Genomic DNA, 57,671 nt, shown 5'->3' on the forward strand with positions numbered 1-57,671 from the left:
CCCAACAGTACATTTGAGTTGAAGTTTCAATACCTGTCATAGTACAAACGTATGGAGGAGGAGAAGATATAGAGTCTTTATCAACTAATTCTATCTTTATATTATCAATTCCCCAAGATACATTTTCAATATCATTTACTCTTGAGCCTGCTAACAAAGTTACATAAGTTTGTATAATTGCTTCAAAACCCAATTTAATTTTACCTTCTGAATCTAATTCAAACTCTTTTTCCTTAAAAGAAAAACTATAATCTTTTGATGATGATAATGACTTTGTATTCTTAATATTTGTTAAATCTTTTGAATCAGAAATAGATTGTAAACTAGAATAACCAGTATTCGCACGATTTTGATTATGTACATACCACCAATAATAGTTTTCATCATCAGTTAAAGTACCATCTTTTACTGGTAAATCATTTACAAAGGGAATAAATATATCATCTATATCAATTAATCCAACAAGCTCTAATAAACCATTTACTAAATCATATACTGCATTTAACAAGCTTCCTAACCCCAGTAAATTACCTATTAAACCATCTAATAGTCCAGTTAAAGCTTCACCTAAAGTATCTGATATATCACCATCACCTGTCCAAATATCTATTCGATAAAAATCAAATGTTAGCTTTACCTTTTTACCTGCATAACTTGAACCAAAATTAAATATTTTACTTACAACAGGATTTGCAGTATTATCATTTGATACAAAAGGATTATTTTCTCTAAATATATCGGTGTCTCCAAATCTTCCCAAAAAGTTACCTGCTTCTTTACAAGCAATTGGACGAGTACAAGTACCTAGACCAAGTAAACCACAAGAATATTTTTCAGTACAATCTTTATTCTCATATATTGGGATATCAGAATCCAAAGTATTAGATGATAAATAGTTTGTATTCACCACCCAATCATTATATTTTCCATCTACTTTTTGATAGTCATTAACATCTTCAAAGTCTTCAAGATATATACCATTTACATCAAAGTAAGAATTTATTTCATCATCCTTATTTATTTTACCTGAAGAAAAGATTGATACATTTGAAAATTTTGCATAAATTTTATCATCTTTTATTATATTTAGTTCATTTAAAGCTGTATTAAATATTGTATTTGAAGAACTATCACATGCATTAAAATTTTTATCTTTACACTCTAATAAAGTATTTGTTCCTTTTACCTGTAACTGCATTTTTTCATTAATATATAATATATACCCGTTACCATTATAATCATAATACGAAACACTTAATACACTACTACTATTTGGGATATTTAAATCTAGAATACCATTATCATTTGTTCTATAATAATTTCCATCAAGACCTTTTAGTGTAAATTCTTTGCTATTTACAAAAATTCTATCTTCATCAAATTTTATAGAAGATACTTCTGTGGGTGTAGCAATATTACCAGATTCTCTTTCTCCCCAAATATTAAAGTAATTATCACTGTCTAAAGCCCCAAAAGTTTTACTATCTCTTAATGCATATATTTTTTTAAAGGTTTTATCACTTGCTTGAGCGTTACTAGCATTTGAATCTAAAGTATAAATTGTTCCTAAATCATTTAATAAAACCCAAGCATCATTTACCATTGCAATATCTTTTAAAGAAGAGATATTTTTATATTTTCTTAAGATTGATGTCTTATCAGATATATCAATATCAAAATTTGTATTACTTACATTTCCATTACAATACATATCCCCATCTGTAGAAATACCACATACATTTGTATCATTTAGAGCTATTTTTATAAACTTAACTCTTTGTGAGCTGTTATATTGTAAATTTCCATCATCAACTTTTAACATAATAGGTGTATTTAAGTATATACTTTCATCTTCTACCCCTGCTCTTTTATTAGTATTTTTTTCCCAACAATAAATATCACCATTTGCAAGTTTACATCCAAAATCTTTTCGCATAACTAAATCTGAAGCATTAGGTATATAATTTTGAACTTGTTCTTGAGTATATTCTTCTTCACCATATTCCACTTTTTTTGATATTTCAACCCATCTATTCTCTTCATCATCACCACTTTGATATATGTATTCAACAGAATCTACATATGCTATATCACCTATGTTTGCTATAATTTCTTGTAAATCATTTTCATCATATTCTTCATCTAAATAAACAGGTCCATTTTGATAGATATCAAAAGACAAGTCCTCTGATAAGTCCTTTGATAATTTACAATATTTTAATGTTAATTTTTCATTTTTTAGTTCGTAGTATTCTTTTGTACTAGTAGTGATATCTGTTGTACAATCTTGATTTGGAAATAATATATCTCTTTTTTTATCTGTATCTGTTTCATTTAAAACTTCAACTATTTCTTTTTGAATGTCATTGTATAAAACTTGAGAACCAATTATAAGTTCATCACCTGTATTGTTTTTTGGTGGAATTGTGTTTACTCTAAATATTTTATTTATATAAAAGTTATATAAATACTTACTTTTATTATCATATTCATCTATATTTGTAAGTATTGATTTTATATACGCGTTATTGTCTGTATCAAAAGTTACGACTATATCCTCATTTGTTAGAGGATTTATCTTATCAAAGTCAGTTCCTAAATAATCATCATTTTCAAGTAAATTCCAATTAAGACTTGTACCAGTTTTTGGAACTTTGGCTTTTTGTAAAATATATTTATTTATTGCTAGTGCTATGTATTCTTCTTTTTGAATTATACTTTTAATATTATTCATCAATGATACATTTGCATTTGAGGCAAAGCTAAAATTAATAAGAATTATTATGGAAATTAAAACTTTCATTTATTTTACCTCCATATATTTTTCTTCTGTTTCTTCTTCATAATATAGTTTTATATATTTCTGTTCTTCTTCTACTTGAAGGATATATGCACCTACTGCTAAGTTATCAAATTTTTCTTGATCATCAAAATCATTAAAATCTATAGATGTTGAAACATTTCCATCTTCAAAAAGTTTTTTGTCATATTCTATCCAATCACTTGCTGTAATGTAATATCTTATAGCTTTATCATTTTTATTACAATAGTTTCCTACACTTGGTGAATCACAGTCTTTTTGTATTGTTTCATCATTTTTTAATATATTAAAAATAGTTTTAGCTTCATCTGATTGTAATACTATTTTTACATAAGAAATTGATGGGTCTACTTTAGTATCATCATTTTCATTTTCTTCTAAATCTTCATCGCCATTAGAAGCAGAAGTATTATCTCTATATAAATCTCTGTTATATAAAAGTATAATGTATTTATTTGCATCCAAGTATCCAGGTTTTGAGATTGCATATCTTAGTTGAAGTTCTTTTATATCTTTAAAAGCTAAGTCATCTCCCATTCTATTTTTTAATGAAAAATTATTACCTAAGTATTCATCTGTACGCAAGTTCTCAAGTGTAGGGATTTGAAACTCTGTTAAAATATATTTTTCAAAGTTTTTCGCTATTTTATCTTCTGTTTCTATTAAGTTTTGGATATATAAGACATTTTGTTTTTGTCCTATCATAATATCATTTGCACTTAAAAATGAAAAAAGAAATAATGGAATAAAGAGTTTTTTAATCATTATAACTTCTCTATACTATCTGTTGTTTTCACATATTTTAAACCATCTGTATCAAAAAGTAAGGCACCATTTGGAATAGTATCAAATTCAGGTTCCGTCCAATACTCTGCTTCTTCATCTTCTTCTTCTAAATCTTTTTCATAATAATCTTTACTAGCAATTACAATAGGTCCTGTTTTGAACTTGTCACTTCTATATGCTATTAGATATTCACTAGGATATGAATACCCTGTAGAATTACCATCTTTATCTTTTACTTCTACTTCTTCGATTTTTGTAACACCTAAATAAATATGCTTATAACGAACAATATTTTCATTACTCTGACCATCAGCTAAATTATAATCTTTTGTACAATTTATAGCAGGGTCATAAGTATTTTCTGACTCTTCACATTTCTCAAGTTCTTTATCTTGTAATAAATCATATAAATGTTTTGCAAAATCATCTTCAAATCTAAAATATACACTATCATTTCTTACATAAGTTCTTTTTCTATATGTATTACTATCGTATAAAGCATTTATTCTATTTTCATCTTTATTTGCTTCTTCGTCTTCATTATCTTCTTCGTCTTCATTACTTTTTAAAGCATAAGATAATTTTGTATTTTCTGATAAAAGGGTAATCTCATTAAAGTCATTTTCTATATCTGATAATGTTGGTAAATTTAGATCACTTATTGAACTTGGTATTTTATATTCTTCTAAAATATAATTTTCATAAGCTCTTGCTACACTTTCTTCATATTGCACTATTTTTCGTATATCTTTTAATTTACTTTGAGTTTCTTCAAAACTTAATGCTTTTGAAAAGGTAATAAATAATATTAGTATAAAAATATCTTTAATCATAAATAACCTTTCACCTTTTCATATAATTTTGTTTCTATTGTTAATTCATTTTGTTTTAGTTTTTCTTTTAACATTTTTTTAAAATGATTTTCTTTTTCATCTTTTAATTTATCTTCTGTTAAAGTGTCATCATCACTTAAAGCTTCTTCTATATCAAAAAGATATATATTATCATAAGGAGTTAGTTCTTCAATAATTTTATCAAAATCATCTTTATCAAAACTACTACTATTTTCATCATACAAAATATCTTGTGCTAGATAATCAACTGCTCTTGTCAATGCTTTTTCTATTTCTATATCATTTATGATATTATTTTTTTCATTTTTGCCTATTTCAAAGGTATAGAAGGTTTTTTCATTTTCTGTACCTTCATTTTTTGTAGTTGTTTGTACTTCATTTAGATTTATAATATCTTTTAACTTTGCTCTTAGGGCTAATAACTTTAGCTTTTCATCTTCGTTTATTTCTATATTTCCATCTTCGTTTATTAAAATATCATCTTCGTTATCAAGACTACTGTCTGAATTCCTATCTAATAATAAAACTTTATCCCAATTTCCACCATCTGGTAGAAAGGCTATGATTTCTTCTCTTGTTATTTCTTCTGGATTTTTGTTGTATTGTTTTGCTAATGTTGTTTTGATTTTCGAGACAATTTCATAATGTTCTTGTACTTGTTTTGCTTCTTGAACATCGCTATATGATTTATACATAGCACCTGCTGAAAACATAAGTGTAACAATAAGTGCAGATGATACCCATATATTTGCAAACATTTGAAATGTACCTTTTCTTTTTTTGTAAAACAAAAAATAAATACTAAATTATTTTGAGCTTAATACTTGTTTTTTGTTTTTGAATAAAAACCTAGGCTAAAGCCTAAGTTTTTAATTGTTTTACTCTAAATAATTCTATTATTCAGCAACAACTACTTCATCAGCAGCAAAGTCTCTAAAATAAATGATAAATTTACCATCATTTTCTAATGTTGTTGTATCTACATCGCCAGGGATTCTTCTTTCTAAAGGAGTCCCGACAGTTGGAAGAGCACCTGATACATATGCTGTAGCCGCAGCATCAAAGGCAATATCTGCAGTTCTATCAATATTTGCAATTTCTTTTAAATCATTTGCTATTTGTGATTCTAAAAATCCTGCATTTGCTCCTAACGAACCAGTTAATGAAAACTCTACATAAATACCAGGAATCATACCTGCTTTATCTGCAACTAAAGATATTCTCATAGCAGAATCAGCTTCTGTATCATCTTCCCCACCAAAAGAAATTGCATAATAATTATTATTTTCAGGTGTTTCAGTTGTGTCTCCTTCACTAATAATTTGAGAATTAACTTGCTCTGGGAAATATGCTAATTCTGCTAATCCACCTAATACATTTGTTGTTGTAGAATCAGTACCTGTTCCAATACCTATAGCCTCAGACTTCGCTGCTAATTTTAAACCATTCTTAATATTGTTAATCTCTGTTATTACACTTGTTTTTTGTGCAATTCCTTCGATTTTATCACCTGTTCCTCCAAATGTTTGGAACATATAAATCATTGCTCCAACAACTACTATAATCATTGCTATTAACTGTGGCATTTCCCTATCCTTTTTTTTAATTTAAAACATCTTATGATGTTATTACACAACAACTACAAAATAGTTGCACAAATTTTTTATTTATAAACTATACAAACAAACTTAGCATCTTTATTTGTTCCAGTTTCAGTAAAAGTTTCTTTACCTTCTATTGAATCATCATAGCTATTACCCTTTGATATAAACTTACCAAACAAAGCTTTTTCACAATATTCTTTTCCCAAAAAACTCTCAGTAAAACCTGCTCTTGAGTTCAAAATAGGATTCTTTTTCATATCAACTAATATCTTATAAGATGTGTTATCCTTTGTATTTGGTATTAGTTGCCAAATAACTTCGCTTTTAGGAAATACTAAATTAGACTTAAATTCTTCTGCTGTACCTTCATCCTCTTCAGAAGTTAGATTAGAGACAACACCATCACCATCTTCCAATTTTGGGTCATCCTCTCTCTTGATATTTTCAGGTAAAATACCGTCTTCTTCTAATTTTTGAAAGTTTATCTCAGACATATCCCCACCTGATTGGATATATGTATCAACAAAACCATCAATAACTAAAATCATAGACCTCATTCGCTCAAGTTCTATTTTTATAGAACTATCATCAGGTTCATATCTAGTTAAAAGTATTACTAAAGCAGCAACTGCTGCAATTATTGAAGATACGATATATGGCATTTTCGTCCTTAAATAAATAGATAACAATTCTATTTATTAAATCATATCATATCTAACATTAAGATATAGCTTAAAATTATTAAATGTTTAAAAAAATAATTTAAAAAATAATTTATTTTAATGGTAGAGGTACCATTTTATGGTATTTTAAATAAAAATTTCTGTAAATTCATAATTTTTATAATTTTTTATTAATAAATTAGTTAGTATTAGTAAAACATAGTTGTTTAAGCTAATTTAAATAAATGTATAATAGATTATTAATTCACTTATTTAAGATATATTTACTTTATGTTTACTTTGAGATAGTACAATTTTAAATAGAAAGGAAAAATCATGATAGATACAGCAAATATGGGAATAATGGCGAATTTAATTCAACCAACTTCTACTTCTATATCAAGTCAAATGATATCCAAAAAAGATTCTGATAAAGATTCTTCTCTTAACATTGAGGAAATGGGTGTTAGTGATGATATATTTTCAGCGTATGATTCTGATTCAAATGGATTAATAGGTCAATCTGAATTAACAAGTGCGATTGATTCAGCAATGTCTGAGTTTAGTCAAGGAATGCCTTCTAAAGAAGACTTTCAATCTATGCTTTCAGCTTTTGGTTTTGAAAATCCATCTGAAGATGAAGTTTTTTCTTCTTCACAAGAAGAGACAATTTCTTCAATTTTAGCAGATTATGATGCAGATAATTTAAGTAAAAGTGATGCTCAGGCTATTGTTTCAGCTTTACAAGACGAGGGGATTCAAGCCTCTTCTGAACTTGAAAGTGCAATGGCCGAAGCAGGATTTGATGCTCAAGAAATAGGAACACTTGCAGGTGTAGGACAAGGTGGAACACCTCCTCCTGCAGGTGGGGGACAAATGTCATCATCAGAAGTAGAAGAAGAGTTTGATACTCTTGATACAAATGAAGATGGAGTTGTTTCTCTTGACGAACTACAAGAAGTATATGGTGGGAGTACAAGCGATGAAACAACACTTAGTTCTAACCAACAAAATGCACTTGATAACTTAAGTGTATTAATGGATATGCTTAAAACAGGGGCTGAAAATGAAGAGTCTGCTATTGATACAAAAAGTTTTGATGGATTATTAAAAGCGATTAATAATCAAAATAATAATAGTCAAATAAATACATATTTACAAAACACAAATGCAAGCACACTTTCTGGTTACGCATAATTTGCGTAACTAGTTAATCAATAACACTCTTCTTTTAAACTCTCATTTACTTTCATTTACTTTATATTTATAAGTTGTTAAAATTGATTTTATATAATTTCATACAATAAATATGACGGAGAATAAACAATGGGTAAAATAATAGAATACTTTGTGAATAATTCACGTCTTAACTACACGCTTTTAATTTTTATATTAATTATGGGTATCTTTTCTTATATCAAAATACCAAAAGAGATGTTTTCAATTATTACTTTAGATAGTATTCAAGTAAGTGGAAGTTATAGTGGAGCTAGTGCGGATAACTTAAATAACTTTGCAGTAATAGAAATAGAAAATCAAATAGATTCTATTTCAGGTATTGAAGAAGTTTCAACAACTATAACAAATGGAAGTTTTACAATAGAAGTTGAACTTCAAGATGGTGCGAATAAACAAGAAGTCCAAGATGATATAAGTGATGCAGTAAGTGCTGCTAAAAAATATCTTCCAAGTGATATGACAGAACCTACAGTAACAAGTGTACAAAAACAAGCATCTTTATTAAATATAGCTCTTTCTTCAAATGAAAAAACCAAAGCACAGATATTAGAGATTTCAGATACGATTAAAACAAAACTTCTACAAGTGCCTAGTATTAGTGAGATTACTATATATGGAGATAGTGATTTAGAAATAGATTTTTATCTTGATCATAAAAAAATCAATATGTATGGATTAGAAAGTGATTCAGTAATTAGTGCTATAAAAAACCTCTCATATATATATCCAGTTGGGCAAATTGAACAAACTGGTAACCACGTATATTTAACAGCAAATAACAATAAATTCCAAAAAGATTTATGGGAAAATACTATTATCAAAGTAAATGATAAAAAAGTTTATCTAAAAGATATTGCCAAGATTACTATAGATTATCCTTTAGATGAAACAATTTCAAGACTAAATGGAAAAACAACAGTATCTCTTAATGTATATAAAAGTGAGGAAGGTGATTCAATTGCAGTTGCAAATACTATTAAAAGTATTTTGGATAAATATGAAGAATCATCTAAAGATTTGACTATTAGTATCACAAGGGATTCTTCAGGTCCTGTTGATGATAGAATAAAAACAATTATTGCAAATATCACTTTAGGACTTATTTTAGTTGGTCTTTCAATGCATATTTTAATATCAACAAGACTTTCACTTATTATAGTTATGGGGATACCATTTTCTTTTATTTTAGGTTTATTAGTAATTGAAACAATGGGTTATAGTTTAAATATGATTTCACTAATGGCGATACTTATGTCTTTGGGAATTGTAGTTGATGATGCAATTATTGTAAGTGAAAATATACAAAGGCATCTTGATGAAGGTGCCGAGGTTGATGATGCTGTTTTAAATGGTGCAAAAGAGATGATTGCTCCTGTTTTAATTGCAGCTTTTACTACAATATTTGCTTTTCTTCCAATGCTTTTAATAAGTGGAGAATTTGGAATTTTTATGCAACTTATTCCTATAGTTATTTCTGTACTTATTTTCGCATCTTTAGTTGAGTCATTTATATTTTTGCCACTTCATGCAAAACATATGTTAAAAAGAAAAGATAAAATGCTTGATTGGACAAAAGCATATAATTTTTATGAAGCTATTTTACATAAAGTAATTCATTATAAAAAGACTTTTCTTCTTATGTTTTTTGTTACGATACCACTAATAACATTTTTTCTAGTAAGTCAAAGTAGATTTCAAATGATGCCAGATATGGTTTCTAGCAATGTAACCTTATCTTTTAAACTTGATGAATCAAAATCATTAGAAGAAACAAATAAAATTACGAAAAAATATGAAAAACTTCTTTTAGAAAATGCAAAAAAACTATTTATCAAGAATATTGATACAACAGTTGGACGATTTACAAATGTTGCAAGTGATAGTGAAACTATTGATAATGGATTTACATTAACTTTAGAACTTGAAGACTTAAAAGAAGACAACTTTATAAATCATTATATTAATCCTGTGCTAAATTTTAGTTTTGATTTTGAACAAAAAGACAAAATAAGAACTACAGATACAGCAACTGCAATGCAACAAATAAGAGAGCTTGTAACACCATTATCAAAAGAAGATAAAGTAGTCGAATTTAACGTAGTAACAAGTAGAATTGGAATAGTTAAAACAGATATAGAACTAAAACTAAGTAGTGATGATAAAACACTTTTATTAAATGGAATCAATACACTTAAAACTGCAATAGGAAATATTGAAGGTACAAAAGATATAGCAGATAATACTCAACTAGGGGATAGCGAATATAAATTCTCTTTAAATAATTATGCAATGAACTTAGGACTTACTGATAATGAAATAGCAACTCAAGTTACAAGCTATTTTATGGAAAAAGATCAAGGTGATACTTTTAATAAAGATGGAGTAATTGATATTATCACTCAATCAGTTTATAAAGATAGTATTGATGAACTTAAACATTTTTTAATATCAGTTGATGATACAAAAGTAGAATTATCACAACTTGTAGATTTCAAAATAGAGCGAAATTTTGAAAAAATCAAAAAAGAAAATGGACTAATTCAAAAAACAGTATTTGCAAACGTTGATACAAAAATTACAAGTGCAAATGAAGTATTAAAACAACTAGATTCTACTATTAAAGAGATTGAGAAAACAGGAGTAAGTATAGGTTTTGGAGGGGAGATAGAAAAAAGTTCTCAAATGGCAAGTGATATGTTAAAAGCTTTTATGGTTGGACTATTTTTAATCTTTTTAACATTACTTATAAACTTCCCATCTTTTAAAAGTGCGCTTATTATTTTATCAGTTATTCCATTTACTGCATTTGGTGCTGTTGTGGGACATACAATTATGGGAATAAATCTAAATTCACAATCACTAATAGGTATGCTAGGACTTGCTGGTGTTGTTATTAATGATGGAATTATCATGCTTGATTTTTTACATGATACAAAAAATAGACATGACTTCTTTATTCGAGCAAAACAAAGAGTAAGACCAATATTAATTACTTCAATTACAACTATATTAGGGCTTGCAACGTTAATATTTTTTCCTACAGGAGAATCTGTGATGCTTCAACCAATTGCTATTTCACTTGGATTTGGAATTGCATGGGGAACAATATTAAATCTTATTTATGTACCTGCTTTATATGCAACATTATTTAAAATAAAGGATTAGATTATGAAAAAATATTTATTTATATTAATAACACCACTTATGGTATTTGCTCAAACTTATATGGCAAAAGTTGAACCTTATGATACTTTTACAATATATTCACAAGCAGCAGGACAAATCGTGCAACTTGATAAAAGTGATGAAACAAAAGTTGTAAATAAAACACTAATAAAACAAGATACAAGTTTAGAAAAAAAAGAACTTGCAATTTATAATAAACAATTAAGTTTATATAATAAAAAATTAAAAATATTAGAGAATAGTTATAAAAAGTATGTAACAATTAGAGGGAAAAGCCAATCAGAAAAAGATGATAAATTATATGTAATAATTGAACTTCAAATCTCAATAGAAACTTTAAAATTAAATATCAAAACAATAGAAGATACTTTGAAAAAGAAAGTAATAAATGCCAAAAACTTATATATAAAAGAATTCGCTGTAAACAAAGGAGACTATGTATCAATTGGCTCTGAATTAGCAAGTGCTTACGATATAAGTAAATCCAAACTAATAGTATATGTAAGTGAAGATGATTATAAAGATATAAAAAATAAAAAAGTTTTAATCAATGGAAAAGAAAATATTGCATCTATTGAAAAAATAGATAAAACTTTGGATGAAACATTTGTATCAGCTCATAAAGTAACCCTAACTTTAAAAGATGATGACTTTGGAAAAATTCTAAAAGTGGAGTTTGTAAAATGAAAAAATTATCACCAGTAACACTATTAACATTATCTGCATTTATACCTATCTTAGCTTTTACAAATGAAAGTGAAGTATTATCAAATACAAAACAAGAAATTATAAAATTAAAACAAGAACAAATAAAACAAAAAGAACAATCAAATAAATATGATTGGATTTCTGATGTTGATTTAAATGCAAGTATTACAAAAGATGAAGATAATACAAAAACAAAAGATTACTCTTTATCAATTTCACAAGATATATTTAACTTTGGTGGTATTAGTTCACAAATGGATTATGCAACACAACTTAAAAAAATGGAAAACTTAGATTTACAAATCAGTACAAAAGATGATTTGAATACACTTTTCTCTTATTTAATAGACGTCAAAATAAATGATATATCTTTGGAACAAAATATATATTATCTTAAAAATAGCCAAATTGATATAAGAAATAAAAAATCAGAATACAAAGCAGGGCAACTAGATATTAGCGATTTAAACGATGCAATTATGACAAAAAATGAACTAAGCGATACACAAAAAGAGTTAGAATTATCAAAACTAGTAAATATAAATAGCATAAAAAAATATACATCAAAGAACTATAAAACAATAGAAATACCAAATGTAAAACTAATGACAAAAGAAATATATCTACAAAATGCAACATCAGTAAACTATGCAAAACTTGATATTGATGTAAATAAGTCATTATATAAAATCAAAAAAAGTGATTATTTACCTACATTAGCAGCAACAGGAACATATGGATACCAAGATAGTGATACAATTGAAAATGATGATTACTATAATTATGGATTAAAAGTATCAATGCCACTTAGCTATACAGCATCAAGTGATATAGAACAAACAAAACTAGATCAACTAATAAGTCAAAAAGAGTTAGCAGATGAACTAATAAGCAGTGAATCTACATACGAAGAAGCCATCTTAACAATAAAAAGTTATAAAGATAGAATTAACCTTGCCTTACAAGATATAAAGCTATATGATGAGCTATTAGAGGTAAATGAAGAAGAATACAAGGCAGGATATAAAACAATCGATGATGTTGATACATTAAAAAACTCAAAAATGATTAGAGCACTAGATATAAAGTCATATAAATTGAATATTCAAAAAGAAATATTAAATCTATATTTTAAAATGTAGTAATTTTATATATAAAAAAATAAAACACTTTCTCTAGTGTAAAATAGATGTACTAGATTAACAAGATATCCAAGTAAATACTTTACAGGGATTCTATAACAAATGAGAAGCCTGATAAAACGTATTATATCAAATGACTATCACTTAAATTTTGAAGATTCATTTAGCTCAAATTATGTTTTTGAATTTATTAAGCTACTTTCTATGCATTCTTCATATGATGAAAGCTATAAAAAAGATATTAAATAATACGATTAATCAAGATATTCGTATCATCTATAAAAATTCTTTTTTATCTCTAATTATTTTGAGAAACTTGACAATTTAGATTACTTCCCAATAATTCTTCCAATATTTTATATCAAAGGTATCTATATCTTTATAATAGTCAACTAGGTCATCAAAAAAATTCTTTTTTATTTTTTGAATATCATTTTTATTATTGATTTGATTCCATAAAATATTTGAGAAAGCAATATTATTTAAATCTTTACAATGATACATAAATCTTTTTCTTTCAAATTTTTCAAATGGATTTGCTAAAATATTTTTCTTTACTTTTGAATTATCATCGATAAAATCTTGATTTTCAAAAGGACTTTTATTTCTATCTATTTTAAGATTATTATCTAATCTATATTGATAAAACTTTTTAAACTCTAAAAGTAAATTATCTAAATTGACTTCACCGTTATGATCAATAGATTTTAATAATGACAATATAAAAATCATTTTATAAGAAAGTGAATATGTACCCTCATCTATAAACTCAAAAAAATCTTCATAAATTGTTTTATCACTATGAACTTTTAAATTTTTAGCTTTTCTTATTTTATCTATTTGTGAAGCTTCATAATAATTCAAAAACTGTTTTCCTATAGAAATCTGAACATCTGGTTTGACTTCTTTTTTCTTAACCCATTTTCGTAATGTTCCAGTTGAAATATAAAGCTCTCGTGCAAGCTGTTCATCACTTAAATAATCTGCATATTTTTCTTCAAATGTAAAAATATCAATATATTCAAGTTTTCGCTCTTCTTCATAAAGTCCATCAAGTAGAATTTCTTCATGAGATAATTTATTTGGATTCAATATATCACCCCAAGGTTTATATTCTGATATACCTAACAGCGCATGAATTGACCAAGGTGAATTTTTAAATGTTCCAGCCCCTCCATAATTATCAACTATATCAATTACATAAAGTGCTTCTTTATCTTTATATTTTCGTGTTCCTCTTCCTATTTGTTGTGTATATAAAACTTTTGACATAGTCGGTCTTGCCATCACTATTATCGAAGTTCTAGGAGAATCCCACCCTTCATTCAGTAATGAACAAGTTGTTAAAAATTGGATTTTTCCATTTTGATACTCTTCAATATATTTTTGAGAGTTGTTGTCATTTCCACTTACAGCTTTACAAGAAATTTCATTATCTTGTAAAAGTTTTGCTACTTTTTTTGCATGAGCAACCGATACACAAAAAATCAGTCCTGATTTAAATGGCATAGTTTTATCTATAAAATATTTTTGCATAATATCAACAATAAGTTGATCTCTTGATGGAGCTATTACCGTTTTTTGTAAATCTATTGAATAGTAATCTTTTCCATTAAATCTAACTTCTGATAAATCAATATTACTTTGAACTCTAAAAGCTTTGATTGGTGACAATATATCTTGTTTTATAGCTTCCACTAAAGTTAAATTTGATTCATATTTACCAAATATTTCTGCTAAACTTTTTTCATCAAGTCTTTTATCTGTTGCTGTTAGTCCTAAAAGCATTTGTGGGTTAAAGTATTGAATAACTTTTTGTAAAGTTGGTGCAACTGCATGATGAGCTTCATCGATTGCAACATAATCAAAATCTAAACTATTGAAGTTTTGATAATATCTACTCATCCAAGAATATGTTTGAATAACAATTTGGGAATTTCTTTCTTCACCAATTAGAATTTCAGCATTTAGTTCATTTTCAAATCTACAATTTACTTTTTTAATAGTGTCAATTTTCAACTGTTTTGTAGGAACTAAAATCAAAACTTTTAAATCAGTATCTTTTTTATATTGGTTTATGATATCAGCAATTAATATTTCTGTTTTCCCTGTACCAGTGGGAAGAACAACCAAAAAGTTTTTTTCTCCATTCTCTCTTCTTTCTTCAAGTTCATTGAGTGAATTAAGTTGGTGATTTAAAAGTATAATCTGTCTTGAAACTGAAAGTTTTTGTAAGTCTTCTAAATCTTCAATATTTCCAACATATTTTTTTATTTCATCATAAAAATTTTCTGTTGTTTTCATTCCTTCTAAAGACCATCGGAAAACTTTAAATCCATAAGCTACTAATGAGTTTTGTTTATATAGTTGTGATTTATACTTCATTTTCCCTATAATTATTGGATGATGATAAGTCTCTCCATTTTTCTCTATTGCTATATTATAGTTCTTATGTTTTATAAAATAGTCAATCCATCTTGTTTGACCTTTGAAATCAATGACTGGAAATTCTCTTCTAATCTTTGATAATGATTCTCTTCCATAACAATTAATAAATGCCGATTCAAAATAAGCTTCAGGTAATGTTGGGTCAATTTCTTTTAACTCTCTATTTGTTCCTCTTTGCTTGATATTATCTTCATTAAAATCATGATTTTGGATATGTGAATAAATAGATTTAAATTCTTCAAAATCTTTTTTATCATCAATTACAAATCTGTAGCAAGAATTATATTTTGATATTAAAGAGTTTTGTTCTTTTGTGTATTCGTTGTATTTAAAAGGGTTTGTTTTATCACAAATTTGATAATCAATTATAATTGCATTGTTATTTGAATCAACTAATAAAAAACCCCTCAAGAGTTCCTTTTCAAAATCAAAGATATTTTTTAAGAAATTACGAATATCTTTTTTTAAAATTTCTAGATACATACTATTTCTTTGCTATTAAGGTAAGCCATTCTATTCCATCTCTATTTAATCCATCTTTATTTATTTTTGTCTCAATAATTCTAAATCCTACACTTTCACAAATCTCTATCCATTCGTCAATTTTTAAAACTAAAAAAAATCTTCCTTTTTTATCGAAACCATTTTCACCAATATCATCTCTAAATAACGATACTGACATTAAAAATCTTCCATTCAAATTTAATATGTTATAAATGTTTTTAATTGTTTGTTTTAAATCATTTTTTGATAAATGCATTAGTGTTGCAATTGAATAAATTCCATCAAATTTTTTATCAAATTTTAAATTATTTGGCAAAATACTATGAAATAGTCTTTGTGATAATTCAGGGTGAATCATTTTTGCTTCTTCAATCATCTTTTTTGATCCATCAATTCCTATAACATTATAGTTATTCTGAATCATAAATCCAGCATCTCGACCTGAACCACAACCAATTTCAAGTAATTTGGAGTTTGTAGAAAATGTTTTTAATAAAAGATTTTGGACTTTATCTACATTTGCTAATTCATATTGAGTTATAAGGGAGGATGAGTTATTTTCATAATAAGTTATAGTATGTGAATATTCCAAGTAATATTCCTTATAATATAATTTTGTATAATTAAAAAAGCCCGACCTAAACACTGTAAACAGTGATTAGATCGGGCTTCTAAATGGTACGCCTGACAGGAGTCGAACCTGTAACCGCCGGGGCCGAAACCCAGTGCTCTATCCAGTTGAGCCACAGACGCATTTAAGACCCTTCTATAGGGGTTTGTAGTTATTTGTTAAATACCTTAATCAACACTTTGTGTATCAGATTGTGTATCGTTAACGGATGGTATTCTACTGTGATTAACTTTAAGAACCTCTTATAAAACTAATGAATTACCTATATGTGAATATATTAGGGTCTGTGAGAGCATACTAAAGGGCTTAAGTCATCTTAGGACTATAGATTGCATTAGTTAATAGCTTCAAGATGCTCTGACAGAAGACCTAAAGAGACACTTATTCTCATTGCTATACCAATCACATTACTACTTGTATAAAGGGTGTCTGTATTTGAGACAACCATCCAAAGCTATCACTATAAGTATTTATGTTCAGGATTAGAATAAGGTTGCTATAGGTCATCTGTGAGGCATCTAGAAGGCCTTAATTATAGTGAGGCTTATAGATTGCATTACTTAATAGCTTGAGGATGCTCTGACAGAGCTACAGAGACACTTATTCTCATTGCTATACCTTATCCACTATCAGGGTTTCTATTACTAACAGTTTTGTTAATAATGTAATCTTGACCTTATCTCTACCTAACTACTTCTCTGAGTTTTCGTCAAGGTTGACGATAAGGTAATCCTATAAAACTTATTGAGGTTGCTATAGCTCATCTGTATTTGTATATATGTTTAGTATGAGAATAAGGTTGCTATAGGTCTGTGAGAGTATCCTGAAGGGCTTAACTATAGTGAGGCTTATAGATTGCATTAGTTAATAGTATAGGTGCCTTCAGGCAGAGCTACAGAGACACTTATTCTCATTGCTATACACACGTCTATCCATTATGGCTACCGTCATACCTAACTTACGCTCGACATTTTAGCGACCGTCCCATTAACATAACAGATGTCCAAAATGGACACTTGTAGAAAACTACTAAGTATAAGGATAAGGTTGCTATAGGTCATCTGTGAGAGCATCTAGAAGGGCTTAAGTCTAGTGAGGCTTATAGATTGCATTAGTTAATAGCTAAAGTGGCTTCAAGCAGAGCTATAGAGACACTTATTCTCATTGCTATAGCTTGTTTCTTAGTTAAGTTATAGGTCATTATCCAATTATTAACTACACCTCTCTTGTCATAACTAGCACTGTCACGTTCTGTTGCAGTGACAATAAAGTGCTTACCTTCTTCATAGCCTTATCATACGTAATACGAGTTTCTCGTAAAACCCCAAAGCTAGGCTCTTTAGCTATCACTATAAGTATATTTAGTGTTAAGGATGAGAACAAGGTTGCTGTAGGTCATCTGTGAGGAACCTAGAAGGGCTTAAGTCACCTAAGGGCTTATGATTGTATTACTAAATAGCTTCAGGATGCTCTGAGAGAGACACTTATTCTAATCCTATACCTCATCACATTACACATTGGGTGTCCGTTTTGGCCAACCAAAGTTAACTAACAGTTCTGACTTTAGCTCTCTTAACTTTCTTCAAGTTCACCTGAGGTTATCGCCATTTTGGCTAAAACCCCAAAGCTAGGTCTATAAGTATTAGAATAAGGTTGCTATAGGTCTGTCAGAGCATACTGAAGGCCTTAAGTTAAGTGGGGCCTATAGATTGTATTAGCTAATAGTATAGGTATCTTCAGGCAGAGCTACAGAAACACTTATTCTAATCCTAGACCTTATCACCTACAGCTCACTAACAGATTCGTTAATGAGTATTAAGTGAGAATAAGGTTGCTATAGGTCTGTGAGAGTATCCTGAAGGGCTTAACTATAGTGAGGCTTATAGATTGCATTAGTTGATAACTAAAGTGGCTTCAAGCAGAGCTACAGAAACACTTATTCTTATCTTATAGCTCGTTACTCACTTTTGAGTATGATGAAGTCCTTTAGCATAAAGAACAAGGTTGCTATAGGTCTGTCAGAGCATACTGAAGGCCTTAACTATAGTGAGGCTAATAGATTGCATTGGTTAATAGCTAAAGTGGCTTCAAGCAGAGCTACAGAAACACTTATTCTTACCCTATACCGTTAACACACTAGATGTCTATTTTGGACAACTGCCTAAAGCTAGGTCTATAAGTATTAGAACAAGATTGCTGTAGGTCTGTGAGAGTATCCTGAAGGTCTTAACTCTAGTGAGGCTTATAGATTGCATAGGTTAATGGTATAGATGCCTTCAGGCAGAGCTACAGAGATACTTATTCTCATTGCTATATCTTTTCCCCTTCAACTCTATTTAAGTTTAAAGTATCCATTTTGGCTACATCACTATGAGTATATCTAATGTATTAAGAAGAAGGTTGCTGTAGGTCTGTCAGAGCATACTGAAGGGCTTAACTCTAGTGAGGCTTATAGATTGCATTGGTTAATGGTTTAGGTGCCTTCAGGCAGAGCTACAGAGATACTAAATTAAATAGATAGTATAAGACAATCACGTAGTAAGTAAGACATAAAGCCATCTATAGCTATCTTATGACATCACTCTAGGTGTTTATGTTTAGGGTGTGAATAAGGTTGTTATAGCTCTACTTTAGCTCATCTACAGTTAACCTTATTCTCATCTTATAAATTATCACTATTAGTATTACAGTAAGTCTCACTCTACCTCAACCTAAGTAACTAAAGTTTTCTTCAAGTATATATACCATCATGTCCTTTTAGGTCATACCATAATAAACTAATAGATGTGTTTGTAGGTCTGTGAGAGCATACTGAGGGCCTTAACTATAGTGAGGCTTATAGATTGCATTAGTTGATAGCTAAAGTGGCTTCAAGATGCTCTGACAGAAACACTAAAAACAAATAGGAGCAGTATATGACAACCACGTAGTAAGTGAACCTCAAGTCATCTATAGTTATCTTATGATATAATTAGGTATTATGAATAAGGTTGTTATAGCTCTACTTTAGCTCATCTGTAGTCTTAATGATAATCATTATCAATGTGTCCACCTTAGGTCTTTACTTTAGTCTTACTTTAGCTCTACTTTAGTCTTACTATAGCTCTACTTTAGTGTTACTTTAGCTGTTACTTATTCTTATCTTATTTAGTCTTCTTCCTTAACTTTGTTATAGGTCATCTTTAGTCTTACTATAGCTCTACTTTAGTGTTACTTTAGTCTTACTTTAGCTGTTACTTATTCTTATCTTATTTAGTCTTCTTCCTTAACTTTGTTATAGGTCATCTTTAGTGTTACTTTAGTGTGTCTTCACTTTCCCTCTTTCCTATGGGGAGTCGTAAACTCTAGACCCCAAGTATAGGTATCTGTAGAAATCTTTAGATAACCTTGAAATGATGTTATTTGTAAGCTAAAGTAATTGTCTGTGAGAGTGCCTGAGCCTAGCTAAAGTGTTGAAGAATACAATCAGTCATGTGAGGGTGACTAAAGCTCTTCATAGGCTCGTATATGCTTTTATTTAAGTGTGTTTATAAGTTGTGGTTAATATTACCTATCTAGTATTCGCTTAACTTGCATTGACTGAAACTCTTTGCCATTCTTAGTAGTAATTCCTCGTTCATTAAGTTTCTTAGCTATTGCTCCAAGTGATAAGCCTTTGCTTTTGTATCTCTTGATTGAAGCTACTACCTTTTGCTCTACGTCATTCTTAAATAATACCTTCTTCTTATCTTGTTCAATAACATCAAAGCCAAAAGGTATAGCTCCACCTAACTTCTCACCTTTGGATTTCTTCAAGTCCATTGTTGCTTGAATCCTAGACTTAATCATTTGTCTTTCATAATCAGCAAAAGCAGTTACTATCTGTTCCATTAGATTAGCCATAGGGTCGTTATTGTCATTCTTAGTATCAATAATTACAAGTTCACAACCTTTACGAGCTAGTTCAGTTCTAATCCAACCCATCTGAAGAACATCTCTAGATAACCTATCAATCTTCTGAACAATAACCTTATCATCCTTCTTGATTGTGTTTAGTAATTCCATAAGCCCTAACCTCTGTTCAAGTTTAGCTCCACTCTTAGTATCTTTGAATGTTTTAACGATTGGTTCTAGACCATTAGCTTTGGCATAAGTTGTAATAGCTTGTGATTGTATCTCGAATGAGTTTGACTGTTTATCTTCATCTGTAGATAGTCTCATGTACGAATAGATAGGCATTTAGTGACTCCTTTAAGGTTTGCATTTGTAACACTTCAACTGAACTGTTATGAAATCTTAACAAAAATAGAGGTAATCTGTCAAGTGGTTAAGGTAGAAAACGAATAGGAATAAACAAAAAGGATTAGCTTAAGTGTAGTCATAGGTGTATATATAATATGCCTGAGCATCTACAAATAGTTTACCTATACAATTACTTAGGTAAAATAAAACAAAGGCCTTCAGGCAGAGCTATACACTTAAAGATTACTTAAAGAATAGTTATATGTTGAGTATAGGAGAATTGAAAAAGGGCTATGGGGGAAAATACTCGAGCTGTTTACATATATATGACCTCACAGATATTTTTATAATTTTTTAGTATGACTTTAGTGTTGTTTAGGTAGAATACTTTTCATAAATATATAAGGGATTAAATTATGGAAGTAGTATTAGTAGTATTGGTAGTTTGTTATTTGATTTGGTATTACTTCATAAGAAAAAAACCAAACAACACTGCAAGTAAGAAAACGTATAGTGACAGAGATAGTAAGAAAATATATCGTAAGAATCAGGCTGATAGCTTTATTGTATTAGACATTGAAACTACAGGACTAAAGCAAGAAACTTGTAAAATAATTGAGATTGGTGCAATAAAGATAAATAATATAAATGATAAAGAACACCAAACATTCCATACTATGATAAAAATAGACAATAAATTACCAAAGAAAATAAAAGACTTAACTGGTATTACTGATAGTGATTTAGAAGATGGAATAACTCTACATGAGGCCTTAGTAAGCTTTAGTGAATTTGCAAAAGATAATGTAATAGTAGCACATAATGCTCCTTTTGACTTAGGGTTTATTAGACATAACATGAAGCAAGAAGGTATAGAGTTTTCTATAAGCAAGGCTATAGATACACTAGAGCTTTCAAGAGATGTATTTCCTCATTTAAAAAGTTATAAACTTGGAGCTCTTGCAGACTACATAGGTATTGATAAAGGGAATGCTCATAGAGCTATAGATGATGCAAAAGTTACACTCTTACTGTATACAACTTGTTTAGAATTACTTAAGAAGAAGTGACCCGTTTACTAGATTTTCAGTAACCCCTTTCCTAGCTATACTCTAGCTTGTTAATAGCTTCCTTCAGTATTGGTAAAGGATACCTACTAGCATATCTACCCATAGTCATACCACTGTGAGAGTGTCCTAGTAGCTCAGAGATGACTAAAGGGTTAACTTCAGTGTACTTCAACTGTGTAGCTAGAGTATGCCTATAAGAATACAGAACCTTTCTAGGGTTATCTGTAACAAGAGGTTTTACCTTCTCCCTAAACTTCCTACTTATAAATTCATCCCTAAAGAGTCCCTTGAGTCTGTTATACTTCTTATGCACATCAAGCATGATAAGGTCATTGTGTAAGGGAATCTTTCTATGACTAGATTTAGTCTTAAGTGTTGTAATATCTTCGCTGAGGTTTATGTAGTATATTGTGTCCTCTAGGGTTAGTTCAGCTTTTGATAGTTCACTTATTCTCATACCCGTATAAGCAAGAATCTTATAGATAAGCCTTAAGTTAACATCATCAATAACCTTATCCATTACAGTAAATGACTTCTTAACCTCATCCACTGTGAAAGCTTCTCTCTCTAGTTGTGCTGAAAGCTCACTCTTTGGTGACTCTAGGAAAGGAGCTATATCAATATCAATGAACCTACAAGCATGACAAAACTTAAAGAACCTTCTAACCCACTTGAGGTACTTCTTTAGTGTAGTTGTGCTTACCTTATCATCTTCACTTAGTAGTTTAGTATTAAGTAATTGACTAGGTGTCATTGAGCGATAGGGTTGCTTAGTTCTCTTTGGTACTTCTTTAAGCTTACTCTTGATGTAGTTCAGGTCATCAATATCAACAATCTTCAATACTAACTGCTTACAGATGTACCTAAGTAAGTCATCAAAGAATCTAATCATTTCATCTCTATTCTTATCTGACAGAGTCTCAGAGCCCTCTAGGTGTTTAATGAACTTATCTATTGCATAAGAATAGTTAACCTCTCTGTTAGCCTCTACAGTAGTTGAAGAGCCTACTTTCATGTTCAGGATATTGAGGTAAAAGTTCTGTACTAATGCTTTAGTGAGTGCTTTATCAGAGTGACTAAGTTTAAGAGAAACAATCAACTTATCAAACTCTACATGATAAGCTCTAGCAACCTTCACTGCATTCTTAAAGTTATCAGTTTTAATGCTCTTAGTAATCTCTAGCTTATCATCAAAGTAAAACCTTAGTTCCTTTGGTATTCTTACTCTAAACTTGAAGCCTGATTTAGTCTTGTAAATGTATGTAGTTTTAGTGACCATTAATGTAACCCTTTAAGGCTAACGAATGATGATTTAACAACTGAAAGTGTGTGTATTAGATTGTGTATTTGTATCTTAAGAAATAGCTATAGAGCCTATATAGTGGGGTCTTGAGTTCTCGCCGGGGCCGAAACCCAGTGCTCTATCCAGTTGAGCCACAGACGCATTTAAATAAGTCCGGAATTATACCATAAAAAACTTAGATAATATTTATTTTATTAAAAAAATATATTATCTAAGACTATAAGTATAAAAAATACAATTCCTAAGTATCCATTTACAGTAAAAAATGCTTTATCTATTTTTGTAAAATCTTTATTTACAAGATAATGTTCATATGACAGCATCAGCGCACTTACTATCACTGCAAAATATGCAAAAGCTGAGCTATTTGAATTTATTACAAATAACAACCAGAAAAATACAGTTAGTGTATGAAATACTTTTGATATTAGCATTGTTTTTTTAGCACCAAATCTTGAAGGAATAGAATGAAGATTTAATTTTTTATCAACTTCTATATCTTGTAAGGAATACAATAAATCAAATCCAGCAACCCAAAACATAACTCCTATACTTAAAAATACACTCCATAAAGGTATATATTCTAAAACTGTTACAACTCCAGCAATTGGTGCAAGTCCTAAAGATATTCCTAATATAATATGAGCTAAATACGAAAATCTTTTAAAATATGAATAAGAACCAATTACCAATAAAATAGGTATTGATAAATATAAAGCTAAGTCATTTACGAAATAAGCAATTATTATAAATCCTACAGCATTAGCTAGTGTAAATATTAACATTTGATTAGCTGAGATTCTACCATCAACATTTGGTCTATTTATTGTTCTTGGATTTAGTGCATCAATATCTCTATCCATATATCTATTAAATCCCATAGCAAAATTTCGAGCTGTTAGTGCTGCTAAAATACCAAGAAGCATTAATTTAAACCCAAACCAACCATTAGCTGCAACTACCATTGCAATAAAAATAAAAGGTAAAGAGAATATAGAGTGTTTGAACATTACTAGTTCATTGAAGTCATTAAGTTTTTTTAAGATTTTTTCCATGGAGAGGATTTTATCTAAGAATAATAAATAAAGACTTTAAATTTAGCCTTTATTTATTTACAAGTTTCTATTGTTCTTTATATTTAATTTTTTCTATTCTGTTTTTTTGATCTGTAATATAATTTATTAATTCTGTAGATGTATTAAATACTTCACCAACTACTCTTCTATTTTGTGCGGCACCTGCTTTTGTATTATTATCATACAAAGGAGTTGATTCACCAAATCCCATTGCTTTAACTTTTGAGGGACTAACACCTAATTTAATTAATTCAGATTTAACTTTATTGGCTCTTCTTGATGATAAATCATAATTATATTTAGCATCTGCCAAAGAACTTGTATGTCCTTCAATAACCGTAAATAAATCACTTTCTTTTAAAAATTGAGCATATTCTTTTATTTCTTTCATCTCTAATGTATTAGAATAAATAGTAGAACCATTCTTAAACTGAACATTTAAATCCTTAACCATTATGCAGTCAGCCGCACTTAAAGATACAGCTCCTATAAATCCTGCTAATGTTGATATGATAATTTTTTTCAATTTTTTCTCCTAGAATTTGATAAGTATGATATTATACCGTATCATATCATATCTAATTTTAAAGTAATATTTATGATTATTTTGTTAAGATTAACCTAAATTTTAAAGGGATAAAAATGTCAAATTATTTAAGAAATTCTGCAATATTAGCAACACTTACTGTTATTGGAATGACTGGTTGTACATCAAAAGATACAATGAATACATCATCTAATAAAGTAATGCAATTACAAGAAGAAATTGAAGCACAAAATGCAAAGATCTCTCAATTAGAACTAGATAAAACAAGAGCATTAAACTCAATTCAGGCAATGAATATTGAAGCAAATGACAAAAATGCCGTAAGTAACTCTTTAGTTCCTGCAAATGCTGTAGCTGGCGAATGTTATGCAAAAGTTTTAGTTCCCGCAAAATATGAGACTAAAAACATTCAAAAAATGCTAAAAGAATCAAGAACTAATATTTCTATTACTCCCGCAACTTATAAAGTTGTTGAAAAAAAAGTTACAATTAGAGAAGCTTCTAATAAATTGATAACAGTCCCTGCAACTTACAAAACTGTTACTGAAAAAATTTTAATTAAACCTGAAACAACTAAATTAATTGTTGTGCCAGAAACATATAAAAAAGCTTCAAAAAAAGTACTAGCTTCTGAAGAAACTTCAAGATTGCTTACAGTTCCCGCAACTTATAAAACTGTTAAAGAAACAGTAATGGTTGAACCAGAAAAAACTAAATTAGTAACAGTGCCTGCAACATACAAGACTGTTACTGAAAAGATTTTAATTAAACCTGCATATACTACATGGAAAAAAGGTAGAGGAGAAATTGAAAAAGTTGATAATTCAACTGGTGATATTTTATGTTTAGTTGAAGTACCAGCTGTTTACAAAACACTTACTTCAAAAGTAATTGATGAACCTGCACATACAAAAGAAGTTAAAACTCCAGCTGTATATAGAACAGTAGAAAAAAGAGTTGTAGCAACTCCAGCTACTAGTAAAGAAATAAAAATTCCTGCTGTTTATAGAACTGTGCCAACACAAGAAATTCAAACTCCTACAATTACTAAAAAAGTTACTATCCCTGCTGTTTATGAAACAGTGACAAAAAAAGTTGTAGCAACTCCAGCTACTACAAAAGAAATAAAAATTCCTGCCATTTGTAAAATGGTTAAAACAAGAGAACTTGTAAGTCCGGCAAAAGAAATTAAGACAATTATCCCTGCTGTTTATACACAAGTACCAACAAAAATCAAAGTTGCTGATTCATATCTTAAATGGCAACCAATTCTTTGTGAAACAAATACTACAACAGACGTAGTTGCTCACTTACAAAGAGCATTAAAAGCAAAAAAATTCAAAATTACATATATTGATGGGGTTTATGGACCAGAAACTAAGGCTGCTGTAAAAGCATATCAAAGAGTAAACAAATTAAATGAAGGTGCTCTTACTTTAGAAACTCTAAAATCTTTAGGTTTATAGTATAATAAGGACAAAAAGCGTTGACGCTTTTTGTTTTTAATTTTAAAGGCCGAGAAAAATTTAATGAAAATACTAAAATATACACTTATACTATTATTTATAACAAGTTTCTTTACAGCTTGTTCTTCAAAAGTACAAACAGAAGTTACCGAATCGAACGATCAAAATGTTTCAGGACTATTAAAAACATTAATAAAAAAAGAACAAGAAATTAATAAATTAAATCAAAAATTAGAAGATTGCAAAAAAACAAAAGATGTAGAATAAAATGAAAGAAATTGCAATTATAGGATCTACGGCTTCAGGTAAAACGGGTTTATCCTTGGAAATAGCAGATAAAACAAACTCAATTATATTATCACTTGATTCTCTATCTGTATATAAAGATATTGATATTGCATCTGCAAAACCTACAAAAGAAGAAAGAGGGGATATTATTCATTTTGGAATAAATGAAGTTTATCCAAATGAAGAATATGATGTAATCAAGTTTATCGATTGTTATAAAAAAGCAAAAAAATATGCGCAAGAGAATAATAAAAATCTTATTATAGTAGGTGGAACAGGATTCTATCTAAAAGCTTTAATAGAAGGCTTATCTACAGGTGTTAAATCAAAAATAAAATTAGATTCAAATGTTGGTGAAGTTTATGATTTATTATACTCACTTGATGAAGATTATATGTCAAGAATTAAAAGAAATGATAAGTATAGAGTTGAAAAAGCTTACGCAATTTATAAAGAGACAAATCTAACTCCAAGTGAATATTTTCTACAAAATCCTAAGATTCCAATTACTAAAGATCTTAAATTATTTGAAATTATTTGGGAGAAAGAAGAATTAAAAAAAAGGATTCATCAAAGAACAAAAGTAATGATAAAAGATGGAATTATTGATGAAGTTATTTTTTTAGAAAAAAAATATTCAAGAAAGCCAAATAGCATGTCATCTATTGGTATTTTAGAAACCCTAGAATTTTTAGATGGTAGATTAGATAAAAAACAATTGGAAGAAAAAATCGCATTAAATACAACTAAACTTGCTAAAAGACAAAACACCTTTAACAAAGGTCAATTTAATAATCAACAAACATCTGGAGTTATAACAAGCTTAAATTCAGAGATTCTTAAGTTTTTTTAGTTATAATCCGCGTTCTAAGAGTTTAATAAAGGGCAACATAGACTTGACCTTTTATTTTACATTAATTTTATATAAGGAATATGGCGTGAAAAAAGATATACACCCAGATTACAAAACTTGTACAGTATCTTGTGCTTGTGGTAATACATTTGAAACTAAATCAAATGTTGAAACTATGAGAATAGATATTTGTTCAGAATGTCACCCATTCTTTACTGGTGAGCAAAAAATTGTTGATGCTGCTGGTAGAGTTGAGAAATTCAAAGCTAAATACGCTGCTGCTGCAAAGTAGTAGAACTTTATGCTCTGCTTAGTTCCCACTCCAATAGGTAATCTTGAAGATATCTCAAAAAGATCTCTTCAAGTCCTAGAAGAGTGCGAACTAATTTTTTGTGAAGATACAAGAGTCACAAAAAAACTACTTTCACTTTTAGGTGAAAAAAATAATCTAGACTTTTCAAATAAAGAGTATAAATCTTACCACTCTCATAATGAAAAGAAAGTCCTAGAAACATTATCAAAAGAAACTTTTACTAAAAATGTTGTTTATGTAAGTGATGCAGGAATGCCTTGTGTCTCAGACCCAGGTGCAACTCTAGTTGATTTTTGTATAAAAAATGACATACAATATGATGTATTACCAGGTGCAAATGCTGTTTTAACTGCTTATGCAATGAGTGGATTTACACATACTACTTTTTCTTTCCATGGCTTTTTAGCTCATAAAGGAAGTGAAAGAACTTCAAAATTAAATGCCATTTTAAATGATGATAAATTAGCAATAATTTATGAGTCACCACATAGATTAGGTAAATTATTAGAAGAATTAAATAAACAAGCCCCAAATAGAACAATATTTTTAGCAAAAGAAATAACAAAATTACATCAAACTACATATAAAGATACTGCATCAAAATTATATGAAGAGTTTAAAAGTATAAACATAAGAGGTGAATGGGTTGTTGTTATTGAACCTTTAGAAATAACAGGTTCACACCTTGAATTAAAAGATATACAAGACCTTCCTTTAGCTCCAAAAGTTAAAGCAAAACTTATATCTAAACTAACAGGACAATCTACAAAAGAGGTTTATCAAGAACTTTTAGATAGAATCACTTTATGATAATATATGGAAAACAAATCGTACTATACGTACTTGAAAATCACCCCGAATTAATTGAAGAAGTTTTTCTTTCAAAAGAAATAGATAAAAAACTATTTTCTAAGTTTGCAAACTTAAAAAAAGTAATCTATAAAGTTGATAATCAAAAAGCACAAGCCTTAGCAAAAGGAGGAAACCATCAAGGTTTCTTCTTAAAACTTGTTCAATTTGACTATGCACCAATAAAAGAGTTCAAAGATATGAACTTTATTTTAGTTTTAGATGGTGTTACAGATGTTGGTAATATTGGAGCAATCGCAAGAACTGCGTATTCAATGGGAATTGAAGGAATAATTGCATCAAATATAAAAACAATCAATAACGCAGGAATTGTAAGAACAAGTTCTGGAGCATTACTTGATTTACCTTTTATGGTTCATCCAAGATCAGCTGATCTTTCAAGTGAACTTAGAGATTGTGGATTTACCTTGATTGGTGCTACAATGGATGGTATTGATCTAAAAAAATATGGAAAGATTGAAAAAACAGATAAAGTTGCACTATTTTTAGGAAGTGAAGGTGAAGGTATTTCTCCAAAAGTTGCTAAAAAACTTGATTTAAAAGTATCAATTGCAATGGAACATGAATTTGATTCTTTAAACGTATCTGTAGCAGCTGGGATATTAATTTATAATCTAAAAAGATAAGAGATTCACTATGCTAAAAAAATTAATTTTAATAATATCTTCTACTGTAGTATTGAATGCAAGTATAAATACAGAAGTTGAAAATATAATAGGTTCAAGTACTTATAATACAAATAAAAACCTAATCAACTATATTTTCAATGGAAATAGTTCTACATACTATACTAATGGACAAGTAAATTATATAGCATTAACAAATACATTGCAAAGTAATGGTTTATTAAAATTAAAATATGGTTCATCTCAATATATAAATATTTCATTTAAAATAAGTGACAATCCAAAAAAATCTCTTATGATTCTACAAGATACACTAAAATCTTTAGGTTATTATTACTATCTTGTTCAAGATGCTAAATATGATAAAAACAAATATATTTGGACTATAAAATTAAAAACAGAAGCCGCCATTAACCCTCTTAGGTTATCAAAAGCACTTGCAAGAAATAATTGTAAAGTAAGCTTTATAAAAAAAGAGGGCAAATATGATTGGAAATATTCTATAAATAGTGATAATTCAGTGATTTACAAAGCAAATGACTTAATAAGTAACTCTCAATTATCATTAAAAAAACCACTTAAACCATATATAGTAAAAGTTGAAAATGCTACTAGCTTAAATATAGTATCAAATAGTGGAAATAGATGGTATCCAAATGTAATTTTTTATGATAATGATTTAAATATTATAGAAAGTTTTAAAGATGATAGTTTACATCATAATTTAAGTATTGATGTACCAAATAATACAACATATATAAAAATAGATGATTTGTATTCTCTTGCTAACTTAAAGCGAGGGATTAGTATTACAAAGGAGTAGTAAGTGTTTAATGAAATAGAGTTCGAAAGAATGAAAAGACTTCCAAATTATGTGTTTGCTGAAGTTAATAATATAAAAATGGAAGCTAGACATGCTGGCGAAGATATAATAGATTTTTCAATGGGAAATCCTGATGGTCCTACACCACAACATATTATTGATAAATTAAAAGAAACAGCAGATAAAGGGAAAAACCACGGTTATTCTGTAAGTGCTGGTATATATAAACTTAGACTTGCAATTTGTAACTGGTATAAAAGAAAATATGGTGTTGATTACCTAGACCCTGATAAACACGCTTGTGCAACAATGGGTTCTAAAGAAGGTTATGTTCACTTAGTTCAAGCAATTGTAAATGTTGGTGATGTAGCAGTAGTTCCAGATCCAACTTATCCAATTCACTCGTATGCATTTATGTTAAGTGGAGCAGCTATTCATAAGTTTGAACTTTCTTTTGGTCATGATTATAAAGTTGATGAAGATATATTCTTTGAAAGATTACAAAAAACACTTGATGAATCAATTCCTAAAGTAAAATTTGTAGTTGTAAACTTCCCACATAATCCAACATGTGCAACAGTTACACCAGAATTTTATCAAAGACTTGTAGATATGGCAAAAAGAGAAAGATTCTATGTAATTTCTGATATTGCGTATGCTGATATATCTTTTGATGGATATAAAAGTCCTTCAATATTTGGAGCAGAGGGTGCACTTGATGTTGCAGTTGAATCATTTACTTTATCTAAATCATATAATATGGCAGGATGGAGAGTTGGATTTATTGTTGGTAATGAAAAACTTGTAGGAGCATTAAAAAGAATCAAATCTTGGCTTGATTATGGAATGTTTACACCAATTCAAGTAGCTGCAACTGTAGCACTTGATGGACCACAAGAATGTGTAGCAGAACATGTTGAAAAATATAGATTTAGACGAGATGTTATGATTGATGCATTTAAAGATGCAGGTTGGGAAATGGATACACCAAATGCTTCTATGTTTATTTGGGCAAAAATCCCAAAAGTAGCTGAACATTTAGGAAGTATGGAATTTTCAAAACAATTATTAACTCAAGCACAAGTAGCTGTTAGTCCTGGTATTGGATTTGGTCACTATGGTGAAGGTTATGTAAGAATTGCACTAATTGAAAATGAAAAAAGAATTAGACAAGCAGCAAAAAATATTAAGAAATATTTAAAATCATTAGAAAAATAAAAATAGGGTAGGGAATAATATGTTAAAAGTAGGAATTATTGGAGTAGGAACAGTTGGAACTAGTGTTGCAAATATTTTAAGAGATAATAAAAATATTATTACTGCACGTGCTGGTATTGAGATTGAGCCTGTTCTAGGAGTAGTTTCAAACTTAAACAAAAAAAGAGATGTCTCTATCAAATTAACTGATAATATTGATGATATTTTAAATGATGATTCAATTGATATTGTAGTTGAACTTATGGGTGGAATTGAAAAACCTTATGAAGTAGTGAAAAAAGCTTTAGCAAAAGGTAAAGCTGTTGTAACTGCAAATAAAGCTTTACTAGCTTATCATAGATATGAATTACAAGAAATAGCTGGAGATACTGCATTTGAATATGAGGCAGCAGTAGCTGGTGGTATTCCAATTATTAATGCATTAAGAGAAGGTTTAACTGCAAATAATATTTTATCAATCAAAGGTATTATGAACGGTACTTGTAACTATATGCTTACAAAAATGATTCAAGAAGGTGTTGATTATGACACTATTTTAAAAGAATCACAAGAATTAGGATATGCAGAAGCTGATCCAACATTTGATGTTGGTGGTTTTGATGCTGCTCATAAATTACTAATTTTAGGATCAATTGCTTACGGAATTGATGCAAAGCCTGAAGATATTCTAATTGAAGGTATTGAAAATATTTCACCTGAAGATATTGATTTTGCATCTGAATTTGATTATTCAATCAAATTATTAACAATTGCTAAAAAAATTGGTAATCAAATCGAACTTAGAGTTCATCCTGTATTAATACCAAATTCGCAAATGATTGCAAAAGTTGAAGGTGTTATGAATGGTGTATCTGTAATTGGTGATAAAGTTGGTGAAACAATGTATTATGGACCAGGAGCAGGTGGAGATGCAACTGCTTCAGCTGTTGTTGCAAATATTGTTGATATTGCAAGACGTGGAAAAGGTTCACCAATGCTTGGTTTTGAGGCTTCTTATGGTGAAGATTTAAAACTAATGAGTAAAGACGATATTCAAACAAAATATTATTTAAGACTTAGAGTTGAAGATAAAGCTGGTGTATTAGCAAAAGTTGCAAATATTCTAAGTAAATATGATATTTCTATTGAAAAAATGATTCAAAAACCATTAAATAAAACTTGTGCACATATATTACTATCTACACATATTTCTATTGAAAGTAATATAAATAAAGCACTTGCTGAAATTAAAGAAGCAGGTGTTGTAACAGCTGAACCTGCAATGATTAGAATAGAAGATTAATTCTTCTTTCTAATTCTTCTTTTTACTCTTTAACATCACTTAAAACTCTTTTTTTACACTATAATCACTCTTAAACAAATCAAAAAATATGGATAACACTTTGACAAAATCAAATCACTTAACTACACAAAAAATCCCATCACTTATTAGACAGTTAGCAATTCCTGCAAGTGTTGGAATGTTTTTTAACACTATGTACAATGTTGTAGATACATTTTATGCTGGACTTATTTCAACCCAAGCAATTGCAGCTTTATCTCTATCTTTTATGATATTCTTCTTAATTATTGGTCTAGGATATGGTTTTTCTTCAGCAATTACTGCCTTATTAGGAAATGCTTTTGGAAAAAAGAAATATAAATTGGCTTCAATTTATGCACATAAAGGTCTATTTTTTGTACCTCTTCTTGGTATTCTTCTTGGAATTATTGGATATTTTGTAGCACCTTCATTGTTTATTTTATTAGGTGCAAGTGAACAATATTTAGCTACATCAATAGAATATATAAATCCTATTTTATTTGGTACAGTATTTTTTATGTTTAATTTCTCACTAAACTCAATACTTGTGGCACAAGGTGATACAAAAACATATAGAAATACTTTAATATTTGGTTTCTTTGCAAACCTAGCTTTAAATCCTTTATTTATTTATGGATTTTTATTTATACCTGCAATGGGAATAAAAGGTATCGCAATTGCTACAGTTTTAATTCAAGTAATAAATATGTTTTTTATGCTTTATAAAGTACTTCAAACAAAAGTTATTCACTTTGAGAAATTAGAATATTTTCTTCCAGATTTTAGAATATATAAATTATTTATGAGCCAAGGATTACCTATAAGTTTGAGTATGTTAACTATGGCATTTGGTTCATTAATTCTTACTTATTTTGTATCTCATTACGGTATGCAAGCAGTTGCAGGATATGGTATAGGATATAGAGTTGAGCAACTTATGCTTTTACCAGCACTTGGTCTTAATACTGCTGTTTTAACACTTGTTTCAAATAATTATGGTGCTAAAAAATATGATAGAGTTATTGAGACATTAAAAGTTTCACTTAAATATGGATTTATAATTTCGACTGTTGGAATAATATTATTAACTCTTCTTGGAAGATTTATTATCACTCAATTTGATTCAAATGAAATAGTTGTAAACTTTGGAGTTGATTATTTACTAGTTGAAATATGGATTTTCTATGCTTATATTGTTTTATTTATTTGTGTATCAACACTTCAAGGAATAAAAAAACCTAAGATGATTTTATTTATTAGTTTATATAGACAAATTATTGCAAAACTTATTATTGCATGGATTATTGTTAAATATTTTGAATTGGATTACATTTATTTATGGTTTGGAATTTTATTTATGATTTATAGTGCTGCAATATTCACATATTTTTATACAAATAAAGTACTTAAAAAAGTTTGTAATAAAACAATTTAATCTTTAGATACATAATCTTCATCTTGTCTTGGATCTAACTTGGATAATTCTGGACTTGATGCAAGGGGAATATTAACAAAAACACTTAGGTCTTTGTCTTTTATTCTTTCTTGCGTTAAGGCATAAATACTTAGAATAATGCATAAAATAAAGAAACTTATAAATAAGAAATTTGATGATAAACTAAGTCCAAAACCTATAATAAGTGGAGATAAAAATGAACCAATCCCATAAGTAAATAGCAAACTTCTACTTATTTCTACAATATCTTTATTTTCATCAACAACATCGTTTGCTCTTGCAACTGCTAAAGGATACAAAGTAAATATTGCTAAGCCTAAACAAAATCCTAATATATATAGATAAATTTCTTCATTTCCATATATTATAAATAAAAGTGAAATAATCGCACTAAAAAATGAAACAATAGAAATAAGTTTTCTTCTACCAAATTTATCTGAAAGTATTCCAACTGGCCATTGAGAAATCAATCCACCAAGAATAGAAATTAACATAAATTTTGAAACAAGTTCAATAGAAGCACTTTGTGTAAGAATATAAACAGGAATCATTGAGAAAAAACCACCTACAACAAAACCGCTAATAAAACTTGTAACTGTTGCAAGAGGTGCAACTGAGAATATTTTTGGAAAGCTGAATTTTTCAAAAGGTACTAATACTGGTTCTTTTATTTTAGTAAAAGAAATAAAAATAACAGAAAATAGAACGAGAATAGAACCTATTGTAAATATAAATTGTTTAAAATGCTCATCAATATTTAAGAATAATTGCCCAATTCCTATAGATAAATAGAAAATTATTGTATAAATAGCTAATATCTGACCTCTATTTTCTTCAGAACTTTTTTCATTTAGCCAGCTTTCTAATATAATTAAAAGTGCATAAAAAGAAAATCCCGAAACTAATCTTAATACTGCCCATAATATTTCATTAAAAAAGAGTGAATGCATAAGAAAAGAGATAACCATAAGAGCAGCAAAAGCAGCAAAACTTCTGATATGTCCAACAGATGATATAAATTTTTGTGAAAATATAGAAGATAAAACAGCACCTAAAAAAAATGAAGCATTAATAATACCAATAACAGTATTGCTAACTTCTAAATCTTTTAAATATACTCCTACAAATGTTAGAATCATCCCATAACCAACAGCTAAAAATGCTATTGCAAAAAATAAAGATGATATTGGAAATACAATTTTTTTTAAACCCATAAATTAACTCTTTTTCTTTTAGTATATTCTAATAAATCGCCTTTAATAAAAGTAATTCTTGTAAAGGTTCTTGTAAAATCTCTTTTGCTTCATTAAAATCAATTTCATTTTCTTTACAAAGTATTTCTAAAATTTTAGAAAGAGATTCTTTTTTATTTGATTTTTTGATTAAAACATATAAAAATTGATTTATTTCTCTATATAATACTTCATCACTTTTATAGTCATAATATATGATTAAAAAGTTTTCTCTCGTATTTTCATAGTCTTTATTTATAATATCAAAATCAAATCTTTTAAGCCTTGCACTTGGAGCTAATTTATATCCATTTTCCCAAGAAAAATCTTTCTTTTTTATCTTTTTATATTCTTTCATATATATTTCAACTTCAATCCAGTCAAAATATAATAGTTCATAAAGATATTTTCTATTATGAAAAAGTTTTTGTTTTTTTACAAATTTTCTATAATCATTTGCTATTTGCCACACATATGGAGTACTTGGAGGATTTTTTAAAAATGAATAAATACTTTTTTCTAACTCATCTTCACTTATGTGTTTACAAAACTCTATAAATGTACTTTTAACTATTTCTTCAAATCTATAAAAAACAAGTTTTTGATAAACTTTATATACAGAATTTGTAGGATTTTCTTTTTGATTACTTATAATATCAATAAATCTATCTTGTACATTTTTCTCAATAGTTTTTTCAACTTTTTTTGTTTTTTTATTTTGCATTACGAACTGCCTTACAAATTCTTTCCATCTTTCTATACTCTATTTCAAGCTCACTAAGAGGTGGGACATTGTTATCTCGTTCAATCATTACAGGTGCATCTATTTGTTTTAAAGTATACTCTAAAAGTTTCCAAACACCAGAACAAATTGGCATTCCATGAGAATCTATTTTTAAAGCAGATTCTTCATCAAAATAATGACCTGCCATATGCATATAAGCTACTTTACTTTTATCAATTTCATCAATAAATTTTCGTGCTTTAAAAGAGTGATTAGAAGCATTTACAAATACATTATTTACATCAAGTAACATTTTTGCACCTGATTTTTCCATTACTTCATTTATAAAATCAACTTCTCTCATTTCAGAATAAGGTACTAAATAATATGTAGAGTTTTCTAGTATTAAATTTCTTTGAATTATATCCTCAACTTCTTTTACTCTATCACTTATAATATCTACCATCTTTTTTGTCATTGGAACAGGTAGTAGTTCATAAGATTGTCTATTATCTAAAGAGGAAAAAGAAAGATGTTCAGAATAAAATTCTATATTATATCTATCTAGGAAAGTTTTGATTTGCTTGACAAACTTTCTATTAAGTTTGCAAGCAGAACCAATTGATAAAGATAAACCATGTGCAATTGTAGGTCTTGAAAAAACAGCTTGTTCAAATGCTTTTTCATAAATTCGAGGCATATGCATCCAGTTTTCAGGAGTTACCTCCCACCAATCTGGTTGAAATTTACTTGATTGTATATCTAGTAAAAAATCACTTCGTAAGCCTAATCCACATCCATTTAAATTCATCATTGTTTATTCTTTATTAAAAATTATTTTGCTTCTTTTTTCATATCAGCACCACATTTACCAGCACCACAAGAAGCTTTTTTCATATCTTTTTTCATCTCATGACCTTTCATGTCGCCTTTTTTCATATCAGCACCACACTTACCAGCACCACATGAAGCTTTTTTCATATCTTTTTTCATATCAGCACCACATTTACCAGCACCACAAGAAGCTTTCTTTTCAGTTTTCTTAACATCACCACCACATTTTCCTGCACCACACGAAGCAGTTCCTGCAAAAGCAGCTGTACTTGTTAAAGCAGCTCCTAACATAATTCCAGCTAATTTCATTTTAGTATTCATTTTAAATCCTTGATTTTAATTGACATTTATTTTGTCATTCTTATTATTTACTTCCTTTATTTAAAGAAGCGACTTTTGATTTTAATTTTTTATATCTTTCATATGTACGAGAGCATTTTATATTTTTATTGTGTAGTGAATGTTTAGATTACTACATATTTAAAAGATTACTCAAACTTATCCTTTTTCTTCATTTCTAGTATATAAAAGATTGAAGGTATTATAATTAAAGTTAATAATGCAGATGAGAACATTCCACCAATCATCGGTGCTGCGATTCTTTGCATAACTTCACTACCCACTGAATTTATATACATAATAGGAATAAGACCCCCTAAAATTGCAAATAGAGTCATTAACTTCGGACGTAGTCTTAAAACTGCACCTTTGTATATTGCATTAAAAATATCACTTCTATTTATTTGTTTTGATTTTTGTTTTAATTCATTCATAGCTTCATGTAAATAAACCAACATTACAATAGATGTTTCAGCTGCAATTCCAAGAAGAGCAAGAAAACCAACGATAACAGCAATAGAAATATTAAAGTCCAAATAATCAAGATAAAAGATTCCACCTGTTAAAGCAAAAGGAAGTGTAAAAAATATAATCATTGTATATGTAATATTTTTTAGTGCAAAATATATTAATAAAAAAATAATTACAAAAGTAAATGGAATAATATATATTAATCGCTGTACTGCTGATTCCAAGTATTCACTTTGTCCTGCCCATTCATAATAAAAACCATCAGGTAATTTAATATCATTTAAAAGCTCTTTTGCTTCATCTTTATACTGTTTTGCAGATATTCCACTTTTAGGTGTAATATAAATAAAGTTTACATTTAATGCTTTTTCAGATTTTATAACAGAAGGTCCTTCTTCATATTTTAAGTTTGCAAACATTTCAAGATTCTGGAATCCAAGTTTTGTTTTTATCTGTAAATTACGAAGAGATGTAATATCTTCTCTTTGTGTAGTTTCATATCTCAAACTTATTGGGTATCTTTCAAGTCCATCTAAAAATGTAGATATTTTTGCTCCCGCAACTCCCAATGAAATAGTAGAAAGAATATCATTTTTTGTAATTCCATACCTTGATAGCATTTCTTCTTTTACTTCTATATTTAAGTAATAACCAGAATTAATTTTATCTGTTGATACTGAAAGAGTTTTATTAAACTTTTTTAATTTTTGTTCAATTACCCCTGCACTTATTTCTAATTGTTTATGATTATTACCATATAATTTTATACCAAGAGGAGTTCTTATACCTGTTAAAAGCATATCAATTCTTCCTCTTATTGGATAAGTCCAAGAGTTAATAAGACCTGCAACTTGAAGTTTTTTATCCATTCCTTCCATAAGTTTTTTATACGTCATTCCTTTTCGCCATTGTTCTTGAGGTTTAAAAGTAATAATAGTCTCAATCATTGCAAGAGGGGCAGGATCAGTTGCTGTATTAGCCCGACCTGTTTTTCCAAATACAGTTTGTACTTCAGGAAAGGACTTGATGATTTTATTTGTTTTTTGTGTTAATTCTTTTGATAAATCAATTCCTAAACCATAAGGAGTTACGGGCATATACATAATTGTTTGCTCATTCATCATTGGCATAAATTCCCAATTTAATTTTTTATAAACTGGATAGGAAACAATTAACATTCCGAAAAAAATAAATACTACTAAATATCTAAATTTTAAAGATAATTTTAACAGTGGAGAATAAAGTAAAATAAAAAACTTATTCAATATGTTTTTATCTTCTCTTACAATTTTTCCACGTATAAAAAATATCATAAGAATAGGAACTATAGTAATAGATAATATTGCTCCACTTATCATTGCAAACGATTTGGTAAAAGCTAAAGGAGTGAACAATCTTCCTTCTTGTCCTGTTAAGGCAAATATTGGAAGAAAAGAGACTACAACTAATATCAAAGCAAAGAAAATGGGTCGTCCAACTTGTTTTGCTGATTTTATTATGATCTTAATTCGTTCTTCATTTGATATATTTTCTTTTCCTTGAAGATGTTTATGTGCATTTTCAACCATTACAATCGTAGCATCAACCATTGCACCAATTGCAATTGCAATACCACCTAAACTCATAATATTTGAGCCCATTCCAAAAGCTTTCATTAATAAAAATGTAATTAAAACCGTAAGAGGAAGAGTGATTATAATAATTAACGCTGATCTAAAATGAAATAGAAATAATCCTGTAATAATCATAACAATAATGGACTCTTCTATAAGTGTATTTTTAAGTGTATTTATTGCTTTATCAATAAGTGTCGACCTATCATAAGTTTCAATAACTTCAACACCTTCAACTTTTAGTGTTTTGATTTTTTCTTTTACTGCTTTGATAACTTTATATGGATTTTCACCAAAACGAACAATTACAATCCCACCAACAGTTTCACCTTCACCGTTTAAATCTACCATTCCTCTTCTGTTAGTTGCTGTAATATTTACTTCTGCTATATCTTTTATTTTTAGAGGTATTGTATTATTTGTTTTTATTGTAATATTCTCAATATCAACAATAGATTTTAAATATCCCTTAGCTTGAATCATATGTTCAAAGCCATTTTCTAGAATAATTCGACCACCTTTTTCATCATTATTTGAAGTTAGTGCTTTTTTAACTTGATTTATAGAAATATCATATTGAACTAGTTTATCTTGGTCTAATGTGATTTCATAGTTTTTTATAAAACCACCAATACTTGCAATTTCACTTACTCCATCAACACCAAGTAGGGCATATTTATAATAATAATCTTGTAAAGTTCTTAGTTCATCAAGTGATTTATTATCAGATTTAAGTGCATATTCATAAGCCCAACCAACACCCGTTGCATCTGGACCAATTGTAACATTTGCATCACTTGGAAATGTTCCTTGTAAAGAAGATAATTGCTCTAATATTCTATTTCTTGAATCATAAAGATCCGTTCCATCTTTAAAAATAATATAAATTAATGCATTTTGAAAAGAACTCATAGCTCTTACTGTATCAATATTTGGTAAAGACATTAAATTTGAGATTAGTGGATATGAAACTTGTTCTTCTATTGTTTTAGGACTTTGTCCAGCCCACTTAACTTGTACAATTACTTGAGGAGGTGATAAATCAGGTAAGGCATCTAAACTTGTATTTTTAACTGCCCAAATAGATGCAAACGTTAAGATAATTATAGAAAAGAGTACTAGAAACTTATTTTTAATGCTGTATGAAATTATATTTTCTACCATAATATCTTCCTACCAGTCTTCATCATCATCTGATGAATATAAACCGTTTGTAACAGCATCAGAATCAAGTAAAAATAGGGCGTTGTTTATTACAATTTGTCCTTCTTCTAAACCACTTAATATTTCATATTTACTTGAAGACAATCTTTTAGCTTCAATTTCAATAGGTTCAAATTCAGTTTTAGAAAGGTTTTGGAAAACATAAAACTTATCACCTTTTCTAAGAACTGCTGTTTTAGGTAAAGTTAACATCTGTTTTTCAATAGTTTTAATCTTTACCTTTGCAAACATATTGGGATAAAGTTTTAAGTCTTTATTGGCAATTATAAATCGTACATCTACAGTTTTTGTTTTCATATCAACTGTAGGATAAATCATATCAACCTTCGACGCTATTGGATTTTTAACTCCATCTATATAAATTTTTGCTTTCATATCTTTTTTTATGAATGATAAATCTTTTTGATAAACAGAGGCAATAAACCAAAGTTCATCTAAAGATACTAATTGAAGAAGAAGTTTTCCTTTTTTTATAAAACTTCCTTTATTTATATTTTTTTGTAAAATAATAGAATTCATAGGTGAATAAAAAGAAATGTCTTTTAGAACTTTTTTAGAACTTTTTATTTTTTTAATCATTGAAGAATTTATATCCAAAGATTTTAATTTCTCAATATTACTATTTACTAATGATTTATTAAATTTTTTTGCAATTTGTAATTCTTCTTGAATTGAAGATATTTCATTTGAATATATAGTAAAAAGTGGACTTGCTTTTTTTATAGTTTTATATTGTTCATTTGCATATAATTTTGTGATATATCCGTCAAACCTAGTCACAATATCATAGATTTTTGTTTCATTTAGAGCTGTTCTTCCATAAAAGCTTTTTAAAGTACCTATTTGCTCTTTTTGTACTTTGACAAGCTTTTTATTAAACACTTGTGAAACTTCAATGATTTGAGCATTTAGTATTGAAACTCCTAAGAGTAGGGCTATGAAGAGGTATTTCATTATATTTCCTTAGTAAAATATATAGATTTAGCAATTGCACTAAAATATTTATCTTTTTGATTAATTACTTCTAATTTATATTTTATGATTTCATTTAAATTATTTATTAAAGATTTTGAATCAATCTTTTGCAAAGAGTTATATGATTCTAGAACTTTTTGCAATTGATTAAATTTTGGAAGAATTTTATTATTAATAATATCAAGTGTAATTATTGAATCATTTATAGTTTCTTGTAGTATTTTTATTTTATTTTTAAAGCTTGATTTTAAATCTTGAATATTATGATTTATTTCAATAGTTTTTATTTTTGCTTGTTTTGATTTTATATCTTCACTTCCTCTAAGAGACAAAGGAATTGCAAATGCAATATTTACATAATCTTCATATTTCTCATCTCTTTGAAAATAGTTTAGTGAAACTTTTATATCTGAATTCTTTTTTTCTTTTTCTAAAATTGAAATATTATCTTGCTTTTTTGAACTTTGAATAAGTGATAATATTTTAGGATGAGAATTTATATTTGTAAGAAGTTTTATTTTTTTTATTTTAGTATCAATATTTATATTTTTAATTTTTTCGTATGTGATTTCTTCTAGGTTTAAATTTATTGTATTTAATAAAGTTTGTAATTTCTGTGATTTAAGATTTAGTTCTTGATACAAAACTTGTGTATTAATAATTTGTATCTGAGTAGCTTTATTATATTTATATAGTTTAGTTAATAGTTCTTCTAATTTTAATGTATTTGATTTAAATTCTTGAAAAAGTGCTAATTTTTCTTCTAATAATTTTTCTTTATAAATATACTCATATATTTTTGATTTGTATTGTAATTTCTTTTCTTCAAGTAAATATTTAGAAATTTGATAATCATTTATTGCTATTTTTTCTTTTCTTTGAAGTTTTTCACCTATTGGAACGATTTGAGAAAAACCGATAAACTGCGATTGCATCGCTTCTAAATCTCTTTTTGAAACATCATCAAATTGTATATCATTAATTCCAAATGTTAAAACAGGATTTTGCCATTTGGAAGAAAGTGCAATTTGTTCTTTTGTACTTTTAATTGATTCTTCTAATGCTTTTAAACTATAATTATTTTTAAATGTATTTTCAATAATATTATCTATAGTTTGTGCATTAGCAAGAGAAAAACTTGCTAAGATTATTAAGGTAAATAGAAAAAGTTTTTTTCTCATCATAATACTTATAAGTTAATACTTGATCTAATTTTATGTACTTTTCCATCTGCTGATTTAAACATTAGATGATATTGCCAAGTCCCACCCATTGAAAGATTAATCATAAATTTGTATTTTCCATCAACTAGTTTTGCTTTATCTTTAAATTCCATATATGGCATACCTGGCATTTCTGGCATAAAAAATTTTGCTTTTACTTTTGCATTTGTAACAACAACTCCATCTTTATACAAGCTAGCAAAGAAAATATTATCTCCAATTACTAGTGATTTTTCTGATTTTAGTACTATTTCATAAGAATCTTTTTGTACTTTATGAGATATTACTTCTGCATTTAAAAAGCCAAAAGTCAGTGTTACAATAGTCAATAATTTTAATAAGTTCATAATAAACTCCTTTTTTAATTTAAAGGAGTTTATTCTTTTAATATGGAAGTAGTGTGGAAAAATAAAAGTTGAATAGCTAATTAAAAGTAAGTATAAAAGTTGTGCCTTCTTTTATTTTTGAGTGAACATCTATTTTTATTTTATATTCATCACATATATTTTTTACAATATTAAGTCCAATACCAAAACCACCACTATCATTTGTTGCTCTATAATATCTATTGAAAATATCCTTTACTTTTTTTTCTTCAATTCCTATACCAGAATCTTTGATAAGAAGTTTTTTATCTTTTAATTCAATATTAATAAAACCTGTTTTTTTATTATATTTTATTGCATTGGATAAAATATTATTAAAAACTCTTATAAAATCATTTTTATCTATCATAAATTTTAATTCTTCTAAACTAATATTTATAGTAATTTTCTTTTTTTGTGCTAATACATCAAAATATTTTAACTCTTCTTCAATAATTTCCTTTAAAGAAATATCTTCTAAATTAATTTTTTTTTCTTTATCTTCTAAAAAAATATATGTTAAATCTTTATATATTTCTGATATTTTAACTGATGCTAATCTTATTCTCTCAATTTGTTTTTTACTTAATTCTTCTTTTTCACAGGACATTAAAATAGCACTAATTGGTGTATTTAACTCATGAGTTGTATCTTTTATAAAGTTGTTTAACTTTTCTCTTTCATCTTTTATTGGTTTTAAAAATAGTCGTGCAAGATAAAATCCAATAAGAGCTAAAATTGTATATATCGTCATAAAAAGAATAATTATTTCATTTTTTAGATTTTGAACTCTTTGAAAATATACATTCTCTTTTATCGCAATATAATATATTCCAAGGTGACCATAAGTAGAATTATCAAGTAAAATAAAATACTTATCTTTTTTGATAATTTTTTTAGAAAAATCAATTTTCTCATCTAAATTACCGTACATCTTTTTTTTATCTTTATCATAAAATGCAATTTTATAAAGTTTTGTTCTCAAAAACTGTGAAGTATCAATTTTTTTATTTTTCATATGTGAAAAGATGATTTGTGAAGTAATATTAGATACTACATTTTGCATTTTTGTTTTTGTTAAATCAAAATATAGTTTTTTCTCATTTTGAAAGTAAAGTAGGGCAATAAAAAGCATTAAAATAAAAGAAGCACCTAAATAAAGGCTAAGGAATCTAATAAAGGTACGTTTTTCACTTTGTGTTAAATTAATTATAAACTCCTAATTTATTCTTTTTTATCAAAAGTATATCATAAAAGTTTTTTTCCATATACTTTACATATTAAATTTACTATACTTGCAATATGAAAATATTACTACTTGAAGATGATACTTTATTAAATGAAATTATAGAAGAGTTCCTAGAAGAATTAGGACATAAAGTAATTTCTACCTTTGATGGACAAGAAGCCCTTGAAACAATTTATGAACATAATTTTGACTTATTATTACTTGATGTTAATGTACCATCATTAAATGGTTTTGATTTGTTAAAAAGTTTAAAAAATAATTCTATTAATACTGCTAGTATATATATCACTTCTTTACATACGCCAAATGATATGAAAAAAGGCTTTGATAGTGGAGCTGATGATTATATAAAAAAACCATTTCAATTAAGTGAATTAAATTTGAGAATAAATAATATAAGTAGATTACGCCAAATTGAAAAAACAGGATTAAAAGTTTTAAGTCCAGATATTTCATATAATTATGATACAAAAAATATAACTATGCAAACAAAACAAATACACTTATCTAAAACCCAAGCAAAAATTTTTGAGTATTTTTTAAAAAATGAGAATAAAACTATATCAATAGAAGAAATAGGTTTAAACAATTGGGCGTATGATGAAATTCCAACAGATTCAACAATAAGAACATATATAAAAAACTTGAGAAAGATTATAGGTAAAGATAGAATTACCACTATAAAAGGAGTAGGTTACCAGGTAACCTTTAAGTAACCATTTAAGGTTACCATATTAGAAAAAATATTTTCTCTAATATGATTTAAAATCTAATTTTCTTCTTTATTAAAATTAACTTCTATTGCTTTTTCAAGTCTTGATTTTGTTTCATCATAACCTAAAACAGAAATTATATCATAAACTGAAGGAGCTTGTGTTCCACCCGTTAGTGCAATTCTAATTGGTTGGAATAATTGAGGGAATTTCAAGCCATTTTCTTCTATAAATGGTTTAGTAAATGCTTCAATATTATCAACTGAATATAATTCATCTTTATGTTCATCTAATAAAAGTAAATACTTTTTCAAAAAGTCTAAAGTCCCTTCTTTAACAAACTTTTTACTTCCTTTAGCTTCATATTCACTTGGTACTTCTAATATTTTATTTACTGAATCTTTTAATTCAATTAATGTTTGTGCTCTTTGTTTTGATAAATCTAATATTTCTGTTTTTTTATCATAATTACTTAAATCTAAATCAAAAGCTTTTAATTCTTCAACTAATCTATCATTTGAAACTGATTTAATATATTCAGAATTTAACCATAAAAGTTTTTCTGCATTATATGAAGATGCTGATTTATTGATATTATTAGGATCAAATAATTCTAACATTTCATCCATTGAAAAGATTTCTTGATCTCCATTTGACCAACCAAGTCTTACTAAAAAGTTTAGAAGTGCTTCAGGTAAATATCCATCTCTTTTATATTGCATTACATCCATAGCACCATCTCTTTTAGATAGTTTTTTACCTTTTGGATTATTAATCATTGGCATATGATAAAACTTAGGAATATCAAATCCTAAAGCATTATAAATTACAATTTGTTTAGGAGTATTACTAACATGATCATCACCTCTTAAAACGTCTGTCATACCCATTAAATGATCATCAATAACAACTACAAAGTTATATATAGGCATTCCATTAGCACGTGCAATTACAAAATCATCAACTTGATTAGCATCAAATTTCATAGAACCTTTAACACCATCTTCAAATGTAATAAAACCTTCTGTTGGAGCTTTGATTCTAATTACAGGTTCAATATCAGTTGGAATCTCTGGTAAAACTTTACCTTCTTCAGGTCTCCAAGTTCCATCATATCTTGGATTTTCTTTAGCTGCTTCTTGAGAAGCTCTCAGTGCTGCAAGTTCATCTTTACTCATATAACACTTATAAGCTTTACCTTCTTCTAAAAGTTGATCTATATATTTTTTATAAATATCTATTCTTTTAGATTGGTATTCAATTTCACAGTCACTTGGCATTCCCACCCACTCAAATGCTTCTAATATTGCTCTTACTGCATCTTCATTATTTCTTGCATTATCAGTGTCTTCAATTCTAAGTTTAAACTCACCATTTGTTTTTTTAGCCCAAAGATAACTATAAAGTGCAGTTCGAAGTCCTCCAATATGTAAATATCCTGTTGGACTTGGTGCAAATCTTGTAATTGCCATTTATTATTTCTCCTCTTTTTTATTATATATGTAAAATCCTACCCCTGATACTATTACTACACTAGCTATAAATATTAGCATTCCTATCTCAAGCCAGCCCATTTGCATCCTTTTCTTTTAACTGTCCACAAGCAGCTGAAATATCTATACCTTTAGATTCTCTAATAGTACAAATAAGACCTCGATCATTTAAATAATCTTTAAATCTAATCATATCTTCAACTTCTGGTCTTTCATAATCTGTCCCTGGATATGGATTAAAGAAAATAAGATTTACTTTTGCATTTATACCATTTAATAGTTTAATTAATTTAGCAGCAGCTTCAATACTGTCATTTTTACCTTTGATTACAAGGTATTCAAACATAACTTTTTTTCTAGTATCAACTGGAAATTTTTTAACTGCATCAATAATTGTTTGAATATTATAAGCTTTATTCATAGGAATTAATTCAGATCTTAATTCATCATCAACAGCATGAAGTGAAATTGCAAGTTGAATTCCTAAATCAAATTCACCAAGCTTTTCTATTTTTGATGCAACTCCTGAAGTAGATACTGTTTGTCTTCTTTTATTAATAGATAAACCTTCTTCTTCAGAAAAAACATTTACAGCACGTGTAAAGTTTTTAAAGTTATCAAGAGGTTCACCCATTCCCATATATACAATATTTACTGATTTATTAGCAGGGATATCATTATCTCTTTTAATATTTACAATTTGTGCAATATATTCACCAACTGTAAGGTTTCTTACAAATCCACCTTTTGCAGTTAAACAAAAAGTACAGCCAACTTTACAACCAACTTGAGAAGAAACACAAACTGTGTATTTTTCACTACGAACAATTACACCTTCTTCATTTTTTTTCTTCTCTTTCATTAGTAAAAGTACTGCTTCAACAGTTAAATTATCTCTTAATTTAAAAAGATATTTAATACTTCCATCTATACTTACTTCTTTTTTTAGAATACTCATCACATCAATTGGGTATTTTTCTTCTAATTCTTCTTTTAAATCTTTTGGTATATTTTTCATCTCATCATAAGATGTTGCATATTGTTTATATAACCAGTTGTATACTTGCTTTGCTCTAAATGATGGTTTTAGAGTTTCTTTTAATTCATCAAGAGAAAAATCGTATATTGAGGGTGTTCCTTGTTTTGCCATTGTTAATCCATTTCTTTTTGTTTTTATCTATTTTAACTTATTTTATGATGTTTTTTTCAACTACATATTCACTTAATTTTTTCATTGCTTCTTTATGATTTTTTAAAAAATCTTTATGTGCATTTTCATTTGTATAATTTGTAACTATAAATATTCCTGCAACTGGTATTTTAAATTCAAGTGCTACTTGAACTACTGAAAAATATTCCATATTTTCAATACCAATTCCGTATTCTTTATATTCTTTACATAACTCTTGATTTGTTGATATATAGTTTGAAGAGTTAACTATAGTATCATTCCTAACTATTTCATTATTGGATTCTAAAACTTTATCTAAAGGTGTATATGAATTATTTGATAGAAAAGAAAGTTCAATATTAGAAGCTTTTCTTGATTCTATAATATCAAATACTTTATGATTTCCATAAGAACCTGCTGTTCCTATAAAAAGAATAAAATCAGGTTTATTAAGCATACATTTTTTAGTTAAATTAATAGCTGACTCAATTAATCCTACACCAATTACTTGGGCAAAATCAAAAGTTTCATTTCTTCCCGCACAAACAATCATCTACATTCCAATAAATATTTTGGTTCAATATGAATTTCTTGACTAGAATTAACAGGAGCAATATCTGCTACACTTTTAGAAGAGTAAGACTCTTTATTTACGGCTCTTAAAAATTGATGATTTGATTCATTTATAGTAATATTTCTAACTATACAATCTTTTGATAAACTATTTTTTAAAGATTGGGCATAAGCATCTATCCACTTAATCGCATCAATTCTTAATTCATCTAAACTATTATCATAAAGCTCAATACTTGTATTCCACGAAACACTTGAAATCATAAGTTTTACGTTATCTCGATCAAAAGTATTTTCTAAATTTATCAAATCATCTATAAATTTATTTAAATCATTTGCATTTTCAGATTTTATAACATATCTAAGTGTCCCGATATATCCCATAAATTTTTGTGTATTTTTAAAATATTTATACTTAGGACTTAGTGTAAATTTACCATCTTTTTTTTGAACTGTTTTATTACCTTTAATATATTTACTAAACTTTTCAATATGTTTATTTATAAAATCTTCAGATTCATTTTCGATATTAATATTTACATATGTACTTAATACATCAGGCGTAACTAATTTTGTGAATCTTTTATTAAAAGATATCTCATATGAAAATACGGAAATAGGTAAAAGTAGGGCAAGAAGAAATAAAACTTTAACTTTCATATTAAATTCTCACTGGTATATTATTATCTCTTAAATATCTTTTTAAATCCATAATATCTATTTCTTTGAAGTGAAAAATTGATGCAGCTAATGCAGCACTTGCACCATGTTCAAAAGCTTCTTTCATATGTTCCATAGTCCCAGCACCACCACTTGCAATCACTGGAATATCAATCATTGAAGATATTTTTTCTGTAATATTTAATTCAAATCCTGTTTTAGCACCATCTGTATCCATAGATGTAAGTAAAATTTCACCTGCACCTCTTTCATAAACTTCTTTTGCCCAAATAACAGCATCAATTCCTGTATCTTCTCTTCCACCTTTTACAAAAACGTGATATGAACCATCAAGGACTTTTTTCACATCAATTGCTGTTACAATACATTGAGAACCAAATCTTTTAGCACTTTCATTTATCAAATCAGGATTTGAAACAGCTGATGAGTTAATCGAAACTTTGTCACATCCTACATTTAATAATTTATAAATATCTTCAAGTTTTCGTATTCCTCCACCAACTGTAAGTGGAATAAAAACTTCTTTTGCAACTTGTTTTACAATATCTACAATAGTTCCTCTGTTTTCATGGCTAGCTGTAATATCTAAGAAAGTTATTTCATCTGCACCTTCATTATTATATCTCTTTGCAACTTCTACAGGATCACCTGCATCACGAAGACCTACAAAATTTATTCCTTTTACTACTCTTCCATTATCTACATCTAAACAAGGTATAATTCTTTTTGCAAAACTACTCAAGTAAATTCCTTCATTCTAATTAATTGTATATTATCTAATTATAAGTTAAAAGCAGTTATACTCTTTCCAATTATGGAAAATATAAAAGCAAAAAAAAAATACGGACAAAACTTTTTAAAAGATACTACGGTTTTGGATAAGATCATCCAATCGATGCCCAACAACAATAACTATGTGGTGGAAATTGGGCCTGGATTAGGTGATTTGACTAAAAATCTAGTCAAGTACAAAGAGATGACTGCTTATGAAGTAGATACTGATTTAATTAGTATTTTAGAGTCCAAATTTGCAATAGAAATAGAAGAAGGTAAACTAGAACTGATTCACACAGATGTTTTAGAAGCTTGGGATAAACAAGAAACCTTACACGATGGTAAATATGATTTAATAGCCAATTTACCATATTATATTGCAACAAATATTATATTAAGAGCATTTGAAGATAAGAACTGTGAGAGCATCATTGTAATGATTCAAAAAGAAGTAGCTTTAAAATTCTCGGCAAAGCCTAAGGATAAAGAGTTTTCTTCACTAGGAGTAATTACGAATATGATGTCGATTGAATCAAGAATACTATTTGACGTACCTCCTGAATCATTCGATCCTCCACCAAAAGTTATGTCTTCTATACTTTATATTAGAAAAGATATGAATAAAACTATAGATAAAGATTTTAATAAATTTTTAAAGGCTTGCTTTGTGCAGCCTAGAAAAAAACTATCAAAAAATCTTTCTTCAATAGTTGATAAAAAGTTAATATCAGAATATTATGAAGAACTTGGAATTAGTGATAATATAAGACCTCATGAAGTTAGTTCATCTTTGTATAGCCAATTGTATACAAAGGTAAGAAATGGAAGAAATTAAACAAGAAGAAACAATTGTTAACACACAGGCTGCTATAAAAACTACTGAAGACAAGCCAGTAGAAGAAAAGCAAATTATAAAAAAAGAAGAAGTTAAACCTTCTAGAGAAGCTAATAAAGCTAATCAAAAAAGAAAACCAAACCAAAATAATAAAAGACCAAAAGCAAAACTACCTACAGAAATGGTAGGAGAGGGATGGATAAATGATCTTAAAAAAGCTTTTGTTACAAATGAAAAAATTCAAAAAGATAGATTAAATCCACATTATAAATTAAATCTTAACACTAATGCTAAATTAAGAGTTACTCCACTTGGTGGACTAGGTGAAATTGGTGGGAATATGATGGTTATTGAGACTGAAAAGTCTGCAATTATCGTTGATGTTGGTATGAACTTTCCTGATGAAACTATGCATGGTGTTGATATTTTAATCCCTGATTTTTCATATTTAAGAGAAATTAAACACAAAATTGAAGCTGTTATTATTACTCATGGACATGAAGATCATATTGGTGCAATGCCATATTTATTTAAAGAAATGCAATTTCCTATTTATGGAACATCATTACCATTAGAAATGATTGGTTCAAAATTTGATGAACATAAAATGAGAGAATATAGAAAATTCTTTAGAGCTATTGAAAAAAGAAGACCAATTAAAATTGGTGAATTTGAAGTAGAATGGATGCATGTAACTCACTCAATTATTGATTCATCAGCAATTGCTGTTACAACAGAAGCTGGAACAATGATTCATACAGGTGACTTTAAAATTGACCATACTCCAATTGATGGTTATCCAACAGATTTACATAGACTTGCATATTATGGTGAGAAAGGTGTTTTATTATTAACATCAGATTCAACAAATTCACATTCACCAGGATTTACAAGAACTGAAAAAACTGTAGGACCTACATTTGATAGAATTTTTGCACAAGCAAAAGGTAGAGTTATTATGTCTACATTCTCATCAAATATTCATAGAGTTTCTCAAGCAATTGAAAGAGGAATTAAAGCAAATAGAAAAGTTTGTGTAATTGGTAGATCAATGGAAAAAAACTTAGACTTAGCAATGGGTTTAGGATATGTTAAATTTCCAAAAGATTCTTTTATAGATGCACATGAAGTAAATAAATATAAAGATGAAGAAGTTTTAATTATTACAACAGGTTCTCAAGGTGAACCAATGTCAGCACTATATAGAATGGCAATTCATGAGCATAGACATATTAAAATTAAACCAAATGATCAAATTGTACTATCAGCAAAAGCAATTCCTGGAAATGAAGCTAGTGTATCTGGTATTATAAATCATTTATTAAAAGCAGGGGCAAAAGTAGCATATCAAGATTATCCAGATATTCACGTATCAGGACATGCAGCTCAAGAAGAACAAAAATTAATGTTAAGATTAGTTAAACCTAAATTCTTTATGCCAGTTCATGGTGAATATAATCATGCACTAAAACATGGTAAAACAGGTATTGACTGTGGTATTTTAGAACGAAATCTTTATATTATGAATGCTGGTGAGCAAATTGAAATAACTCCTAAGTATATGAAAAAAGTAAAAACTGTTAAATCAGGAAAAGTATATATTGATAATCAATTAAATCATAAAATTTCTGATGATATTGTACTTGATAGACAAACAATGGCAAACGAGGGTGTTGTTATGATTGTTGCTCAAGTAAATGAAAGTGATAGAACATTAGCACAAAGAGCAAAAGTTACTTCATTTGGTTTAGTTCCAGATAAACAAGATAAATTCTTTGCAAAAGAAATAGAAGATTTATTAGCAACTTTCCTTTCAAATGTTAAACCAGGGATTTTCAAAAATTCTAGAATGTTAGAAGACGAATTAAGAAAAGTAGTTAGAAAACACTGTATTAGAAAATATAAAAAATACCCAATGATTGTGCCAACTGTATTTGTACAATAAGGAGAAAAAAATGGATTTTAAACAAATAGTTAAAGATCTTTTGCTTACAGAAGCAAAAGAGTTAGAAAAAGCATCAAGTCATGTTTCTTTTGATATAGAAAAAGCTATAGAGTTGATTATAAATTCAAAAGGAAAACTTATTGTAACAGGTGTTGGAAAATCAGGTCTTGTTGGAACAAAAATTGCAGCAACACTTGCAAGTACAGGAACAAGTTCTTTTTTCCTTCATCCTACTGAAGCCATGCATGGTGATTTAGGAATGATTAGTAAAGAAGATATTGTTCTTGGTATTTCGTACTCGGGAGAAAGTGAAGAATTAGTTCAAATTCTTCCTCATCTTAAAAGATTTAATATTCCATTAATTGCAATGGCAAGAAATGAAAATTCTACACTAGCAAAATATGCTGATGTATTTATCAATATAAACGTTGATAAAGAGGGATGTCCTTTAAATGTCGCTCCAATGTCATCAACTACACTTACAATGGCAATGGGTGATGCTCTTGCTGTTTGTTTGATGAAAAAAAGAGACTTCAAAAGAGAAGATTTTGCATCATTTCATCCAGGAGGAAGTCTAGGTAAACAACTTTTTATAAAAGTTGATGATTTACTAAGACGAGAAGAACTACCTATCGTTTCACGTGAAACAAAACTTAAAGATGCAATTTTAAAAATGAGTGAAGGTAGAATTGGTAGTGTTATAGTTACAGATAAAGACAACAAAGTAGTTGGATTATTAAGTGATGGAGATTTAAGAAGAGCCTTAATGAAAGATGACTTTACAATGGATTGTACAGTTGAATCATTAGCATCGTCTAATCCTAAGACATTAAAAAACAAAGATCTTTTAGCAAGTGATGCATTACAAGTTATAGAAGATTATAAAATACAATTATTAATAGTTACAGATAATGAAAATAGACTAATCGGTGTACTTCATATTCATGACTTAATAGAAGCTGGTATAAAATAATGAAAAAAGAAGAAGAATTAGAAGCAACTAGACTTAATAAATTTCTATCACACAATAGCAAATACTCTAGAAGAGAAGCAGATAGATTAATAGAAGAGGGTAAAGTTAAAGTTAATGGTGTAGTTGTTGAAAATCTTGCAACTAAAGTTACAATTGAAGATGAAGTTCATATCAATAAAACTTTAATCAAAGAAGATAAAAACAAAATGCCTACGGTAATTATTTACAATAAACCAAAAGGTGAAATTGTATCTAAAAAAGATCCTCAAGGTAGAAAAACTATTTATGATTCATTAGGTAAAAGATATGCACACTTTATGTCAGTTGGTAGACTTGATTATGCAAGTGAAGGTTTATTAATTTTGTCTGATAGTGTAGAAATTGTTGATACATTAATGCATTCAAATTTAGAGAGAATTTATAAAATCAAAGTAAATGGTCCAATAGGTCCAAAAGTAGAATCTGCAATGATGCATGGTTTAGAACTTGAAGATGCAACAGATGGTGCATATAAAGGTAATAAAATCAGATCAATGAAATTTGCACCATTTTTGGGATACAATATTTTAACAAATGGCGAAAAATTTTCAAAGATAAAAGTATCAATTAATGAAGGGAAAAATAGAGAATTAAGAAGATTCTTTGCTCACTTTGGACTTGATATTATGGATCTTAAAAGATTTGAATTTGGTGGAATATCACTAAATAACTTACCAACAGGGAAAAGTAGATTCCTTTCAAAAGAGGAATATCGAAACTTAAGAGACTTTTTAAACGAAAGCGAAGATGACAGATCTTTCTAATAAACTTAGACCAACAAATTTAGATAATTTTGTTGGTCAATCTCACATAATATCAAAAGATAAAGCCCTTTATAAACTTATAAAACAAAAAGACATTCCTCACTTATTTTTCTATGGAAAACCTGGAACTGGTAAAACTACATTAGCTAAGATTATTGCTAAAGAAATTGATACAGACTATTACTATTTTAATGCAACAAGTATTAAAGTTGAAGATTTACGTAAAGTATTTGATAGATATAAAAATGCTTTAATTAAACCTTTAATCTTTATTGATGAAGTTCATAGATTATCAAAAAATCAACAAGAAGTTCTACTTCCTATTATGGAAAATTATGATGCAACAATAATAGGTGCAAGTACAGAAAACCCATTTTTTACTTTAACAAATGCAATTCGTTCAAGAGCTTTTCTTTATGAGTTTAAAGCTTTTACACAAGAGGAAATGAATAAAATCCTTCAAATAGCTTTAAAAGATGTTGATGCAAATCTTGATGATGAAGCAAAAGAGTATCTTATCCTTTCAAGTTCAGGTGATGCTAGAGCTATGCTAACTTTATTAAACTTTTCATATAAAGTATCTAAAGATATAAATATAGATTTATTAAAAGAGTTAAGAGAGAATGTAATAGGGGATGGAGTATCTTCTTCAAATACTCATTATGATTTAGCAAGTGCAATGATAAAATCTATAAGAGGTTCAAATATTGATGCAGCTTTATATTATATGGCTAGATTAATAAATGGTGGAGAGAGTGTAGATTTTATTACAAGAAGACTTGTAATTTTTGCAAGTGAAGACATAGGAAATGCAAATCCAAATGCTTTTAATCTTGCAGTTAGCACAATGACAGCATGTAATAAAATTGGATATCCAGAGTCAAGAATAATGCTAGGGCAGTGTATAATTTACTTAGCTTCATGTCCAAAATCAAATGCTGCATATAAAGGTATAAATAAAGCCTTACAAGGCATAAAAGATGGAAAGATACTAGATATACCAAAACATCTTGATTCGCAGCATATAGGCTATCTATATCCTCATGATTTTGGTGGGTATGTAGAACAAGAGTATTTAAAAGAAGATTTAACTTTATATGATTCTTTAAATATTGGTTTTGAAAAAACCTTAAATGAATGGCTTACAAAAATAAAGAATAAAAATAAGAACTAAGGATTATCAATGGAATACTATACTTGGATATTAACATTTCATGTAATGTCATTTTTATCATGGATGTCAATGTTATTTTACCAACCAAGACTTTATGTTTATCATACAGAAAATCAAGATAAAAAAGATTTTGTTGATGTAGTGAAAGTTCAAGAACTGAAAATGTATAAATATATTGGTATGCCAGCTATGTGGGCAACAATTATAAGTGGTGCTGTAATGCTTTATATGAATCCGTATTTATTATCTAGCCAAGCGGGAGGATGGATGCATGCAAAACTTTTTTTTGCTGCATTACTTATTGCATATTCTTTTTCATTAGGGTACTACAGAAAAAAACTTGAAAAAGATGATTATGAAAGAAGTGGTAATTTTTTTAGAGCTTATAATGAAGTTCCAACTATACTTTCACTTTTTATTGTAGCTTATGTAATTACAAAAACTTTTTCTATTTTATTTACAGTAATTACTTTAGTAATAGGTTCATTTATAGTTTATAAAGTTTATAAACAAAAAGGAAAAAAATAATTATGAAATTTGATAAATATTATGTGTTAGACACAAATATATTACTTGAAGATGCAGGGAATATATTTAAATTATCTCAAGATAGTAAAAATCTAATTATTCTTCCTGAAACTGTTTTAGATGAAATAGATAGTAAAAAATCTGGTTTTGATGAGATAAATTTTCAAGCAAGAGAGTTTGCAAGAATATTAGAAAATTCAAACGTGAAAGAATCAATATCAAAAGATGGATTTAAAATTATAAGATTAGAAGTTCAACATTTACAAAAAGCTCTTATAGATATAATCTCAAAAGATGTCTATGATATAAATACAAAAAACGTTTCTTTAAATATAATTAATGATAGAAAGATTTTAGAAATAGCTAAGTTCTCAACTATTTATTATCAGAATGAAACAGAATTTTTATCTCTTGATATTATGGCAAGAACAAGAGCCATATCACTTGATATTAAAACAAACTCTTTACTAGGCTCTAATAAGGATGATTTCAACTATGAATTTATTAAAGATATCAATATTGACTTTAATGATTTAAACAATTTTGATAATCAAGAAATAGCTAAATTTGATAAAGAGCATAAACCTTATAACTATTCATATTGTTTTAAAGTTAATGACTCAGACCAAGTAATCTTAGCAAATATAGAAAATAAAAGAATTCGAGTCTTAGACGAGGGTGAAATAAGAAATCAAATAATAACACCTTTAAATAAAGAACAATTATTTTTTTCAAATGCAATATCATCTCATCTTTATAATGTATTAATAGTTGAGGCCAAAGCAGGATCAGGAAAAACTTTATTAGCTTTAAGTGGTGCATTAAAATTAATACGACAAAAGAAATATCAAAAAATCATTTATATACGAAACTCTGTTGAGTCTTTAGATAAAGGTGAAGATATTGGATATTTACCAGGTTTTGAAGAAAAATTTAGAATATACAATCATCCTTTAATGGATAGTTTAGAGTATATAATACGAACAGAATATAAAAAGAAATCAAAAAAGAATATAGAAAATATTCCTGAATTAGATGATAGTGAAGTTACATCAAGAGTTGAACAAATGATTCAAAACTACCATATTGAAACTATGTGGGTAGGGGAGATGAGAGGAAGAACTATTTCTAATGCTTTTATTATAATTGATGAAGCTCAGAATATGTCAAATAAAACAATGCAGATGGTATTATCAAGAATTGATAATACATCTAAAGTTGTAATATTAGGATCTAATAAACAAATAGATAACTTCTATGTAAACAAATATACTAACTCATTAACAACTCTATTAAAGTCTACAAAGGACGAAAATTCATTAGTAAATACTTTTGCAATAAAATTACAAAAAGTGCTTAGAGGTCCAATTACTGAATGGGCTGAAATGATTTTCTCTAAATAATAATATATGTATTAATACATATATTATTATATGTACTTAATCTTCATAAAAGCTCTTATACAAAGAATAAATTACTATATTACCTTAACTTATTTCTTTTAAAATTATAAAATAAATCCTTAGTAAAATGTGTTATAATACATATTAGAATACGTATGGGAGTTAAGAAATGAATCTTTTACAATATAAATCAAATGAAATGTTCTCATCAACAGAATTAATACGAAAAAGTAAAATGGTATTTGATAAAGTATCAAAAAAAGAAATTGAGAAAGCTGTAATATTAAGAGATGGTAAACCAAGTTTTATGCTTTTAGATTTCTTTAAATATGAAGAAT

General features: G+C 27.9%; 51 protein-coding genes and 1 tRNA gene (2 of these 52 cut by a window edge). 25 read left to right on the forward strand and 27 right to left on the reverse strand.

Features of this window, described 5'->3' with window-relative positions:
• From D9T19_RS07930 to D9T19_RS07955, 6 genes are all read right to left on the reverse strand, one after another.
• A protein-coding gene (locus tag D9T19_RS07930; protein WP_121627690.1) for a hypothetical protein crosses the window boundary here: on the reverse strand, window positions 1–2,803 show its 5' portion. It extends 212 nt beyond the left edge of the window; only the first 2,803 of its 3,015 coding nucleotides appear in the window; it begins with the start codon at window positions 2,801–2,803; its stop codon lies beyond the left edge, outside the window.
• Entirely contained in the window at window positions 2,804–3,586 is a 783-nt protein-coding gene (locus D9T19_RS07935) for a hypothetical protein (protein ID WP_121627691.1), read from the reverse strand. It lies immediately after the preceding gene.
• On the reverse strand, window positions 3,586–4,440 hold the full coding sequence (locus D9T19_RS07940; protein ID WP_121627692.1) for a hypothetical protein: 855 nt from the start codon (window positions 4,438–4,440) through the stop codon (window positions 3,586–3,588). The genes D9T19_RS07935 and D9T19_RS07940 overlap by 1 nt, the downstream gene beginning before the upstream one ends.
• Window positions 4,437–5,219: a hypothetical protein gene (locus D9T19_RS07945; protein WP_121627693.1), complete on the reverse strand. Its 783-nt coding sequence runs from the start codon at window positions 5,217–5,219 to the stop codon at window positions 4,437–4,439. The genes D9T19_RS07940 and D9T19_RS07945 overlap by 4 nt, the downstream gene beginning before the upstream one ends.
• A 138-nt stretch (window positions 5,220–5,357) precedes the next feature.
• Entirely contained in the window at window positions 5,358–6,047 is a 690-nt protein-coding gene (locus D9T19_RS07950; RefSeq protein ID WP_121627694.1) for a hypothetical protein, read from the reverse strand.
• A 77-nt stretch (window positions 6,048–6,124) separates the two neighbouring features.
• Window positions 6,125–6,727, reverse strand: coding sequence for a hypothetical protein (locus tag D9T19_RS07955; RefSeq protein WP_121627695.1), 603 nt, complete (start codon window positions 6,725–6,727; stop codon window positions 6,125–6,127).
• A gap of 336 nt (window positions 6,728–7,063) precedes the next feature.
• Here D9T19_RS07955 and D9T19_RS07960 point away from each other — a divergent pair, with 336 nt between their 5' ends.
• The 5 genes from D9T19_RS07960 (at window position 7,064) to D9T19_RS14535 (ending at window position 13,251) form a co-directional block, all read left to right on the forward strand.
• The gene (locus D9T19_RS07960; protein WP_121627696.1) at window positions 7,064–7,924 is read left to right on the forward strand and encodes an EF-hand domain-containing protein; all 861 of its coding nucleotides are present in this window, start codon (window positions 7,064–7,066) and stop codon (window positions 7,922–7,924) included.
• A 129-nt stretch (window positions 7,925–8,053) separates the two neighbouring features.
• On the forward strand, window positions 8,054–11,131 hold the full coding sequence (locus tag D9T19_RS07965; protein ID WP_121627697.1) for an efflux RND transporter permease subunit: 3,078 nt from the start codon (window positions 8,054–8,056) through the stop codon (window positions 11,129–11,131).
• Between the two features lie 3 nt (window positions 11,132–11,134).
• On the forward strand, window positions 11,135–11,839 hold the full coding sequence (locus tag D9T19_RS07970) for an efflux RND transporter periplasmic adaptor subunit (RefSeq protein ID WP_121627698.1): 705 nt from the start codon (window positions 11,135–11,137) through the stop codon (window positions 11,837–11,839).
• Complete coding sequence (locus D9T19_RS07975; protein WP_121627699.1) at window positions 11,836–13,002, forward strand: TolC family protein; 1,167 nt, start codon at window positions 11,836–11,838, stop codon at window positions 13,000–13,002. Before D9T19_RS07970 ends, D9T19_RS07975 begins: the two co-directional genes overlap by 4 nt.
• 102 nt (window positions 13,003–13,104) lie before the next feature.
• Window positions 13,105–13,251, forward strand: coding sequence for a hypothetical protein (locus tag D9T19_RS14535; protein WP_162984563.1), 147 nt, complete (start codon window positions 13,105–13,107; stop codon window positions 13,249–13,251).
• Between the two features lie 75 nt (window positions 13,252–13,326).
• Here D9T19_RS14535 and D9T19_RS07980 read toward each other — a convergent pair whose 3' ends face one another.
• The 4 genes from D9T19_RS07980 to D9T19_RS07995 form a co-directional block, all read right to left on the reverse strand.
• Window positions 13,327–15,933, reverse strand: coding sequence for a DEAD/DEAH box helicase (locus D9T19_RS07980; protein ID WP_121627700.1), 2,607 nt, complete (start codon window positions 15,931–15,933; stop codon window positions 13,327–13,329).
• Window position 15,934: 1 nt separating this feature from the next.
• The gene (locus D9T19_RS07985) at window positions 15,935–16,546 is read right to left on the reverse strand and encodes a class I SAM-dependent methyltransferase (protein WP_162984564.1); all 612 of its coding nucleotides are present in this window, start codon (window positions 16,544–16,546) and stop codon (window positions 15,935–15,937) included.
• Window positions 16,547–16,630: 84 nt separating this feature from the next.
• A tRNA-Arg gene (locus D9T19_RS07990) sits at window positions 16,631–16,707 on the reverse strand.
• A 3,424-nt stretch (window positions 16,708–20,131) separates the two neighbouring features.
• Entirely contained in the window at window positions 20,132–20,803 is a 672-nt protein-coding gene (locus D9T19_RS07995) for a recombinase family protein (RefSeq protein WP_121627702.1), read from the reverse strand.
• A 419-nt stretch (window positions 20,804–21,222) separates the two neighbouring features.
• Here D9T19_RS07995 and D9T19_RS08000 point away from each other — a divergent pair, with 419 nt between their 5' ends.
• Window positions 21,223–21,876 carry a 3'-5' exonuclease gene (locus tag D9T19_RS08000; protein ID WP_121627703.1) on the forward strand — a complete coding sequence of 218 codons (654 nt, stop codon included), beginning with the start codon at window positions 21,223–21,225 and terminating at the stop codon, window positions 21,874–21,876.
• A gap of 31 nt (window positions 21,877–21,907) precedes the next feature.
• Here the strand turns inward: D9T19_RS08000 and D9T19_RS08005 are convergent, their stop codons facing one another.
• The 3 genes from D9T19_RS08005 to D9T19_RS08015 form a co-directional block, all read right to left on the reverse strand.
• A complete protein-coding gene (locus tag D9T19_RS08005; protein ID WP_121627704.1) occupies window positions 21,908–23,155 on the reverse strand; it encodes a site-specific integrase in 1,248 nt (415 codons plus the stop codon).
• 218 nt (window positions 23,156–23,373) lie between these two features.
• Window positions 23,374–24,234 (reverse strand): menaquinone biosynthesis prenyltransferase MqnP, encoded by an 861-nt coding sequence (mqnP, locus tag D9T19_RS08010; protein WP_121627705.1) that lies wholly within the window; start codon window positions 24,232–24,234, stop codon window positions 23,374–23,376.
• A gap of 67 nt (window positions 24,235–24,301) precedes the next feature.
• The gene (locus D9T19_RS08015) at window positions 24,302–24,781 is read right to left on the reverse strand and encodes an OmpA family protein (protein WP_121627706.1); all 480 of its coding nucleotides are present in this window, start codon (window positions 24,779–24,781) and stop codon (window positions 24,302–24,304) included.
• Window positions 24,782–24,897: 116 nt separating this feature from the next.
• Between D9T19_RS08015 and D9T19_RS08020 the strand changes: the two genes are divergently transcribed.
• From D9T19_RS08020 to D9T19_RS08065, 10 genes are all read left to right on the forward strand, one after another.
• Complete coding sequence (locus tag D9T19_RS08020) at window positions 24,898–26,268, forward strand: peptidoglycan-binding domain-containing protein (RefSeq protein ID WP_121627707.1); 1,371 nt, start codon at window positions 24,898–24,900, stop codon at window positions 26,266–26,268.
• 63 nt (window positions 26,269–26,331) lie between these two features.
• On the forward strand, window positions 26,332–26,535 hold the full coding sequence (locus D9T19_RS08025; protein ID WP_121627708.1) for a hypothetical protein: 204 nt from the start codon (window positions 26,332–26,334) through the stop codon (window positions 26,533–26,535).
• A 1-nt stretch (window position 26,536) separates the two neighbouring features.
• Window positions 26,537–27,409 (forward strand): tRNA (adenosine(37)-N6)-dimethylallyltransferase MiaA, encoded by an 873-nt coding sequence (gene miaA / locus D9T19_RS08030; protein WP_121627709.1) that lies wholly within the window; start codon window positions 26,537–26,539, stop codon window positions 27,407–27,409.
• A gap of 85 nt (window positions 27,410–27,494) precedes the next feature.
• Window positions 27,495–27,701, forward strand: a complete 207-nt coding sequence (gene rpmE, locus D9T19_RS08035; protein WP_121627710.1) for a 50S ribosomal protein L31 — start codon at window positions 27,495–27,497, stop codon at window positions 27,699–27,701.
• 9 nt (window positions 27,702–27,710) lie between these two features.
• On the forward strand, window positions 27,711–28,532 hold the full coding sequence (gene rsmI, locus D9T19_RS08040; RefSeq protein ID WP_121627711.1) for a 16S rRNA (cytidine(1402)-2'-O)-methyltransferase: 822 nt from the start codon (window positions 27,711–27,713) through the stop codon (window positions 28,530–28,532).
• Window positions 28,529–29,218 carry a 23S rRNA (guanosine(2251)-2'-O)-methyltransferase RlmB gene (rlmB, locus tag D9T19_RS08045; protein ID WP_121627712.1) on the forward strand — a complete coding sequence of 230 codons (690 nt, stop codon included), beginning with the start codon at window positions 28,529–28,531 and terminating at the stop codon, window positions 29,216–29,218. The genes rsmI and rlmB overlap by 4 nt, the downstream gene beginning before the upstream one ends.
• Window positions 29,219–29,228: 10 nt before the next feature.
• The gene (locus D9T19_RS08050; RefSeq protein ID WP_121627713.1) at window positions 29,229–30,041 is read left to right on the forward strand and encodes a hypothetical protein; all 813 of its coding nucleotides are present in this window, start codon (window positions 29,229–29,231) and stop codon (window positions 30,039–30,041) included.
• A 3-nt stretch (window positions 30,042–30,044) separates the two neighbouring features.
• Window positions 30,045–31,259 (forward strand): LL-diaminopimelate aminotransferase, encoded by a 1,215-nt coding sequence (locus tag D9T19_RS08055; protein ID WP_121627714.1) that lies wholly within the window; start codon window positions 30,045–30,047, stop codon window positions 31,257–31,259.
• A gap of 19 nt (window positions 31,260–31,278) precedes the next feature.
• A complete protein-coding gene (locus D9T19_RS08060; protein ID WP_121627715.1) occupies window positions 31,279–32,541 on the forward strand; it encodes a homoserine dehydrogenase in 1,263 nt (420 codons plus the stop codon).
• A gap of 100 nt (window positions 32,542–32,641) precedes the next feature.
• Window positions 32,642–33,997, forward strand: coding sequence for an MATE family efflux transporter (locus tag D9T19_RS08065; RefSeq protein WP_121627716.1), 1,356 nt, complete (start codon window positions 32,642–32,644; stop codon window positions 33,995–33,997).
• Here the strand turns inward: D9T19_RS08065 and D9T19_RS08070 are convergent.
• The 9 genes from D9T19_RS08070 to D9T19_RS08110 all read right to left on the reverse strand — a co-directional run bounded on the left by D9T19_RS08070 (window position 33,994) and on the right by D9T19_RS08110 (window position 44,153).
• The gene (locus D9T19_RS08070; RefSeq protein ID WP_121627717.1) at window positions 33,994–35,232 is read right to left on the reverse strand and encodes an MFS transporter; all 1,239 of its coding nucleotides are present in this window, start codon (window positions 35,230–35,232) and stop codon (window positions 33,994–33,996) included. The genes D9T19_RS08065 and D9T19_RS08070 overlap by 4 nt on opposite strands.
• A gap of 28 nt (window positions 35,233–35,260) precedes the next feature.
• Window positions 35,261–35,974, reverse strand: coding sequence for an HvfC family peptide modification chaperone (locus D9T19_RS08075; protein WP_121627718.1), 714 nt, complete (start codon window positions 35,972–35,974; stop codon window positions 35,261–35,263).
• The gene (locus D9T19_RS08080) at window positions 35,964–36,788 is read right to left on the reverse strand and encodes an MbnB/TglH/ChrH family RiPP precursor modification enzyme (protein WP_121627719.1); all 825 of its coding nucleotides are present in this window, start codon (window positions 36,786–36,788) and stop codon (window positions 35,964–35,966) included. Before D9T19_RS08080 ends, D9T19_RS08075 begins: the two co-directional genes overlap by 11 nt.
• Before the next feature lie 20 nt (window positions 36,789–36,808).
• A complete protein-coding gene (locus D9T19_RS08085; RefSeq protein WP_121627720.1) occupies window positions 36,809–37,129 on the reverse strand; it encodes an HvfA family oxazolone/thioamide-modified RiPP metallophore in 321 nt (106 codons plus the stop codon).
• Window positions 37,130–37,296: 167 nt separating this feature from the next.
• Window positions 37,297–40,395 carry an efflux RND transporter permease subunit gene (locus D9T19_RS08090; RefSeq protein WP_121627721.1) on the reverse strand — a complete coding sequence of 1,033 codons (3,099 nt, stop codon included), beginning with the start codon at window positions 40,393–40,395 and terminating at the stop codon, window positions 37,297–37,299.
• Window positions 40,396–40,404: 9 nt separating this feature from the next.
• Window positions 40,405–41,409 carry an efflux RND transporter periplasmic adaptor subunit gene (locus tag D9T19_RS08095; RefSeq protein ID WP_228197987.1) on the reverse strand — a complete coding sequence of 335 codons (1,005 nt, stop codon included), beginning with the start codon at window positions 41,407–41,409 and terminating at the stop codon, window positions 40,405–40,407.
• Window positions 41,409–42,611, reverse strand: coding sequence for a TolC family protein (locus D9T19_RS08100; RefSeq protein WP_162984565.1), 1,203 nt, complete (start codon window positions 42,609–42,611; stop codon window positions 41,409–41,411). The genes D9T19_RS08095 and D9T19_RS08100 overlap by 1 nt, the downstream gene beginning before the upstream one ends.
• An 8-nt stretch (window positions 42,612–42,619) precedes the next feature.
• Window positions 42,620–43,000 carry a FixH family protein gene (locus D9T19_RS08105; RefSeq protein ID WP_228197988.1) on the reverse strand — a complete coding sequence of 127 codons (381 nt, stop codon included), beginning with the start codon at window positions 42,998–43,000 and terminating at the stop codon, window positions 42,620–42,622.
• 76 nt (window positions 43,001–43,076) lie between these two features.
• Window positions 43,077–44,153 (reverse strand): sensor histidine kinase, encoded by a 1,077-nt coding sequence (locus tag D9T19_RS08110; RefSeq protein ID WP_121627725.1) that lies wholly within the window; start codon window positions 44,151–44,153, stop codon window positions 43,077–43,079.
• Between the two features lie 167 nt (window positions 44,154–44,320).
• Here D9T19_RS08110 and D9T19_RS08115 point away from each other — a divergent pair, with 167 nt between their 5' ends.
• A complete protein-coding gene (locus tag D9T19_RS08115; RefSeq protein ID WP_121627726.1) occupies window positions 44,321–44,983 on the forward strand; it encodes a response regulator transcription factor in 663 nt (220 codons plus the stop codon).
• Between the two features lie 53 nt (window positions 44,984–45,036).
• Here D9T19_RS08115 and gltX read toward each other — a convergent pair whose 3' ends face one another.
• From gltX to hisF, 5 genes are all read right to left on the reverse strand, one after another.
• The gene (gene gltX / locus D9T19_RS08120; protein WP_121627727.1) at window positions 45,037–46,452 is read right to left on the reverse strand and encodes a glutamate--tRNA ligase; all 1,416 of its coding nucleotides are present in this window, start codon (window positions 46,450–46,452) and stop codon (window positions 45,037–45,039) included.
• Between the two features lie 88 nt (window positions 46,453–46,540).
• Window positions 46,541–47,623, reverse strand: coding sequence for a dual-specificity RNA methyltransferase RlmN (gene rlmN / locus D9T19_RS08125; protein WP_121627728.1), 1,083 nt, complete (start codon window positions 47,621–47,623; stop codon window positions 46,541–46,543).
• 37 nt (window positions 47,624–47,660) lie between these two features.
• Window positions 47,661–48,197: a phosphorylase family protein gene (locus D9T19_RS08130; protein ID WP_121627729.1), complete on the reverse strand. Its 537-nt coding sequence runs from the start codon at window positions 48,195–48,197 to the stop codon at window positions 47,661–47,663.
• On the reverse strand, window positions 48,194–48,877 hold the full coding sequence (locus D9T19_RS08135; protein ID WP_121627730.1) for an SIMPL domain-containing protein: 684 nt from the start codon (window positions 48,875–48,877) through the stop codon (window positions 48,194–48,196). The genes D9T19_RS08130 and D9T19_RS08135 overlap by 4 nt, the downstream gene beginning before the upstream one ends.
• A 1-nt stretch (window position 48,878) precedes the next feature.
• Window positions 48,879–49,640: an imidazole glycerol phosphate synthase subunit HisF gene (hisF, locus tag D9T19_RS08140; RefSeq protein WP_121627731.1), complete on the reverse strand. Its 762-nt coding sequence runs from the start codon at window positions 49,638–49,640 to the stop codon at window positions 48,879–48,881.
• A 72-nt stretch (window positions 49,641–49,712) separates the two neighbouring features.
• Here hisF and rsmA point away from each other — a divergent pair, with 72 nt between their 5' ends.
• The 8 genes from rsmA to D9T19_RS08180 form a co-directional block, all read left to right on the forward strand.
• Window positions 49,713–50,507, forward strand: a complete 795-nt coding sequence (rsmA, locus tag D9T19_RS08145) for a 16S rRNA (adenine(1518)-N(6)/adenine(1519)-N(6))-dimethyltransferase RsmA (protein ID WP_121627732.1) — start codon at window positions 49,713–49,715, stop codon at window positions 50,505–50,507.
• On the forward strand, window positions 50,494–52,452 hold the full coding sequence (locus tag D9T19_RS08150) for a ribonuclease J (protein ID WP_228197989.1): 1,959 nt from the start codon (window positions 50,494–50,496) through the stop codon (window positions 52,450–52,452). The genes rsmA and D9T19_RS08150 overlap by 14 nt, the downstream gene beginning before the upstream one ends.
• 10 nt (window positions 52,453–52,462) lie before the next feature.
• A complete protein-coding gene (locus D9T19_RS08155; RefSeq protein WP_121627733.1) occupies window positions 52,463–53,425 on the forward strand; it encodes a KpsF/GutQ family sugar-phosphate isomerase in 963 nt (320 codons plus the stop codon).
• Entirely contained in the window at window positions 53,425–54,228 is an 804-nt protein-coding gene (locus D9T19_RS08160; protein WP_121627734.1) for a pseudouridine synthase, read from the forward strand. Before D9T19_RS08155 ends, D9T19_RS08160 begins: the two co-directional genes overlap by 1 nt.
• A complete protein-coding gene (locus tag D9T19_RS08165) occupies window positions 54,212–55,402 on the forward strand; it encodes a replication-associated recombination protein A (RefSeq protein WP_121627735.1) in 1,191 nt (396 codons plus the stop codon). The genes D9T19_RS08160 and D9T19_RS08165 overlap by 17 nt, the downstream gene beginning before the upstream one ends.
• A gap of 9 nt (window positions 55,403–55,411) precedes the next feature.
• On the forward strand, window positions 55,412–55,930 hold the full coding sequence (gene hemJ / locus D9T19_RS08170; RefSeq protein WP_121627736.1) for a protoporphyrinogen oxidase HemJ: 519 nt from the start codon (window positions 55,412–55,414) through the stop codon (window positions 55,928–55,930).
• A 2-nt stretch (window positions 55,931–55,932) separates the two neighbouring features.
• A complete protein-coding gene (locus tag D9T19_RS08175) occupies window positions 55,933–57,333 on the forward strand; it encodes a PhoH family protein (protein ID WP_121627737.1) in 1,401 nt (466 codons plus the stop codon).
• Window positions 57,334–57,502: 169 nt separating this feature from the next.
• Window positions 57,503–57,671, forward strand: partial view of a hypothetical protein gene (locus D9T19_RS08180; RefSeq protein WP_121627738.1) — the 5' portion only. It continues 209 nt past the right edge of the window; only the first 169 of its 378 coding nucleotides appear in the window; it begins with the start codon at window positions 57,503–57,505; its stop codon lies off the right edge, out of view.

Source organism: Poseidonibacter antarcticus, from assembly GCF_003667345.1.
Lineage (GTDB): Bacteria > Campylobacterota > Campylobacteria > Campylobacterales > Arcobacteraceae > Poseidonibacter > Poseidonibacter antarcticus.

What these genes read in the sequence shown, in the direction of transcription:
- D9T19_RS08085 (WP_121627720.1), bottom strand. Translation starts at nt 37,129, where the DNA reads ATGAATACTAAAATGAAATTAGCTGGAATTATGTTAGGAGCTGCTTTA.
- D9T19_RS07970 (WP_121627698.1), top strand. Translation starts at nt 11,135, where the DNA reads ATGAAAAAATATTTATTTATATTAATAACACCACTTATGGTATTTGCT.
- D9T19_RS08080 (WP_121627719.1), bottom strand. Translation starts at nt 36,788, where the DNA reads ATGATGAATTTAAATGGATGTGGATTAGGCTTACGAAGTGATTTTTTA.
- D9T19_RS08020 (WP_121627707.1), top strand. Translation starts at nt 24,898, where the DNA reads ATGTCAAATTATTTAAGAAATTCTGCAATATTAGCAACACTTACTGTT.
- D9T19_RS08005 (WP_121627704.1), bottom strand. Translation starts at nt 23,155, where the DNA reads ATGGTCACTAAAACTACATACATTTACAAGACTAAATCAGGCTTCAAG.
- gltX (WP_121627727.1), bottom strand. Translation starts at nt 46,452, where the DNA reads ATGGCAATTACAAGATTTGCACCAAGTCCAACAGGATATTTACATATT.
- miaA (WP_121627709.1), top strand. Translation starts at nt 26,537, where the DNA reads ATGAAAGAAATTGCAATTATAGGATCTACGGCTTCAGGTAAAACGGGT.
- D9T19_RS08155 (WP_121627733.1), top strand. Translation starts at nt 52,463, where the DNA reads ATGGATTTTAAACAAATAGTTAAAGATCTTTTGCTTACAGAAGCAAAA.
- D9T19_RS08000 (WP_121627703.1), top strand. Translation starts at nt 21,223, where the DNA reads ATGGAAGTAGTATTAGTAGTATTGGTAGTTTGTTATTTGATTTGGTAT.
- rlmB (WP_121627712.1), top strand. Translation starts at nt 28,529, where the DNA reads ATGATAATATATGGAAAACAAATCGTACTATACGTACTTGAAAATCAC.
- D9T19_RS14535 (WP_162984563.1), top strand. Translation starts at nt 13,105, where the DNA reads ATGAGAAGCCTGATAAAACGTATTATATCAAATGACTATCACTTAAAT.
- D9T19_RS08160 (WP_121627734.1), top strand. Translation starts at nt 53,425, where the DNA reads ATGAAAAAAGAAGAAGAATTAGAAGCAACTAGACTTAATAAATTTCTA.
- D9T19_RS08075 (WP_121627718.1), bottom strand. Translation starts at nt 35,974, where the DNA reads ATGCAAAATAAAAAAACAAAAAAAGTTGAAAAAACTATTGAGAAAAAT.
- mqnP (WP_121627705.1), bottom strand. Translation starts at nt 24,234, where the DNA reads ATGGAAAAAATCTTAAAAAAACTTAATGACTTCAATGAACTAGTAATG.
- D9T19_RS08130 (WP_121627729.1), bottom strand. Translation starts at nt 48,197, where the DNA reads ATGATTGTTTGTGCGGGAAGAAATGAAACTTTTGATTTTGCCCAAGTA.
- D9T19_RS08115 (WP_121627726.1), top strand. Translation starts at nt 44,321, where the DNA reads ATGAAAATATTACTACTTGAAGATGATACTTTATTAAATGAAATTATA.
- D9T19_RS08095 (WP_228197987.1), bottom strand. Translation starts at nt 41,409, where the DNA reads ATGAAATACCTCTTCATAGCCCTACTCTTAGGAGTTTCAATACTAAAT.
- D9T19_RS08090 (WP_121627721.1), bottom strand. Translation starts at nt 40,395, where the DNA reads ATGGTAGAAAATATAATTTCATACAGCATTAAAAATAAGTTTCTAGTA.
- D9T19_RS08165 (WP_121627735.1), top strand. Translation starts at nt 54,212, where the DNA reads ATGACAGATCTTTCTAATAAACTTAGACCAACAAATTTAGATAATTTT.
- rsmI (WP_121627711.1), top strand. Translation starts at nt 27,711, where the DNA reads ATGCTCTGCTTAGTTCCCACTCCAATAGGTAATCTTGAAGATATCTCA.
- D9T19_RS07950 (WP_121627694.1), bottom strand. Translation starts at nt 6,047, where the DNA reads ATGCCACAGTTAATAGCAATGATTATAGTAGTTGTTGGAGCAATGATT.
- D9T19_RS07940 (WP_121627692.1), bottom strand. Translation starts at nt 4,440, where the DNA reads ATGATTAAAGATATTTTTATACTAATATTATTTATTACCTTTTCAAAA.
- rlmN (WP_121627728.1), bottom strand. Translation starts at nt 47,623, where the DNA reads ATGGCAAAACAAGGAACACCCTCAATATACGATTTTTCTCTTGATGAA.
- D9T19_RS07995 (WP_121627702.1), bottom strand. Translation starts at nt 20,803, where the DNA reads ATGCCTATCTATTCGTACATGAGACTATCTACAGATGAAGATAAACAG.
- D9T19_RS07955 (WP_121627695.1), bottom strand. Translation starts at nt 6,727, where the DNA reads ATGCCATATATCGTATCTTCAATAATTGCAGCAGTTGCTGCTTTAGTA.
- D9T19_RS07945 (WP_121627693.1), bottom strand. Translation starts at nt 5,219, where the DNA reads ATGTTTGCAAATATATGGGTATCATCTGCACTTATTGTTACACTTATG.
- D9T19_RS08100 (WP_162984565.1), bottom strand. Translation starts at nt 42,611, where the DNA reads ATGAGAAAAAAACTTTTTCTATTTACCTTAATAATCTTAGCAAGTTTT.
- D9T19_RS08110 (WP_121627725.1), bottom strand. Translation starts at nt 44,153, where the DNA reads ATGCTTTTTATTGCCCTACTTTACTTTCAAAATGAGAAAAAACTATAT.
- D9T19_RS08150 (WP_228197989.1), top strand. Translation starts at nt 50,494, where the DNA reads ATGGAAGAAATTAAACAAGAAGAAACAATTGTTAACACACAGGCTGCT.
- D9T19_RS07965 (WP_121627697.1), top strand. Translation starts at nt 8,054, where the DNA reads ATGGGTAAAATAATAGAATACTTTGTGAATAATTCACGTCTTAACTAC.
- D9T19_RS08060 (WP_121627715.1), top strand. Translation starts at nt 31,279, where the DNA reads ATGTTAAAAGTAGGAATTATTGGAGTAGGAACAGTTGGAACTAGTGTT.
- D9T19_RS07980 (WP_121627700.1), bottom strand. Translation starts at nt 15,933, where the DNA reads ATGTATCTAGAAATTTTAAAAAAAGATATTCGTAATTTCTTAAAAAAT.
- rsmA (WP_121627732.1), top strand. Translation starts at nt 49,713, where the DNA reads ATGGAAAATATAAAAGCAAAAAAAAAATACGGACAAAACTTTTTAAAA.
- D9T19_RS08175 (WP_121627737.1), top strand. Translation starts at nt 55,933, where the DNA reads ATGAAATTTGATAAATATTATGTGTTAGACACAAATATATTACTTGAA.
- D9T19_RS08025 (WP_121627708.1), top strand. Translation starts at nt 26,332, where the DNA reads ATGAAAATACTAAAATATACACTTATACTATTATTTATAACAAGTTTC.
- D9T19_RS08135 (WP_121627730.1), bottom strand. Translation starts at nt 48,877, where the DNA reads ATGAAAGTTAAAGTTTTATTTCTTCTTGCCCTACTTTTACCTATTTCC.
- D9T19_RS07935 (WP_121627691.1), bottom strand. Translation starts at nt 3,586, where the DNA reads ATGATTAAAAAACTCTTTATTCCATTATTTCTTTTTTCATTTTTAAGT.
- D9T19_RS08105 (WP_228197988.1), bottom strand. Translation starts at nt 43,000, where the DNA reads ATGAACTTATTAAAATTATTGACTATTGTAACACTGACTTTTGGCTTT.
- D9T19_RS07960 (WP_121627696.1), top strand. Translation starts at nt 7,064, where the DNA reads ATGATAGATACAGCAAATATGGGAATAATGGCGAATTTAATTCAACCA.
- D9T19_RS07975 (WP_121627699.1), top strand. Translation starts at nt 11,836, where the DNA reads ATGAAAAAATTATCACCAGTAACACTATTAACATTATCTGCATTTATA.
- D9T19_RS08050 (WP_121627713.1), top strand. Translation starts at nt 29,229, where the DNA reads ATGCTAAAAAAATTAATTTTAATAATATCTTCTACTGTAGTATTGAAT.
- hemJ (WP_121627736.1), top strand. Translation starts at nt 55,412, where the DNA reads ATGGAATACTATACTTGGATATTAACATTTCATGTAATGTCATTTTTA.
- D9T19_RS08070 (WP_121627717.1), bottom strand. Translation starts at nt 35,232, where the DNA reads ATGGGTTTAAAAAAAATTGTATTTCCAATATCATCTTTATTTTTTGCA.